This window comes from Streptomyces canus (assembly GCF_001514145.1).
Classification (GTDB): domain Bacteria; phylum Actinomycetota; class Actinomycetes; order Streptomycetales; family Streptomycetaceae; genus Streptomyces; species Streptomyces canus.
The window spans coordinates 541,872-592,297 of the sequence record NZ_KQ948657.1 but is presented as its reverse complement, the minus strand read 5'-3'; the positions used below and the strand labels follow the sequence as shown (position 1 = coordinate 592,297).

The 50,426-nt window shown below is 71.4% G+C and carries 47 protein-coding genes, 2 pseudogenes and 1 riboswitch (1 of these 50 only partly in view); of the genes and pseudogenes, 28 read left to right on the top strand and 21 right to left on the bottom strand.

Translation table 11 applies throughout. The features are described from left to right. Nucleotides 1-79: 79 nt before the first annotated feature. The 5 genes from AQJ46_RS07565 (at nt 80) to AQJ46_RS07545 (ending at nt 5,115) form a co-directional block, all read left to right on the top strand. Nucleotides 80-661 (top strand): DUF3017 domain-containing protein, encoded by a 582-nt coding sequence (locus tag AQJ46_RS07565; RefSeq protein WP_225887283.1) that lies wholly within the window; start codon nt 80-82, stop codon nt 659-661. A 240-nt stretch (nt 662-901) separates the two neighbouring features. Then, nucleotides 902-1,360: a helix-turn-helix domain-containing protein gene (locus AQJ46_RS07560; protein ID WP_059204833.1), complete on the top strand. Its 459-nt coding sequence runs from the start codon at nt 902-904 to the stop codon at nt 1,358-1,360. 240 nt (nt 1,361-1,600) lie between these two features. Further along, complete coding sequence (locus AQJ46_RS07555; protein ID WP_079072171.1) at nt 1,601-2,803, top strand: helix-turn-helix domain-containing protein; 1,203 nt, start codon at nt 1,601-1,603, stop codon at nt 2,801-2,803. Nucleotides 2,804-3,122: 319 nt separating this feature from the next. Continuing rightward, nucleotides 3,123-4,112, top strand: coding sequence for a malate dehydrogenase (locus tag AQJ46_RS07550; protein WP_059204831.1), 990 nt, complete (start codon nt 3,123-3,125; stop codon nt 4,110-4,112). Nucleotides 4,113-4,239: 127 nt separating this feature from the next. Continuing rightward, nucleotides 4,240-5,115 carry a hypothetical protein gene (locus tag AQJ46_RS07545; RefSeq protein WP_059204830.1) on the top strand — a complete coding sequence of 292 codons (876 nt, stop codon included), beginning with the start codon at nt 4,240-4,242 and terminating at the stop codon, nt 5,113-5,115. Nucleotides 5,116-5,140: 25 nt separating this feature from the next. On the opposite strand, the gene AQJ46_RS07540 is transcribed toward AQJ46_RS07545, so the two are convergent. Continuing rightward, complete coding sequence (locus AQJ46_RS07540; protein WP_059204829.1) at nt 5,141-6,028, bottom strand: bifunctional helix-turn-helix transcriptional regulator/GNAT family N-acetyltransferase; 888 nt, start codon at nt 6,026-6,028, stop codon at nt 5,141-5,143. 140 nt (nt 6,029-6,168) lie between these two features. On the opposite strand from AQJ46_RS07540, the gene AQJ46_RS07535 reads away from it, so the two are divergent. The 8 genes from AQJ46_RS07535 to AQJ46_RS07500 all read left to right on the top strand — a co-directional run bounded on the left by AQJ46_RS07535 (nt 6,169) and on the right by AQJ46_RS07500 (nt 16,918). After that, complete coding sequence (locus AQJ46_RS07535) at nt 6,169-7,962, top strand: hypothetical protein (RefSeq protein WP_059204828.1); 1,794 nt, start codon at nt 6,169-6,171, stop codon at nt 7,960-7,962. Next, entirely contained in the window at nt 7,949-8,305 is a 357-nt protein-coding gene (locus AQJ46_RS07530; protein ID WP_057607802.1) for a hypothetical protein, read from the top strand. Before AQJ46_RS07535 ends, AQJ46_RS07530 begins: the two co-directional genes overlap by 14 nt. A gap of 60 nt (nt 8,306-8,365) precedes the next feature. After that, the gene (locus tag AQJ46_RS07525; protein ID WP_107117221.1) at nt 8,366-9,637 is read left to right on the top strand and encodes a hypothetical protein; all 1,272 of its coding nucleotides are present in this window, start codon (nt 8,366-8,368) and stop codon (nt 9,635-9,637) included. 187 nt (nt 9,638-9,824) lie between these two features. Beyond that, complete coding sequence (locus AQJ46_RS07520; RefSeq protein ID WP_059204826.1) at nt 9,825-11,351, top strand: aldehyde dehydrogenase family protein; 1,527 nt, start codon at nt 9,825-9,827, stop codon at nt 11,349-11,351. Between the two features lie 45 nt (nt 11,352-11,396). Further along, nucleotides 11,397-12,926 carry a GMC family oxidoreductase gene (locus tag AQJ46_RS07515; protein WP_059204825.1) on the top strand — a complete coding sequence of 510 codons (1,530 nt, stop codon included), beginning with the start codon at nt 11,397-11,399 and terminating at the stop codon, nt 12,924-12,926. Then, nucleotides 12,926-14,032 (top strand): quaternary amine ABC transporter ATP-binding protein, encoded by a 1,107-nt coding sequence (locus AQJ46_RS54105; RefSeq protein ID WP_059204824.1) that lies wholly within the window; start codon nt 12,926-12,928, stop codon nt 14,030-14,032. Before AQJ46_RS07515 ends, AQJ46_RS54105 begins: the two co-directional genes overlap by 1 nt. Next, nucleotides 14,032-15,969 (top strand): ABC transporter permease, encoded by a 1,938-nt coding sequence (locus AQJ46_RS07505; protein WP_059204823.1) that lies wholly within the window; start codon nt 14,032-14,034, stop codon nt 15,967-15,969. The genes AQJ46_RS54105 and AQJ46_RS07505 overlap by 1 nt, the downstream gene beginning before the upstream one ends. A 1-nt stretch (nt 15,970) precedes the next feature. Further along, a complete protein-coding gene (locus tag AQJ46_RS07500) occupies nt 15,971-16,918 on the top strand; it encodes an ABC transporter substrate-binding protein (protein ID WP_059204822.1) in 948 nt (315 codons plus the stop codon). Here the strand turns inward: AQJ46_RS07500 and AQJ46_RS07495 are convergent, their stop codons facing one another. From AQJ46_RS07495 to AQJ46_RS07485, 3 genes are read right to left on the bottom strand one after another with little or no spacing between them, the layout of a single operon-like run. Continuing rightward, entirely contained in the window at nt 16,919-17,644 is a 726-nt protein-coding gene (locus AQJ46_RS07495; protein ID WP_059204821.1) for an isocitrate lyase/PEP mutase family protein, read from the bottom strand. Continuing rightward, complete coding sequence (locus AQJ46_RS07490; protein WP_059204820.1) at nt 17,641-18,084, bottom strand: carboxymuconolactone decarboxylase family protein; 444 nt, start codon at nt 18,082-18,084, stop codon at nt 17,641-17,643. The genes AQJ46_RS07495 and AQJ46_RS07490 overlap by 4 nt, the downstream gene beginning before the upstream one ends. Next, the gene (locus tag AQJ46_RS07485) at nt 18,081-18,578 is read right to left on the bottom strand and encodes a carboxymuconolactone decarboxylase family protein (protein WP_059204819.1); all 498 of its coding nucleotides are present in this window, start codon (nt 18,576-18,578) and stop codon (nt 18,081-18,083) included. Before AQJ46_RS07485 ends, AQJ46_RS07490 begins: the two co-directional genes overlap by 4 nt. Nucleotides 18,579-18,624: 46 nt before the next feature. Here AQJ46_RS07485 and pdxR point away from each other — a divergent pair, with 46 nt between their 5' ends. Further along, complete coding sequence (pdxR, locus tag AQJ46_RS07480; RefSeq protein WP_059204818.1) at nt 18,625-20,013, top strand: MocR-like pyridoxine biosynthesis transcription factor PdxR; 1,389 nt, start codon at nt 18,625-18,627, stop codon at nt 20,011-20,013. Nucleotides 20,014-20,072: 59 nt separating this feature from the next. After that, a complete protein-coding gene (locus AQJ46_RS07475; protein WP_107117220.1) occupies nt 20,073-20,561 on the top strand; it encodes a carboxymuconolactone decarboxylase family protein in 489 nt (162 codons plus the stop codon). 61 nt (nt 20,562-20,622) lie between these two features. On the opposite strand, the gene AQJ46_RS07470 is transcribed toward AQJ46_RS07475, so the two are convergent. From AQJ46_RS07470 to AQJ46_RS07440, 7 genes are all read right to left on the bottom strand, one after another. Next, a complete protein-coding gene (locus tag AQJ46_RS07470) occupies nt 20,623-21,417 on the bottom strand; it encodes an aminotransferase class IV (protein ID WP_059204817.1) in 795 nt (264 codons plus the stop codon). 13 nt (nt 21,418-21,430) lie between these two features. Then, on the bottom strand, nt 21,431-22,600 hold the full coding sequence (locus tag AQJ46_RS07465; protein ID WP_059204816.1) for an FAD-dependent oxidoreductase: 1,170 nt from the start codon (nt 22,598-22,600) through the stop codon (nt 21,431-21,433). Beyond that, on the bottom strand, nt 22,597-24,159 hold the full coding sequence (locus AQJ46_RS07460) for a class I adenylate-forming enzyme family protein (RefSeq protein WP_059204815.1): 1,563 nt from the start codon (nt 24,157-24,159) through the stop codon (nt 22,597-22,599). The genes AQJ46_RS07465 and AQJ46_RS07460 overlap by 4 nt, the downstream gene beginning before the upstream one ends. 71 nt (nt 24,160-24,230) lie before the next feature. Further along, nucleotides 24,231-25,757: a benzoate-CoA ligase family protein gene (locus tag AQJ46_RS07455; protein WP_059204814.1), complete on the bottom strand. Its 1,527-nt coding sequence runs from the start codon at nt 25,755-25,757 to the stop codon at nt 24,231-24,233. Then, nucleotides 25,754-27,988 carry an aminodeoxychorismate synthase component I gene (pabB, locus tag AQJ46_RS07450; protein WP_079072169.1) on the bottom strand — a complete coding sequence of 745 codons (2,235 nt, stop codon included), beginning with the start codon at nt 27,986-27,988 and terminating at the stop codon, nt 25,754-25,756. Before pabB ends, AQJ46_RS07455 begins: the two co-directional genes overlap by 4 nt. Nucleotides 27,989-28,017: 29 nt before the next feature. Then, nucleotides 28,018-28,596: a hypothetical protein gene (locus AQJ46_RS51890; protein ID WP_079072168.1), complete on the bottom strand. Its 579-nt coding sequence runs from the start codon at nt 28,594-28,596 to the stop codon at nt 28,018-28,020. 144 nt (nt 28,597-28,740) lie between these two features. Next, nucleotides 28,741-29,604 (bottom strand): hypothetical protein, encoded by an 864-nt coding sequence (locus tag AQJ46_RS07440; protein ID WP_059204812.1) that lies wholly within the window; start codon nt 29,602-29,604, stop codon nt 28,741-28,743. A 164-nt stretch (nt 29,605-29,768) separates the two neighbouring features. Between AQJ46_RS07440 and AQJ46_RS51885 the strand changes: the two are divergent. Beyond that, nucleotides 29,769-29,955: pseudogene (locus AQJ46_RS51885) on the top strand (epoxide hydrolase); the annotation flags it as partial. A 154-nt stretch (nt 29,956-30,109) separates the two neighbouring features. On the opposite strand, the gene AQJ46_RS54100 reads toward AQJ46_RS51885, so the two are convergent. Beyond that, nucleotides 30,110-31,033 (bottom strand): hypothetical protein, encoded by a 924-nt coding sequence (locus AQJ46_RS54100; protein ID WP_059204811.1) that lies wholly within the window; start codon nt 31,031-31,033, stop codon nt 30,110-30,112. Nucleotides 31,034-31,208: 175 nt separating this feature from the next. Here AQJ46_RS54100 and AQJ46_RS07430 point away from each other — a divergent pair, with 175 nt between their 5' ends. Beyond that, on the top strand, nt 31,209-32,420 hold the full coding sequence (locus AQJ46_RS07430; RefSeq protein ID WP_059204810.1) for a sensor histidine kinase: 1,212 nt from the start codon (nt 31,209-31,211) through the stop codon (nt 32,418-32,420). Beyond that, a complete protein-coding gene (locus AQJ46_RS07425) occupies nt 32,408-33,058 on the top strand; it encodes a LuxR C-terminal-related transcriptional regulator (RefSeq protein ID WP_059204809.1) in 651 nt (216 codons plus the stop codon). Before AQJ46_RS07430 ends, AQJ46_RS07425 begins: the two co-directional genes overlap by 13 nt. A 1,071-nt stretch (nt 33,059-34,129) precedes the next feature. On the opposite strand, the gene AQJ46_RS55365 is transcribed toward AQJ46_RS07425, so the two are convergent. Beyond that, nucleotides 34,130-34,267, bottom strand: coding sequence for a hypothetical protein (locus tag AQJ46_RS55365; protein WP_159063999.1), 138 nt, complete (start codon nt 34,265-34,267; stop codon nt 34,130-34,132). Beyond that, a complete protein-coding gene (locus AQJ46_RS51875; RefSeq protein WP_079072167.1) occupies nt 34,264-34,761 on the bottom strand; it encodes a hypothetical protein in 498 nt (165 codons plus the stop codon). Before AQJ46_RS51875 ends, AQJ46_RS55365 begins: the two co-directional genes overlap by 4 nt. Nucleotides 34,762-34,898: 137 nt before the next feature. Here AQJ46_RS51875 and AQJ46_RS51870 point away from each other — a divergent pair. From AQJ46_RS51870 to AQJ46_RS07405, 3 genes and pseudogenes are all read left to right on the top strand, one after another. Next, nucleotides 34,899-35,170 (top strand): annotated as a pseudogene (locus AQJ46_RS51870) (transposase family protein); the annotation flags it as partial. A gap of 254 nt (nt 35,171-35,424) precedes the next feature. Next, the gene (locus AQJ46_RS07410) at nt 35,425-36,276 is read left to right on the top strand and encodes an LLM class flavin-dependent oxidoreductase (protein WP_059204806.1); all 852 of its coding nucleotides are present in this window, start codon (nt 35,425-35,427) and stop codon (nt 36,274-36,276) included. A gap of 110 nt (nt 36,277-36,386) precedes the next feature. Continuing rightward, nucleotides 36,387-36,476: riboswitch (ZMP/ZTP riboswitch) on the top strand. Nucleotides 36,477-36,517: 41 nt separating this feature from the next. Next, nucleotides 36,518-37,969: a glycine hydroxymethyltransferase gene (locus tag AQJ46_RS07405; RefSeq protein WP_059205139.1), complete on the top strand. Its 1,452-nt coding sequence runs from the start codon at nt 36,518-36,520 to the stop codon at nt 37,967-37,969. Nucleotides 37,970-38,007: 38 nt separating this feature from the next. On the opposite strand, the gene AQJ46_RS07400 is transcribed toward AQJ46_RS07405, so the two are convergent. From AQJ46_RS07400 to AQJ46_RS07385, 4 genes are all read right to left on the bottom strand, one after another. Next, a complete protein-coding gene (locus tag AQJ46_RS07400; RefSeq protein WP_059205138.1) occupies nt 38,008-38,655 on the bottom strand; it encodes a hypothetical protein in 648 nt (215 codons plus the stop codon). A gap of 139 nt (nt 38,656-38,794) precedes the next feature. Further along, the gene (locus AQJ46_RS07395; protein ID WP_059204805.1) at nt 38,795-39,445 is read right to left on the bottom strand and encodes a hypothetical protein; all 651 of its coding nucleotides are present in this window, start codon (nt 39,443-39,445) and stop codon (nt 38,795-38,797) included. A gap of 167 nt (nt 39,446-39,612) precedes the next feature. Continuing rightward, entirely contained in the window at nt 39,613-40,527 is a 915-nt protein-coding gene (locus tag AQJ46_RS07390; protein WP_059205137.1) for a hypothetical protein, read from the bottom strand. Continuing rightward, on the bottom strand, nt 40,520-41,080 hold the full coding sequence (locus AQJ46_RS07385; protein WP_225887265.1) for an RNA polymerase sigma factor: 561 nt from the start codon (nt 41,078-41,080) through the stop codon (nt 40,520-40,522). Before AQJ46_RS07385 ends, AQJ46_RS07390 begins: the two co-directional genes overlap by 8 nt. A gap of 142 nt (nt 41,081-41,222) precedes the next feature. Between AQJ46_RS07385 and trpS the strand changes: the two genes are divergently transcribed. Both trpS and AQJ46_RS07375 read left to right on the top strand, forming a co-directional pair. Further along, on the top strand, nt 41,223-42,236 hold the full coding sequence (gene trpS, locus AQJ46_RS07380) for a tryptophan--tRNA ligase (protein WP_057608143.1): 1,014 nt from the start codon (nt 41,223-41,225) through the stop codon (nt 42,234-42,236). A 185-nt stretch (nt 42,237-42,421) separates the two neighbouring features. Then, a complete protein-coding gene (locus AQJ46_RS07375; protein ID WP_059204804.1) occupies nt 42,422-43,006 on the top strand; it encodes a 2'-5' RNA ligase family protein in 585 nt (194 codons plus the stop codon). A gap of 6 nt (nt 43,007-43,012) precedes the next feature. Here AQJ46_RS07375 and AQJ46_RS07370 read toward each other — a convergent pair whose 3' ends face one another. Together AQJ46_RS07370 and AQJ46_RS07365 are read right to left on the bottom strand one after the other, a co-directional pair. Continuing rightward, on the bottom strand, nt 43,013-43,768 hold the full coding sequence (locus tag AQJ46_RS07370) for a decaprenylphospho-beta-D-erythro-pentofuranosid-2-ulose 2-reductase (RefSeq protein WP_059204803.1): 756 nt from the start codon (nt 43,766-43,768) through the stop codon (nt 43,013-43,015). A 28-nt stretch (nt 43,769-43,796) separates the two neighbouring features. Then, complete coding sequence (locus AQJ46_RS07365) at nt 43,797-45,179, bottom strand: FAD-binding oxidoreductase (RefSeq protein ID WP_059204802.1); 1,383 nt, start codon at nt 45,177-45,179, stop codon at nt 43,797-43,799. Between the two features lie 146 nt (nt 45,180-45,325). On the opposite strand from AQJ46_RS07365, the gene AQJ46_RS07360 reads away from it, so the two are divergent. Continuing rightward, complete coding sequence (locus AQJ46_RS07360; protein ID WP_057607778.1) at nt 45,326-46,237, top strand: YihY/virulence factor BrkB family protein; 912 nt, start codon at nt 45,326-45,328, stop codon at nt 46,235-46,237. Here the strand turns inward: AQJ46_RS07360 and AQJ46_RS07355 are convergent. Beyond that, the gene (locus tag AQJ46_RS07355) at nt 46,182-47,492 is read right to left on the bottom strand and encodes a D-alanyl-D-alanine carboxypeptidase family protein (RefSeq protein ID WP_059204801.1); all 1,311 of its coding nucleotides are present in this window, start codon (nt 47,490-47,492) and stop codon (nt 46,182-46,184) included. The two genes, AQJ46_RS07360 and AQJ46_RS07355, sit on opposite strands and share 56 nt — an antisense overlap. Before the next feature lie 91 nt (nt 47,493-47,583). Between AQJ46_RS07355 and AQJ46_RS57100 the strand changes: the two genes are divergently transcribed. The 4 genes from AQJ46_RS57100 to AQJ46_RS07335 form a co-directional block, all read left to right on the top strand. Further along, nucleotides 47,584-47,844, top strand: coding sequence for an SCO4848 family membrane protein (locus AQJ46_RS57100; RefSeq protein ID WP_057607776.1), 261 nt, complete (start codon nt 47,584-47,586; stop codon nt 47,842-47,844). 6 nt (nt 47,845-47,850) lie between these two features. Then, the gene (locus AQJ46_RS07345; RefSeq protein WP_059204800.1) at nt 47,851-49,158 is read left to right on the top strand and encodes a metallophosphoesterase; all 1,308 of its coding nucleotides are present in this window, start codon (nt 47,851-47,853) and stop codon (nt 49,156-49,158) included. 117 nt (nt 49,159-49,275) lie between these two features. Further along, complete coding sequence (locus tag AQJ46_RS07340) at nt 49,276-49,620, top strand: hypothetical protein (RefSeq protein WP_059204799.1); 345 nt, start codon at nt 49,276-49,278, stop codon at nt 49,618-49,620. A 179-nt stretch (nt 49,621-49,799) separates the two neighbouring features. Beyond that, a protein-coding gene (locus AQJ46_RS07335; protein WP_059204798.1) for an ABC transporter substrate-binding protein crosses the window boundary here: on the top strand, nt 49,800-50,426 show its beginning. Its footprint extends 927 nt past the window's final position; the window shows 627 of its 1,554 coding nt (coding positions 1-627); its start codon is at nt 49,800-49,802; its stop codon lies off the right edge, out of view.

Here is a 50,426-nt window from a genome sequence, read left to right as displayed (position 1 = left end):
AACCGCGGTGCGGGACTCCCGGCATCCGGGCGCGTCCCGAAAGCCGGGTGCCAGGACGGCCGAGACAGAGGAGCTCCGTATGTCGGGTGCCACCGCCGCCGAGGCGGAGGAGGCCCGGGAGTCCGGTGCCACGGTTGCCGCGGAGGGTGCAGCCGAGGAGTCGGACGGCGTCGATGGCGAGTCGGACAACCTGTCGGATCCCGAGTCGCAGGCCGAAGTCGTCGTGCGGGACGCGATCAGTGCGCCCGATGCCGACGGGCGGCCCCGGCGGGCGACCCGGCGGTTTCCGCTGTTCACCAGGGACACCGCGCGGCCCGAGGGCGGTGGCCGGGCCGCGCCGCGGGACGCTCCGGCGCCCGCCCGGCAGTGGCCGGTGCTCGCCGTGCTGGCCACGGTGGGGCTCGGGCTGCTGCTGACCGCCCTGGACCAGTTCCGTTACGGCACGCTGCTCATCGGCCTCGCCCTGCTCGCCGGTGCAGTGCTGCGCTGGCTGCTGCCGGACGTCGGCATGCTCGCCGTGCGCTCGCGCTTCACCGACATCGCCACCTACGGCGTGCTCGGCACCGCGATCGTCCTGCTGGCGATGATGGTGCAGCCCAACCCGTGGCTGGTGATCCCCTTCCTCAAGGACACCCTGCACTTCACGGTCAGCAGCAGCTGACCCGAGCAGCACGGGACGGCGGTCCGCCCCCACCCCCGATGAGGGACGGACCGCCGTCACGGCCCAGCTTCCCGTGCCGTGAACGGCCTGTTCAACGGCTGTCAGTTCGCTGTGGCACAGCCGTGACCGTTCCGGCACGGTGTGCGCGACCAGCCGCAACCGCCCTCGGATGAGGAACCGATCAGGCCTCTGGCGTCGTCACTTGCCTGGAAGCAGGTGAGGACGCCGTGGAGGTGGGCGATGAGTGGCTGGCAGGCGCTGCCCGACGATCTGCCGCCGGAGGTACGGCACTTCGTGGAGCAGCTCAGACAGCTCAAGGACCGCACGGGGCTCAGCCTGGTCGCGCTCGGCGCCCGCACCGCGTACAGCAAGTCCTCCTGGCACCGCTATCTCAACGCCACCCAGCCACCGCCCCGCCAGGCCGTCGCCGCCCTGTGCCGTATCGCGGGTCTCGGCACCACCGACGCCGACCGCTTCGGTGTGCGCTGGGAACTGGCGGTCCAGGCCTGGCCCCGCCCGACGACGGCGCCCGCACCGACCGCCGGGGGCGAGGAGTACGAGGACGATCCGACCCTGCCGTGGTGGGACGAGCGCCCCGAAGAGGGCGGCCGCGGAATGAACCGCTTGTTGCTGTTCGCCGTACTTCTGCTTGTCCTCCTGCTGTTGGCCGGGGTGGCCGGTGCCGTGGCGTCCGGGTGAGCCGGGAACTCCCGTGACGGGCGTTATTACCGGTGTGTTGGTGTGTTCCTCCTGTGACGATGTATTGACAAGTTCGCGCATTTGACACGGAACCGTTCGACAGCGGAGCTAATGTGTCGAACTTGCCGACGCCCCCGTGCGTCTTCACGCCGGGAGCTGAGATCCTTGGCGGACGCACTCCTGTGGGGGGCACGGGGGAGCGGGAACAAACAGCACCGACCGGGGGGAAGAGGGGGAGCAATGCCTCGCTGGAAGGCTTTGCCGGATGAACTGGATCCGCAGGTCAGGGAGTTCGCGAGCCAATTGCGGCGGCTCGTGGACCGCAGCGGCCTGAGCATCGCGGCCGTCGCCGACCGCACGGGTTACAGCAAGACGTCCTGGGAGCGGTATCTCAACGGCCGGCTGCTCGCGCCGAAGGGCGCGATCGTCGCCCTGGCCGAGGTCACCGGCACCAATCCCGTTCACCTGACCACGATGTGGGAGCTCGCCGAACGGGCCTGGAGCCGTTCGGAGATGCGCCACGACATGACCATGGAGGCCATCCGGATCTCCCAGGCGCGGGCCGCGCTCGGCGAGTTCGGGGCGCCGCCCGCCAACGTCAAGGGCGGCAAGACGGCCCGCAGGAGCAGCAGCGCGACGGCGACGCCGGGGGTGGCGGGACCCGCGGGAGTCGCCCCCACGGTGCCGCCGCAGCCGACGGCGCCGGAAGCCGACAGCGTGGAGGCGCGGCAGGGCTCCTCGGGCAAGAACTCCTGGGGCGTGGCCGGATATCAGGGGCCGTCGCAGCCCTCCTCGGGACGTACGGCCGCGGCGGCGCCCGTCTCCGCCGGCGGTCCGGCGTGGACGCCGGGGGCGCCCGGGCCGTACGACGAGCCGCAGGACGCGCGGCCCGGGGACGCCCCCTCCGGTGGCGCCGGTGGGTCGGCCGGGTCCGGTGGCTCCGGTGGCGGGAAGCGGCGGCTGACGATGTTCCTCTCGGGGGTCGTCGGGGTGCTGGTCGTGGTCGCCGCCGTGTTCTTCCTGACCGACGGAGGCGGCGACAAGAAGCGGACGGGGGCCGACAAGTCCCCGTCACCGTCCGCCAGCACGTCCGTCTCGCTGCCCGCCGGGGTGAAGTGCAGTGGTGCGGGCTGCACCGGCAAGGACGCCGAGGCCATGGGATGCAGTGGGAACCTGGTGACGACCGCCAAGACCGCGACGGTGGGGGCGACCGTGGTCGAGGTGCGGTACAGCGAGACCTGTGGCGCGGCCTGGGGGAGGGTCACGCAGGCCGGGCAGGGGGACAAGGTCGAGGTGACCGCGGGGAAGGCGACCGAGCAGAGCGGGAACATCACCGAGGCCGGGGACACGATCGCCTATACGCCGATGGTGGCCGTGAAGGACGCCGGTGAGGCGAAGGCCTGCGTGACGCTGGCTTCCGGGCAGTCGGGGTGCACCGAATGAGGGGGTGACCCCTGGACAGGTAAATCTTCAGCGACCGTGCATGGGGTGCTGAATCGGGGGCACGCGAACCGTACCCCCACGGGAGTCCGGAAACCGGTACCCCCATACGGCGGCCGCCTTCGTCCACCCTCTCCCGGACGGGCGGCCGCCTCTTTTGTCGGGGGATCGCGGGGCGGTTGTGGGGTGGGCCACACGGGGCCGGACGTCCGACATCCCGGATGCGCGATAGCCTGACCGCTGGATCTCTCTTGACGCCAAGAGATCGATCAAACGTCCGGGGCAGGGACGCCCCACCGCCAGCTGTCATACGGAGAACGCCATGACCCGCACTCCCGTGAACGTCACCGTCACCGGCGCGGCCGGCCAGATCGGTTACGCCCTGCTCTTCCGCATCGCCTCCGGCCAGCTGCTCGGCGCGGACGTGCCGGTCAAGCTTCGCCTCCTGGAGATCACCCCCGCGCTGAAGGCCGCCGAGGGCACCGCCATGGAGCTCGACGACTGCGCCTTCCCGCTGCTCCAGGGCATCGACATCACGGACGACCCGAACGTCGCCTTCGACGGCACCAACGTCGGTCTGCTCGTCGGCGCCCGCCCCCGCACCAAGGGCATGGAGCGCGGTGACCTCCTGGAGGCCAACGGCGGCATCTTCAAGCCGCAGGGCAAGGCCATCAACGACCACGCCGCGGACGACGTGAAGATCCTGGTCGTCGGCAACCCGGCCAACACCAACGCGCTGATCGCCCAGGCCGCCGCCCCGGACGTACCGGCCGCGCGCTTCACCGCGATGACCCGCCTGGACCACAACCGCGCGCTGACCCAGCTCGCGAAGAAGACGGGCACCACGGTCGCCGACATCAAGCGTCTGACCATCTGGGGCAACCACTCCGCCACCCAGTACCCGGACATCTTCCACGCCACGGTGGCAGGCAAGAACGCCGCCGAGACCGTCAACGACGAGAAGTGGCTGGCCGAGGACTTCATCCCGACCGTCGCCAAGCGCGGCGCCGCGATCATCGAGGCCCGTGGCGCGTCCTCCGCCGCCTCGGCCGCCAACGCCGCCATCGACCACGTCCACACCTGGGTCAACGGCACCGCGGACGGCGACTGGACCTCCATGGGTATCCCGTCGGACGGTTCCTACGGCGTCCCGGAAGGCCTGATCTCGTCCTTCCCCGTCACCACCAAGGACGGCGTCTACGAGATCGTCCAGGGCCTGGAGATCAACGAGTTCTCCCGCGCCCGCATCGACGCCTCCGTGAAGGAGCTCGAGGAGGAGCGCGAGGCGGTACGCGCGCTCGGCCTCATCTGAGTCTTCTCGACGGCTCTGTCACGAGCCTGCACGGGCCCTGTTCCGGTTCCTTCCGGAACAGGGCCCGTGGCCGTTTTTCGCCCTACGGTCGACGCAGTACCCGGTGGGGTGATGCGGGGGGTTCGATATGAACGGCTGGAACGGCTACAGCTCCGGTTCCGGAGCGGAACACGAACCGAGCGAGGAGAGAGGCCGGGCGGCCTGGAGCTCGGGGGAGACGGGGACCGCCCCGCCGTGGGCGTCCGCCCGGACACAGACCTCCTTCGCGCCTCCCTGGGCGACGGCCGGGACACCGGCTGCCCCCGCCCCTGAGTGGCCACCGGCGGCGGCGGCTCCCACGGGTCCCCCGCACGCGCCCCACCGGGTCCGACGGGTGCTCGCCGCCCTCGCGGTGGCCGTCCTGGTCGGGGTCTCGGTCGGGGTCGGTGTCTGGTGGTTCCTCCGCGACACCTCCCTCGGATCCGGTTCCGGAAGGGGCGCCGGTCCGGCCCCGAGCGTCACGGCCACGCCGTCCCCGTCGGCTTCCGCCTCCACCGCCTCGGGGTACCGCCGTGTCCAGGATCCCGTCGGCTACACCGTCGACGTTCCCCGGGGCTGGACCCGCACCGAGAAGCAGGGCGAGTCCGCTCCGATCGTCGTCTACGACGCCCCCGCCGACGGCCGACGGCTCCAGGTCTTCCGGGTCGCGGAGGACACCCCGGCCCAGTCCCTCGGCCTGGCCGAGAACGACCCCGGCTACGGCTTCTCGCGCCGGCCCGGCTACCAGGTCGTCGACCGGGCCTCCGGCACCACCTGGGCCGAGCTCGCCTACCGCTACGACGACACGGACCTCGGCGCCCGCCAGGTCGTCGACCACCGCTTCCGGGCCGCCGACGGGAGGCTGTACGCGATCCGCGCCACCGGCCCCGCCGCCCTCGCGCCCGCGCTGGTGCGCGAGCCGCTCACCAGGGCGCTGGCCTCCTTCTGCCCGGCGGACACGGAGTGCGGCGTGGGGGCGGAGTGAGCCCTCGGTCCGCCGAGACCCGAGGTCAGCCGGTCAGTCGCTTCTCGAACCAGTAGTCGCCGTAGACGTGGTCCACGTACGGCGGGATCTCCGTGTAGCCGCACGCCAGGTACATCGTCCGCGCCTCGGTGAGCGAGGCGTGCGTGTCGAGCCGAAGGACGGCCAGGCGGCGGGCGGCGGCCTCCGTCTCCAGGGCCGCGAGGATCCGCCGGGCGAGGCCGAGGCGGCGGGCGTCCGGGTGCACCCACACATGGCGGATCTCGCCGACGCGCGGCTCCAGCCGGCGCAGCGCGCCGCAGCCCACGGGGCGGCCCTCCTCGTACGCCACGAAGAACGCGCCCGCGTTCCCGGACACCTCCTCGGGGCGCACCAGGTCGGACTTGTCGAAGCCCTCCGGGAAGCGGGCGTCGATGTCGGCGGCGTAGGCGTCGAGGCAGGCGCGGGCGTCGGGGGCGGCGCCGTCGACCCGGGCCACGGTGATACCGGCCAGGCGCAGCAGGCGCTGGGCGGTGCTCATCGCCTCCGTGAGCCGGTCGCGCTGGGGCCCGGTGAGTCCGTCGAGCAGACCGGCCGCGAGGGCGTCGGCCCTGCGGTTCTGCTCGTCGAGTTCGATGCGTCCGGCGCGGGTCAGCTCGACCATGCGCAGCCGGCTGTCGCCCGGGTGGACGCTGATCCGGACCATGCCCTGCGCCTGCAGGGTCTTCGCCATCCGGCTCAGATATCCGGCGTCCAGACCGAGCCGGGTCCTGAGCTCGCGCAGCGAGACCCCCTCACCGATCTCGAACAGCAGCCGCGCCTCGCCGAGCGGGCGGTCCTGGCCGAGGTAGTGGTCGTCCAGGGCGCCGATACGGCGGGTGAAGTAGCGGTTGAACCGGCGGAACTCCGCCACGTGCACTGTCGACACCGGGTCCATAATCTTTGACTTTAGTCAAATGAATCTGCCGCTGTCCACAGGTCCGCATTCCGGTTTGCCGACCCCACCCGCACCTCTATGCTGATTGGTTGTCAACAACAGCACTGAGCAAGGCCTTTGCACGCATCGGGGGAAGTGGCGTGAGTACTGCGTTCGTGCCTCAGCAACCGCAGCCGACATCGGGCGGCGCACCGCCTTCGTCGGCACCACCCGGACCGGCCACGCCACCGCACGCCAGTGAGGCGACCCGGCTGCTGTGCGCGGGCACCTACCTGGATTCCGGTTACCGGGACCGGGTCATCGAGCAGCTGCACCTGAACGAACAGCGGATCGTGGCGCCCTCGCTCGGCCTCGACGCGGCCCGGGTGCTCGCGCACGCGCTGCGGGCCCGGCGCCAGGAGCTCCTGTGGGCCGGGCTGATCCTGGGCCTGTGGGTGATCGGGCTGCCGCTGACCGGTGGGCTGATGTTCGTGTTCCTCGGTCCCAGCCTGATGCTCGCGGCCGCCTCATGGATCCGGGGCAAGAGCGCGAACCCGCCGCTGTACCGGCGGGTGCCGGCCTTCTTCGTGCGCTGGTGGGGGCGGCTCGTCTTCGCCACGTTCCTGATCCTGGCCCTCGTCGTCGCGTTCGGCGGAGGCGACGACGACTCCTCGTCCTACGGTGACTCGTACGGCTATGGCGACTCGTACGGCTCCTACGGCGACTCGACCGGCCCGTCCGATCTGCTGTTCCCCGACTTCGACGGGGTCAGCGGGCTGATCGGGCCCCTGCAGGCCTGGCTGGTGATCGTCGTCTTCGCGCTGATCGCGGGGTGCGTGGCCGCGCAGCGCGGACAGTTCGCCCGGGCGATGGGCGCCGAACTGTCCCCGCAGCGCTTCCCTGACGCGGCCGGCGACCCCGCCGAGCGGGCCGAGGGACAGCGGTTCCAGCGGCTGAAGCAGCGCATCCGGATCGAGCAGCACGCGCCGCTGGTCATGTACCACGAGAAGCGTCCCTTCTGCGGGGCCGGGGCCGCCTACGAGACCTGGGTGCTCGCCGTCGAGCTGCGGCCCGACGAGATGAAGAAGGAACAGCTGCCGCTGAACAACCGCGCGGTCCTGGAGAAGATCCGCCCGCTGCTCGAACAGCTGCGGCTGCCCTCCGAGTTCGCCGGACACACGGTCCGCGACCGGCTGCGCTGGCTGGAGATCGACGAGTGCGTGTTCCTGCCCGCGGAGGGGCTGCGTCGGCGCGAGGAGGCGCCGTACCACCCGCAGGCCTTCGAGGACCACCGGGCGCGCGCGGTCGAGGAGGGCGCCGAGAAGCGGCGGCACTTCCTGCGGATCCGGGTCGGCGGATGGGAGGAGGAGCTGGTCGTCACGGTCTTCGTGCGGGTCCACACCCAGGGCCGGATGCTCATGCTGGAGATCGCCCCGCATGTGCTGCTGCCGGTGCGCGAGGACTTCAAGGACGCCGACCGCACGGCCCACACCTACCGGCACAACAACGTCGTCGGGAAGGCGGCCTGGGCGGTGGCCCGGGTGCCGGGCTCCGCGGCCCGCTCCCTGGTCACCCTGGGCAGGGGCGTGGGGTACGCGTGGAAGCTGCTGACCGGCGGCCACGCGGGCGCGCTGCCCGACGGTCCGGCGCTGTCGGTGCGGGAGCTGGGCTCGGTGGACGAGGGGTCCCGTTTCCAGGAGATGGACGCCTCCCGCTACCTCAGGAGCGTGCAGGACCGGGTCGCGCACGGCGTGCTGACCGCGCTGGCCGAATCCGGTTACCAGACCGGCGAGTTCGTCCAGAAGATCGTGAACATCAGCAGCGGCGGCGTGAACGTCGAGGGCGGTGTCCACGGCAGCACCTTCGCGGTGGGCAAGAACGCCACCGCGTCCTCCGGCAACGGCGGCGCGGGGTCCGCGCCGCAGAAGGGAACCAGCGGCAATGACAACGGATGAGCCAGGCGTCAGCATCAGCGGTGGTGTCCACGGCAGCACCTTCGCCATCGGCAGCCACGCGCACGCCGAGAGCCACCACGGTACGGCGCCCCAGCGGGACGAGGCCGCCGAGGCGCTCCTGACCGCCGTACGGGAACTCCGCGAGGACCTCACGCGACTCCGGGCCACCGACGAGACGGCGGCACTGGACAGCGCCCTGGCCGAGACGGAGGAGGAGATCGTCACGACGGGGCAGGCGGGGCCGACCCGTCGGGAACGCCTGCGGGCGCTGCTGGACGACTCGCAGGCGCTGGTCGGTCTGGTCGCTTCGGCGGGGGCCGTGGCGGGGCTGCTGGGATTGTGAGAGGGCGCGGTGCGGTAAGTGCCGGTCTACGGGGGACGCGGTGAAGGGGAAGGGGACGCCATGAGCGGGGGCGTGCGGTACTGGAACGAGGAGACGCAGCGGTGGGAGGAGGGCGACGGGAGCGGGACCGCGACCGGTCCGGTCACTCCGCCGCCACCGGCCCGGCCGGGCGCTGTGCCGACGTGGCCGCCGGGGGTGTCCGGGGCCGCGGCCGGAGCATCGGCCGGGGCGCCGCCGGCTGACGGGACCGCCGCGCCCACGGCCGGGCCGGTCGCGCCCGTGTGGCCGCCGGCGGCCGGGTCGGTCGGCGCGGAGGCGGCCCCCGACAAGACCGTGGGCGCGGCTGCGGGGTCCGGCTCCACGGAACCGTCTGCCAAGGCCGCCCCCGTCCTGCCGCCCCCGCCCTCCCCTCCCGCCGGCTGGCCCGGAACCGGAGGCGGCAGCACCTGGCACGGACCCGGCGCCCCCGACGGCGGCTGGTCCTCCGTCGAGCAGCTCGGTGCCGGATCCGCGCCCTCGGCCGAGTGGTCGGGGACTTCCTGGTCGACCGCCGCACAGACCGCCGCACCGACCGCCGCTCAGACGGCCGCTCAGACGGCCGTCACCGCGCCTCCCACCGGAACGAACCGTCGGCTCCTCTGGTCCGTGCTCGGCGGGGTCGCCGCCGTCGGGGTCGCCGTGACCCTGATGCTGACGCTTGTCGGCGGCGGGGACGAGGACGACAAGGCCGGTGACGCGAACCCGACGCCCACGGGAGTCGTCTCACAGCAGAGCGGCCCCTACGAGTCGCCGACCCCCTCGCCGACCGAGGACACGGCGTCCCCGCTCGCCTCGGCGCCCGAACTCCCCGCCGGATACGAGCTGTACGAGGACGAGGAGGGCTTCCGTATCGCACGGCCCGCGGGCTGGTCGCGCACCACCGTGACGTCCAAGTACGGCATCGACGTGGTCAACTACCGCAGCGCGGACGGCGAACGCCGGCTTCAGGTCTACCAGGTCGCGGAGGAGTCCCCGGAGGCGTCCTTCGAGCTCTACCTCTCCGCCGAGACCAGCAAGCCGGACGGCTTCGAGAAGCTGGACCTCCAGCCCGTCGAGGAGGACGGGTTCACGGGTGAACGCCTGGAGTACCGGGCCGACTCCCTCAGCGGTGAGCCGGACGTGGGCCCCTGGCACGTCTACGACGAGCGGTTCGTCGCCCAGGACGGCCTCATCTACGCGATCGCCGCGTACGGCCTGGAGGACGACGGCAGCCAGGACGAACTGGAGCTCCTGACCACCGCTCTCTCCGGCTTCTGCGCGCCGTACTCCTGCGACGCGGCGTCGATCGACTGAACCGGCGTCCGGCCGCACCCGCAGCCTTTCCTTTTGTCCTGCTTTGCCCTCATGTTCAGTGAGCCAGCCCACTTTCGGCCACCGATTGCGCATGCAATCGAGGCGCGGGGGCAGGCGACGACGGTCCCCGTGAGTGACACCCGTGTGACGCAGGGGAACTGAACAGGAACGGAAGGCAACACCGATCATGGCCGGACAGCAGGCGCGGCAGGAGCCGCAGACCATCCACGCGGGCGGCGAGTGGCGCGCAGCCGTCTCCGGAGCCACCCGCGAGATCCTCGACCCTGCCGACGCGCGGCCGTTCGCCGTGGTCGCCGAGGGGGACGAGAAGGACACCGACCTGGCGGTCGCCGCCGCCCGCCAGGCCTTCGACTCGGGACAAGGCCCCTGGCCGCTCACCCCCGTCGCCGAACGCGCGGCACTTCTGCGCCGCGTCGCCGATCTTCTTGTACGCGACCGCGAAGAGCTCGGCCTGCTGGAGAGCCGTGACGCGGGCAAGACCGTGGAGGAGGGCCGGGTCGACATCGACTGTGTCGCCGACGCCTTCCGCTACTTCGCCGACCTGGTCGCGGGCGAGGCGCCGGGCCGGGTGGTCGACGCCGGCTCGACCGACATCCACAGCGTCGTCGTCCACGAACCCGTCGGCGTGTGCGCGCTGATCACGCCCTGGAACTACCCGCTTCTCCAGGCCAGTTGGAAGATCGCTCCCGCGCTCGCGGCCGGCAACACCTTCGTGGTCAAGCCGAGCGAGATCACCCCGATGACGACGATCGCCCTCATCGAGCTGATGGTCGAGGCCGGTCTGCCGGAAGGCGTGGCCAACATCGTCACCGGGCCCGGCCACACGGTCGGCGCCCGGCTCGCCGAGCACCCCGACGTGGACCTCGTCTCCTTCACCGGTGGCCTGGTCAGCGGCACGAAGGTCGCGCAGGCGGCGGCCGTCTCGGTGAAGAAGGTCGCCCTCGAACTCGGCGGCAAGAACCCCAACGTCGTCTTCGCCGACGCCTGCGCCACCCCCCAGGGCTTCGACACCGCCGTCGACCAGGCCCTCAACGCCGCCTTCATCCACAGCGGCCAGGTCTGCTCCGCGGGCGGCCGCCTCATCGTCGAGGAGTCCGTCCGGGACCGCTTCGTCGCCGAACTCGCCCGCCGGGCCTCGAAGATCCGCCTCGGCCGCGGCACCGAGGACGGTGTCGAGTGCGGGCCGCTGGTCTCCGAGCAGCAGCGCGCCAAGGTCGAGTCGTACGTCGCCTCCGCGCTCGCCGAGGGCGCGGTGCTGCGCTCCGGCGGACAGCGCCCCGAGCCGTCGGCCGAGCGTCCCGCCGACGGCTACTTCTACGAGCCGACCGTCCTCGACCGCTGCCACCGCGAGATGCGGGTCGTGCGGGAGGAGGTCTTCGGACCGGTCCTCACCGTCGAGACCTTCCGCACCGAGGACGAGGCGATCGCCCTCGCCAACGACACCGAGTACGGCCTCGCCGGCGCCGTCTGGACCACCGACGCCGGACGTGCCCGCAGGGTCGCCGGCCGTCTCCGCCACGGGACCGTCTGGATCAACGACTTCCACCCCTACCTCCCGCAGGCGGAGTGGGGCGGCTTCGGGAAGAGCGGAGTGGGCCGCGAGCTCGGCCCCGCCGGACTCGCGGAGTACCGCGAGAGCAAGCACGTCTACCAGAACCTCGCGCCGAAGCCGGTCCGCTGGTTCGCCGGCTGAGACCACTCGCCCCTCTCTCTCCCAAGACTTCCCTGGAGTACCCCCATGTCCGAGCTCAAACAGGAGTACGACTACGTCGTCATAGGCGGCGGAACGGCAGGCTCCGTCATAGCCTCCCGTCTCACCGAGAACCCCGACGTCACCGTCGCCGTCATCGAGGGCGGCCCCAGCGACGTCGGCAGAGACGACGTCCTCACCCTGCGCCGCTGGATGGGCCTGCTCGGCGGCGAACTCGACTACGACTACCCCACCACAGAGCAGCCGCGCGGCAACTCCCACATCCGGCACAGCCGCGCCCGGGTCCTCGGCGGCTGCTCCTCCCACAACACGCTGATCGCCTTCAAGCCGCTGCCCTCCGACTGGGACGAGTGGGAGCAGGCGGGCGCCAAGGGCTGGGGCGCGGTGCCGATGGAGGCGTACTACGCCCGGCTGAAGAACAACATCGTCCCGGTCGACGAGAAGGACCGGAACGCCATCGCCCGCGACTTCGTCGACGCCGCCCAGAAGGCGCTGGACGTGCCCCGCGTGGAGGGCTTCAACAAGAAGCCGTTCGACGACGGCGTCGGCTTCTTCGACCTGGCCTACCACCCGGAGAGCAACAAGCGCTCGTCGGCCTCGGTGGCGTATCTGCACCCGGTGATGGACGAGCGGCCCAACCTCCGCCTCTTCCTGGAGACCTGGGCGTACAGGCTGGAGCTGGACGGCACGCGGGCGGAAGGCGTGCACGTGCGGACGAAGGACGGCGAGGAGACCCTGATCAGGGCCCGCCGCGAAGTCCTGCTGTGCGCCGGTGCCGTCGACTCGCCGCGTCTGCTGCTCCACTCCGGCATCGGCCCGCGTGCGGACCTCGAAGCACTCGGCATCCCGGTCGCGCACGACCTGCCGGGCGTCGGCGAGAACCTCCTCGACCACCCCGAGTCGGTGATCGTCTGGGAGACGAACGGACCGATCCCCGAGAACTCCGCGATGGACTCCGACGCGGGCCTGTTCGTGCGCCGCGACCCCGAACACGCGGGCCCCGACCTGATGTTCCACTTCTACCAGGTGCCCTTCACGGACAACCCGGAACGTCTCGGGTACGAACGCCCGGCGTACGGCGTCTCGATGACCCCGAACATCCCCAAGCCGAAGAGCCGCGGCCGCCTGTACCTCACGAGTGCCGACCCGGCCGTCAAGCCCGCACTCGACTTCCGCTACTTCACCGACGAGGACGACTACGACGGCCGCACTCTCGTCGACGGGATCAAAATCGCCCGCGAGATCGCGCGGACCGAACCGCTCGCCGGCTGGCTGAAGCGGGAGGTGTGCCCGGGCCCCGACGTCACCGGTGACGTGGAGCTGAGCGAGTACGCCCGCAAGGTCGCGCACACCGTGTACCACCCGGCGGGCACCTGCCGTATGGGTGCCGCCGACGACGAACTGGCCGTGGTGGACCCCGAGTTGAGGATCCGGGGCCTGGACGGCATCCGCATCGCCGACGCGTCCGTGTTCCCGACCATGACCGCCGTGAACCCGATGATCGGGGTGCTCATGGTCGGCGAGAAAGCCGTAGACCTGCTGGGAGGTGGTGCGTGATGAGTACGACCGCGACCATGGAGAAGCCGCCGACGACGGACCAGGCGGTGTTCTCCGTCGACGGCCTGTGGAAGGTGTTCGGCCCCAAGGCGGACCGCGTTCCCGAGGACGCCGAACTGTCCGCCCTCGACCCCGCCGACCTGCGCGCGCAGACGGGCTGCACGGCGGCCGTCCGCGACGTGAGCTTCGATGTCCGCAAGGGCGAGGTCTTCGTCGTCATGGGCCTGTCCGGCTCCGGCAAGTCCACGCTGGTGCGCTGTCTGACCCGGCTCATCGAGCCGACCGCCGGCACGATCCGCATCGACGGCGAGGACGTCCGCGCGATGGACAAGTCCCGGCTGCGCGAACTGCGCCGCCACCGCGCCGCGATGGTCTTCCAGCACTTCGGCCTCCTCCCGCACCGCACGGTCCTCGACAACGTGGCGTACGGCCTGGAGATCCAGGGCATGGGCAAGGCCGAACGCCGGGCACGGGCCGCCGAGGTCGTCGCCAAGGTCGGCCTGGAGGGCATGGAACAGCGCAGGCCCGCCCAGCTGTCCGGCGGCCAGCAGCAACGCGTCGGCCTGGCCCGGGCGCTGGCGGTGGACCCGCAGGTCCTCCTCTTCGACGAGCCGTTCAGCGCGCTCGACCCGCTGATCCGGCGGGACATGCAGGAGGAGGTCGTCCGCCTGCACCGCGAGGAGGGCCGCACGATGGTCTTCATCACCCACGACCTGAGCGAGGCCCTCAAACTCGGCGACCGGATCGCCCTGATGCGTGACGGCAAGGTCGTCCAGCTAGGCACCCCGGAGGAGATCGTCGGCTCCCCGGCCGACGGCTATGTCCGCGAGTTCGTCCGGGACGTGCCGCGCGAACAGGTGATGACGGTCCGCAGGGCCATGAAGCCGGGCGACTGCGCGGGTCCGACCCACCCGGGCGCACTGGCCCCGGACTCCGTCGTCGCCGACGCGATCAAGGTCGTGGCCGGCAGCGGCAGGCCGGCGTGCGTCGTGGAGAACGGACGGTGCCTCGGCGTCGTCGACCACGAACGCCTCCTCGGCGTCGTCGCCGGAACGGAGCTCGGCAAGGGCGCCGCCGGAACGGAGCTCCGCAAGGAGGCCGTCTGATGGCAACCGTCACCGCGTCCACACCCCGCGCCCTGCCCAGCGGTCTGCTCAGGCACCGGGCCGTCCACAAGCTCCTGCTCATCGCCCTCGCCGCCGCGGTCCTCGTGCCACTCGCCAACGCCCGCTGGGCCAGCGGCAGCTGGCCGAGCGCCCTCACCGTCGACCTCACGAGCCCGCTCTCCAAGGCGAGCGACTGGATCATCGACAACCGCGACAGCCACCCGCTGTTCCTCTACTTCTTCGGCTACGTCAGCAACGCCGTCGTGATCTCCGTACGCGCCGTGTATCTCGTCCTGCTCGGCGCGGGCTGGGCCGGCGTCACCGCGTTCGGTGCGCTCGTGGCCTGGCGGGTCGCCGGCGTCAGGCTCGCCGTGGGCACGACGGCGGCGTTCCTCGCCTGCGGTCTGCTCGGCATGTGGGTCCCCACCATGCAGACCCTGGCCCTGATGGTCGTCGCCGTCCTCGCCTCGGTCGTCGTCGGTGTCCTGCTGGGTCTCGCCGCCGGGCTGTCCCGCCGTATGGACAAGATCCTGCGTCCGGTCCTGGACACCATGCAGGTGATGCCCGCCTACGCCTACCTCCTCCCGGTGGTCCTGGTCTTCGGCATGGGCGTGCCCGCCGCCGTCCTCGCGACCGTCGTCTACGCCGCCCCGCCCATGGCCCGCCTCACCGCGCTCGGCCTGCAGGGCGCGGACAAGGAGGTCCTGGAGGCGGTCGAGTCGCTCGGCACCACCGCCCGCCAGCGGCTGCTGACCGCGCGTATCCCGCTGGCCCGCAAGGAACTCCTCCTCGGCCTCAACCAGACGATCATGATGGCGCTGTCGATGGCCGTCATCGCCTCCGTGATCGGCGCCGCCGGCCTCGGTGACCGCGTCTACCAGGCGCTGGCCTCGGTCGACGTGGGCGCGGCGCTCGCGGCCGGCATCCCGATCGTGCTGCTCGCCGTCGTCCTCGACCGGGTGACGGGCGCGGCGGGCGACGGCACCGAACCACGAGGGCGCGCGGGTTGGGCGTACGCCCTCGCCGGAGCCGTCGTCGTGGCGGTGGCCGGGCGTCTGCTGGGCCGTCTCGACTGGCCGGACAGCTGGACCCTGAACATCGCCGAGCCCGTCAACCGGGCCGTCGACTGGATGACGGGCCACCTCTACTCCGGTGTCCCCGTCGTCGGCGGCACCGCCGACTGGGCCGGCCATTTCACCACCTGGGTCCTCGACCCGGTCCGCGACGGGCTCCAGGGGCTGCCCTGGTGGTCCGTGCTGCTCATCGTCGCCACCCTGGCCTGGCTGATCGGCACCTGGCGCACCGCGCTCACCGCGGTCCTCGCCATGGCCGCGATCGGCGTCCTCGGTGTGTGGACATCGGCGCTGGACACCTTGTCGCAGGTCCTCGCGGCCGTCGCCGTCACCCTCGTCCTCGGCTTCGCGACGGCCGTCGCGGCGGCCCGCAGCGACCGTGTCGAGCGGCTGCTCCGGCCCGTCCTGGACGTCTTCCAGACCATGCCGCAGTTCGTGTACTTGATCCCGGTCGTCGCGCTGTTCGGCGTGGGCCGCGCGCCCGCCGCGGCGGCGGCCGTCGTCTACGCGCTGCCCGCCGTCGTCCGCATCACCACACAGGGCCTGCGCCAGGTCGACCCGGCCGCGATGGAGTCCTCGAAGTCGCTCGGCGCGACCAGCTGGCAGCAGCTGCGGCAGGTCCAACTCCCGCTCGCCCGGTCCGCGTTGCTGCTCGCCGTCAACCAGGGAGTGGTGCTCGTGCTCGCCGTCGTCGTCATCGGCGGCCTGGTCGGCGGTGGCGCGCTCGGCTACGACACCGTCTTCGGCCTGGCCCAGGGCGACCTGGCGACCGGCCTGGTCGCGGGCGCCGCCATCGTGTGCCTCGGCCTGATGCTCGACCGGGTCACCCAGCCGACCGAACGCCGTACGGGGAAGGGAGCCTGACATGCGAGTACGTGCGATCGCGGCGGGCGGTGCCCTGCTGCTGCTCACCGGCTGCGGCGCCGCCGACATGACCAAGCAGGCCTCGCCCTTCGCCAACGCGCAGGGCGCCAAGTCGGTGACCCTGTCCGTCCAGTCGTGGGTCGGCGCGCAGGCCAACGTGGCCGTGGCCCAGTACCTCCTCGAGCACAAGCTCGGATACCGCGTCGACACCGTCCAGGTCGACGAGGTCCCCGCCTGGGACGCGCTCAGCCAGGGCCGGGTCGACGCCATCCTGGAGGACTGGGGCCACCCCGAGCAGGAACAGCGGTACGTCAAGGACAAGAAGACGATCACGGCGGGCGGTGGACTCGGTGTGACCGGGCACATCGGCTGGTACGTCCCGACGTACTTCGCCAAACAGCACCCGGACGTCACGAACTGGAAGAACCTCAACAAGTACGCCTCGCAGCTGCGCACCGCGGAGAGCGGCGGCAAGGGCCAGCTGATGGACGGCTCCCCGTCCTATGTCACCAACGACAAGGCGCTGGTGAAGAACCTGGACCTGGACTACCAGGTGGTGTTCGCCGGTTCGGAGGCCGCGCAGATCACCCAGATGAGGCAGTTCGCCAAGGAGAAGAAGCCCTTCCTGACCTACTGGTACGCCCCCCAGTGGCTGTTCGAGAAGGTCCCCATGACCGAGGTGAAGCTGCCCGCCTACAAGGAGGGCTGCGACGCGGACCCGGCGAAGGTCGCCTGCGCCTATCCGCACACCCCGCTCCAGAAGTACCTCAACACGGACTTCGCCAAGTCCGGCGGCAAGGCGGCGGCCTTCCTCAAGAAGTTCAAGTGGACGACCGAGGACCAGAACCAGGTCTCCCTGATGATCGCCGACCAGAAGCTGACACCGGAGGAGGCGGGGAAGAAGTGGGTGGACGGCCACGAGTCCACGTGGAGGGCGTGGCTGTCCTGATCACTGTTTCCGCAGTTCGGTTGCCTTCCCCTGAAGCGCCAGGGCAGCCCAGCGCTGAAGGCCCGGTCCGAACGTGACGCGAGTGGCCCCGAGTTCACCGAGTTCGGTGGGCGAGGGGCCCTCGCCGTCCAGGCGGCCGAACATGTTGACCGGCCCCTGGATACCGGACCGCAGCAGGGGGAGCACGCCCACCGGGGCGCCGATCGGGTAGACGCAGTCGGCGCCCGCGGCGACGTACAACGCGGCCCGCTCGATGGCCCGTTCGGGATCGCCGTCGCCGTACGAGAACGTGTCCACGCGGGCGTTGACGAACAGCTGGTCACCGGCCGCGTACCGCACCTCGGCGAGCCACTCGGCGTGCTCGCGCGGGTCCTTGAGGACACCCTGGCGGGAGTCCTCGAGGTTGCAGCCCACGGCACCCGCCTCCAGCAGCCGCTCCACCAGCTCCTTCGGCGTCAGCCCGTACCCGCCCTCGACGTCCGCCGACACGGGGATGCGCACGGCTCCGGAGATGCGCGCCACCGCGGCGAACATCTCGTCGGCCGGCGTGGACCCGTCCTGGTGTCCGAGCGCGGCCGCGATCCCCGCGCTGGGCGTGGCGAGCGCCGGGAACCCGGCCTCCTCGCACACCCGGGCGCTGAGGGCGTCCCAGGGGCCCGGCAGCACCAGCGGATCGCCCGGGAGGCGACTGCGGTGCAGGGCGCGGAAGACCTCCACCTTCCTCACGGCCGGTAACCTCCGGGCGGGATCCGGCGACCGACCATCACCCGGTTCCAGTTGTTGATGGCGACGACCAGACCGATGAGATGGGCGAGTTGCCCGTCGTCGAACTGCTCGGCGGCGGTGGCCCACACGTCGTCCGGCACGAACCCTTCCGTCAGGACGGTCACCGCCTCCGTCAGCGCGAGCGCGGCCCGCTCCCGCTCGTCGAAGACGCCCTCCGCCTCCTCCCAGGCGGCCAGCAGGTCGAGCTGCTTCTCGCTCACCCCGTGCTCGCGGGCGATCCCGAGATGCATGTCCAGGCAGAAGGCGCAGTGGTTGAGCTGCGAGGCCCGGATGACGACGAGTTCGGCGAGGGCGGGGTCGCCGAGCCCTCGTTTCGCGGCGGCGCTGAGCGCGGACAGAGCCCGGCCGACCTCGCGGTCGAGGACCTCCGTACGGCTCACTGGTGCTGCCCCGCCTCGTAGTGGCCCGCGACCATACGGCAGGACACGCCGAACCGGTTCCACGCGTTGATCACCGTGATCGCGGCGATCAGCTGGGCCAGCTCGGCCTCCTCGAAGTGCTTGGCCGCGTGGTCGTACACCTCGTCCGGCACGAAGCCGTCGGTGAGGACCGTGACCGCGTCGGTCAGTTCGAGGGCCGCGGCCTCCTTCTCCGTGTAGAAGTGCCGTGACTCCTCCCACGCGCCGAGCTGGATGATCCGCTCGACGCTCTCACCGGCTGCGAGGGCGTCCTTGGAGTGCATGTCGAGGCAGAACGCGCAGTGGTTGAGCTGCGAGGCGCGGATCTTCACCAGCTCCAGCAGCCGGGGGTCCAGGCCGCGCCGGGCGGCCGTGTCGAGGCGGAGCATCGCCTTGTAGACCTCGGGGGCGTGCTGGGCCCAGGACAGACGGGGGGCGTGCTCGGGGGCGTACGGGACGGTTTCCTCTGTGGTCATGCCTCGACCCTAGGAGCCAGGCAGCCCAGGAGTATGGTCCACTTCCATGGCGAAACCCTGGGCCACTTTCGGCGTCGACCTGCACCTGGAACCCACCGGAGGAGGCGTCCGGCGGGGCCTGACCGACGCCCTGCGCGAGGCCGTCCGCACCGGCCGCCTCGCGCCCGGCACCCGACTGCCCTCCTCCCGCGCCCTCGCCGCCGACCTCGGCATCGCCCGCAACACCGTCGCCGACGCCTACGCCGACCTGGTCGCCGAGGGCTGGCTCACCGCCCGCCAGGGCTCGGCCACCCGCGTCGCAGAACGTACGGTCGTCCCGCCGACCGGCACCCCACCTCGGCCCCGCGCACCCGGGCGCCCCACCCACAACCTCGTCCCGGGCACCCCCGACCTGGCCTCCTTCCCACGCGCGCAGTGGCTCAAGGCCGCCCGTCGCGCCCTCGCCACCGCCCCCTACCAGGCACTCGACTACGGCGACCCGCGCGGCCGCATCGAACTGCGCACTGCCCTCGCCGGCTACCTCTCCCGCGCCCGCGGGGTACGCGCCGACCCCGAACACATCCTGGTCTGCGCCGGGTTCTCGCACGGCCTGCGCCTCCTCGGCGCGGTGCTGCGGGCCCGGGGCGCCCGCACGGTCGCCGTGGAGTCGTACGGCCTCGACGTGCACTGGAACCTGCTCGCGGCCGCCGGTCTGCGGACCGTGCCCCTGCCGTTCGACGAACGCGGCACGGACCCGGGGGAGTTGACCGACCAGGACGCGGTGCTGCTCACCCCCGCCCACCAGTTCCCGATGGGCGGCACCCTGCACCGCGACCGGCGGGCGGCCGTCGTCGAGTGGGCGCGCCGCACCGGCGGCCTGGTCGTCGAGGACGACTACGACGGCGAGTTCCGCTACGACCGCCAGCCCGTCGGCGCCCTCCAGGGCCTGGACCCCGACCACGTCGTCCACGCGGGCACGGCCAGCAAGTCCCTCGCCCCCGGCCTCCGGTTGGGCTGGCTGGTGCTGCCGCCCGGCCTCATGGAGGAGGTGCTGGCCGCCAAGGGCGGCATCGACTCCTGCGGCTCCCTCGACCAGCTGACCCTCGCCGAGTTCCTCGTCTCCGGTGCCTACGACCGTCATGTGCGCGCCGCCCGACTGCGCTACCGGCGCCGCCGCGACGCCCTGGTCGCCGAGCTCGCGCGGCGCGCCCCGAGGGTCCACGCCACGGGGATCGCGGCCGGCCTGCACGTGGTGCTGCGGCTCCCGCCGGGCACCGAGCAGTCGGCGCTGCGGGCGGCGGCCTGGCAGGGCCTCGCGGTCCACGGGCTGCACCGCTACCAGCACCCCGAGGCCGGCGTCGAGCGGCGCGACGCGCTCGTCGTGGGCTACGGGACACCGCCTGACCACGCCTGGTCGACAGCGCTGGAGGCGCTGTGCGCGGTGCTGCCCGAATAACGCCGATCATTTCAGCTGTTCCCCATTCCCGAATACGGTCGCGTGGATAGAGTCGCCCCATGAACAACAGTGCATCCATATCCCGTGTGGCCCTGAAGAAAAGCACCCCCGACGTGTCGGCGGCGATGGGCTCCCTGCACGCCGCCGCCGTTTCCACGGCCCACGACGCCAAGGTCGAACCGGAACTCCTGGAACTGATCCGGATCCGCGCCTCGCAGATCAACGGCTGTGCGTTCTGCCTCGACATGCACACCAAGGACGCCCGTGCGGCGGGCGAGACCGAGCAGCGGATCTACGCCCTGAACGCCTGGCGGGAGACCCCCTTCTTCACCGGACGCGAGCGCGCCGCACTGGCGTTGACCGAGGCCGTGACCCTGGTGCACGACGGTCAGGTGCCGGACGCGGTCTACGCCGAGGCCGCGGAGGTCTTCGACGAGACGCAGATCGCGGCACTGATCTGGGCGGCGACCGTCATCAACGCGTACAACCGGATCGCCATTGCCACGCGCATGGTGCCGGGGGGTTATCAACCGACGCCGAAGAATTGAATTCAGGCATCTTTGAATGCGCCGGACCGCATATGGTCCGGCGCATTTTCAGGTAGCGAATTCACCTGCTCGGCAACGGCTCCATGAGGCTGTCCAGCCACGCCCGCCATTCCGGGGCGCGCTGCACCGGTGCCGCCCGCAACGGCCCTCCGATCCACCCCGTCACCGGCCGGATTCCGTGCAGCGCGTTCACCAGCCACACCTCACGGCCGTCCAGCCCGGCCACGGTCCGCTCGCGGTGGGCGACGGGGATGCCCTCGCGCCGGGCCCGCTCCTGGACGAGCGCGACGGTCACCCCGGGCAGGACCGGCAGCCGGGGCGGAGGCAGGCACAGGGTGTCGTCCTCCCACCACAGCACGCTGGCGGTGGCCGCCTCCAGCACGGAGCCGGAGGGCGCGACCAGTACCGCCTCCTCCGCGCCCGCACCGGACGCCCGCTCGCGCACCCGGGCGAGGGCACCGAGGTCCGGTCCCTTGCGGCGGGGCACGGTCCGTGGATCGGCCTGGCCGGTCGCCCAGACCCCGACGCCGGTCCCGAGCGGGGGAGCGTGCCGCAGCAGCAGCCGCAACTCCAGGGAACCGGCAGCGAGTTCGACGCGGGGGAACCACTCGCCCGTACGGGGCAGCGCGTCGGTCATGTCCCGCCAGAACTCCAGCAGCCGGCGCAGCGGAGGCCCGCCCACCTCGCCGCAGGTCCGCAGGAACCGCTCCCGGTGGCGTTCGAGCCCGCGCACCCTGCCGTCCCGCACCAGCCAGGAGTCCGCGACGAGCAGGGGTGTCGTCGGCTCCGCGGCAGGGGTCAGCCCACGGGCCGGTGACCACGCCGACAGCCCCTCCACAATGACCGGTTGTGTCACAGCCGCTCCTTCCTCAGTACTTGCGGCCGGCGTTCACCGGCGCTCCGTGCCGTGGCCCGTACGGCGCGTGCTCCAGCCACGAGCCGCACCACGGCAGCACCGGCGCGAGCGCCGCCGCCGCCCGCTGACGGGCCCGGACGATCCGGCGCCGGGGCCGCAGATGGTCCAGCGCGGCCCCGGCGGCGGCACTGTTGAACAGCGCCGCGGACCGCCGTACGTCGGCGAAGGCCTCGATCGTCCCGCCGGTGATGGCCTCCGCCGCGGCCGCCGCGTCCGCGATGCCGCTGTTCATGCCCCGCGCCCCGAACGGCGGGAACAGATGCGCCGCCTCCCCGACGAGCAGCACCCGCCGGTGCGGATCGGTGAACGAGGCGGCCACCTTGCGCAGAAAGCGGTACGTCGACACCCACAGGATCCGCTCGCCGTACCCCTCGCCCACCACCGCCGGAAGCCATCGCCGTACCGCCTCCTCGGTCCCGAACTCCTCCTCGGCGTCGTCGTCCCGGCACTGCAGGTCGACCTGGAAGCCCCCGGTGAAGGGCACCCGCATCACACTGCGCCCCCCGGTGCCCGGATGCTCGTAGTGGAAGATCCGCTCGGGTGCCGGGTCGGCACCGGGGGTGTGGGCCACGTCGACGACCACATGGAAGCCCTCGCCCCGCTCGCCCTCCATGGCGATGCCCAGCGCGCCCCGCACGGCGGACCGGGCACCGTCGGCGGCGACGGCGTACGCGCAGCTCCACTCCCGGCCGTCGCCGCAGCTCAGCCGGACCCCGGTCGCCGTCGTACGGACGTCCAGCACCCGTGAGTCCCACACGAACTCCACACCCGCCCGCTCACACGCGGCCCGCAGGAAGCGCTCGGTGTCCACCTGGCGCAGGCTGGTGAAGGGCGGCGGGCCCTCCTTCGGCGGATAGGTGCGGGAGTACACCTCGCGCCCCCGGTAGAGGGTCCGCCGGGTGCGCCAGGTCTGCCCGTACGCGGTGATCTCGTCGGCCAGTCCCGGACACATCCCGTCGAGCAGCGCGAGCGTCTCGCGATGCACGAACAGGGCTCGGCTGCCGGGCCTTTCACGGTCCTTCGGCTCCGCCTCCAGCAGCACGACCTCCCGCCCGCGCGCCCGCAGCGCGAGCGCCGCCGACAACCCCACGGGGCCGGCGCCGACCACCACGACCGGTGTCACGCGCGCGCACCCTCCGCGAGCATCCGGGTGATCTCGACCCGCTTCACCTTCCAGGTCGCGGTCATCGGCAGCTCCTCGAACCGCCACTGCCGCGGCTCGGCCATCGCCGGCAGGTCCGCCGTCGCCTCCCGCCAGCGCCCGAGATCCAGCGGCCGCTCCCCGCGCACGCACACCACCGGCACCGGCTCCCGGTCCGCACCCGGCACGATGACGACCTCCCGGAGCTCCTCCAGACGCTCCATCAGGGTGTCCTCGACCTCCAGATTGCTGTGCACCGAGTCGATCCGGTCGATCTCCCGGTCGATCAGATGCAGGGTGCCGAGGCGACTGCGGTAGCCCATGTCGCCCATCTCCCACCAGCCGTCGTTGAGTTGACGGTCGTAGCGGTCCTGCATGCCGAGGTAGGTGAGGATGCGGCCCCGGGTACGGGCCTCGATCCGGCCGCTCGTCCCGGCGGCGACCCGCTCACCGCCCGGCCCCGTCACACGCACGCGGGTGAAGCCGGGTATGCCGATCCCGACCCGCCGCCCGTCCGCGCGTGCGGCACTGCGCCGGGTGAAGCACTGGAAGGCGACCGGACCCGTCTCGCTCTGCCCGTACAGCTGGATCAGCCAGGGCGAACGGCGCTTCGAGGCGCCCAGCAGCCGCCGTACCGTGCGCGGGTGGATCGCGTCGAACGTCGAGCCGTAGGACCGCACCCGCGACAGCGGGGCACCGGGCGCGTCGGCCAACTCCTCCCACAGTACGAACGTATTGGGGTGGGTCTCCACGATGCCCGGCCGGTGCCTGGTCAGGAGCGGTCCCACGGCGGCCGGGTCCGGGTCGGTGATCAGCAGCAGCGGGCTGCCGAAGTGCAGCAGGACGCCGAGCAGATGGTAGAAGCGCGAGTGCACGAACGACATGTGCAGCGCCGCGGTCTCCCCGCGCGTCGGCCAGCCCATCGCCTTCTGCGGTACGAGCCGGTTCCACATGGTGTTCGCGCAGTGCACGGCGAGTTTGGGCAGGCCGGTGGTGCCGGAACTGTGGGTGATCAGCGCCGGCTCGCGGGGATGGAGGCGTACGGGCGGCGGGGGCTCGGTGCCGGCGTACTTCTCCAGGCGCCCGGCGCCCGGCGCGTCGTCCACGGCGAGGACCTGCCGCACCCGGAGACCGACCCCCATCAGCGGCCCCTCCAGCTTGGCCCGGTCGGTGACCAGCCACGGGTGCCTGAGCCGCTCGATCAACTCCCCGACCACCTCACCGGCCAGCCCGGGGGAGAGCAGCACGGGCACCGCGCCGATACGGGAGACCGCGCAGGTCAGCAGCACGATGTCGACGTTGTCCGTCTTGTGGACGACCACCTGCTCCGACGGCCTCACCCCCGCCTCCCACAGGCGTCCGGACAGATCCTCGACGACCTCTGCCAACGCCGCGTAGGTCAGATCGACACCGAGTGCGGGATGGGTGTCCAGCGGCCGGTCCAGGGTCACGAAGACGGCGCCGTGCCGGTCGGCTGCCCGGCGGAACACCGGGCCCAGGTAGAAACCCCGGTCGGTGAAGGGGGGTTGCTGCTCTCGCATGGGGCCGTTCCTCTCTGCGGTGCGGCTACGGTGCTGGTGCGGTGCCTGTGGGGTGTCCTTGCCGTGGTCGGTCACCAGGCGCCCCGGCGGACCAGGTGGCGGCGGAGCTTGCCGGTCGGCGTGCGGGGGAGCGACGGGACCAGGCTCACGCTTCTGGGCACCTTGAAGGCGGCCAGCTGTGCGCGGGCCAGGCCGAGCAGGTCCTCCTGGAGACGTCCGTCGGGGACCGGGGCGACGGGGACGACGAACGCCCGCAGCCGGCCGACCCCCCTCCCGTCGGTGACGGCCACGACCGCGACCTCCTTCACCGCCGGGTGGGTGCGCAGTACGGCCTCCACCTCCAGCGGGGAGACGGTGATGCCGCCGACCATCTCCATGTCGTCGGCGCGGCCCAGGTGCCGGTACGTGCCGTCGGCTTCGCGGACCGCCCGGTCACGGGTGGCCAGCCAGCCACCGACCAGGGTGCGTTCGGTCTCCTCGGGCCGGTTGAGATAGCCGGGCGTCACCGTCGGGCCGCGCACCCACAGTTCGCCCTGCGTACCGTCCGGGACCGGGTGACCGGCGCGGTCGCGCACCTCCACCTCGAAGCCGGGCACGGGGCGGCCGACGGTGCCCGGACGGTTGTGGCCGAAGCTGTTGGCGCAGAAGGCGTGACCGGCCTCGGTGGAGCCGATCTGCTCCAGCACCGGCGCACCGAGCAGCTCGGTGACCTGTCCGCCGAGCCCCTCCGGCAGGCCCTCGCCGGCCGACACCGCGGCCCGCACCGAGGCGAAGCAGGCCTCGTGTCCGCTGCCCCGGTCGGCCACCAGCGCGGCGTACGCCGACGGCACGGAGTACAGCAGGGTCACCCGGTGCCGGGCGACGAGCTCGTCCACGGCGGCCGGGGTCGGGCGCCGGTCCACGAGTACGGCGGAGGAGCCGGAGAACAGCGGGAAGACGAAGGCGTTGCCGAAGCCGTAGGCGAAATACAGCTTCGACACCGACAGAGCGACGTCTTCCTGGCCGATCCGCAGCAGCCGCCGGCCGATGAGGTCGTGGTACGCCTTCGGGTCGCCGTGTGTGTGCACGACCCCCTTGGGACGGCCCGTGGTGCCCGACGTGTACTGGACGTACAACGGCGTGTGCGCGTCGACCCGGTGGGCGGGGGCCGGCTCGGCGGAGGCGGTGAGCGCGAGCAGCTGGTCGGCACCGAGCCGGGGCCGCTCGGCGAACCGGTCCTCCAGACCCGGCCCCGTCACACACAGCGCGACGTCGGCGTCCGCGGCCATGAACGCGTGGTCGGCCGCGGGGAGTTCGGGGTTGACGAGGACGGCGACGGCCCCGAGGCGCGCGACGGCCAGGAAGGCCGTCACCCAGGCGATCCCGTCCGGCAACGCCAGCACCACCCGGTCACCCGGCCGGGTGCCGTGACCGGCGAGCACGGTGGCTGCCCGGGCCGCGAGCGCGTGCACCTCGCCGTGGGTCCAGGCCCGGTGGCCCTGGTGGAAGGCGGGCCGGTCCGCCCAGCCGCGCCGCTCGGCGAGATCGGCGAGCTGAGCGGCGAGATTGCCGGGGGCCTCGAAGCCGGCCGAGGGCAGCACGGGCTGCGCAGTCGTCATCGGACCGGCTCCTCGGTGGCCGTGTGCCCTCCGCGGGCGTCGGCGCGGACGGCTGTGTGCCGCCGCTGCTCCGCCGTCCGCTCCGCGGTGTGCAGGTGCAGCGCCCTCATCTGCGCCGCCGTCTTCAGCAGCATCTCGTCGTACTCGGCGACCGGATCGGAGTCGAGGACGATCGCGCCTCCGGCGCCCAGCTGCATCAGCCCGTCGGCGAACACGGCCGTACGGATGACGATGTTGAGATCCGCGCCCCCGCCGCACCCCAGATAGCCGAGGGCGCCGGAGTAGACCCCGCGGGCCTCGGTCTCCAGGGAGTCGATGATCTCCATCGTGCGCAGCTTCGGCGCCCCGGTCATCGAGCCACCGGGAAAACAGGCCCGCACGCACTCCACCGCGTCGGTCCCCTCCCGCAGCCGCCCCTCCACGGTGGACACGAGCTGATGCACGGTGGCGTACGTCTCCGTGGCCATCAGCCGGGTCACCCGCACCGACCCGGTCCGGCACACCCGCCCCAGGTCGTTGCGGAGCAGGTCGACGATCATCAGGTTCTCGGCGCGCGTCTTGGCGTCCGAGGCCAGTGCGTCCCGCAGCCGGGCGTCCTCCTCCGGTCCGGCCCCGCGCGGCGCGGTGCCCTTGATGGGCCGGGCCTCGGCGATCCCGTCCCGGGTGATCCGCAGGAACCGCTCGGGGGAGGAACCGGCCACGTCGACGTCCCCGAACCTCAGGAACGCCGCGTAGGGGGCCGGGTTGACCCGGCGCAGCACCCGGTAGAACTCGTACGCGTCCGGCGGGGCGGGTAACCGGGCCGCGTTCGTCAGACAGACCTCGTAGCTCGTGCCCGCCCGCAACTCGCGTTTGCAGGACTCGATGTCGGCGAGATAGGTCGCCCGGTCCCGCACCAGCCAGGGCTCGGCGGCGCCGATATCGGAGTCGAGGTCGGGGTCGGTGAGCCCCGTGGGTGTCGGCAGCGCGGGTATCGCCGTCGGGTCCGGCTCGGTGGCGACGAAGGTCAGCTGGGCCAGCGTGCTCTCCAGCCAGTCCTCGGCCTCCCGCGCGGCCTGCGGGGTGTCCTCGGCCAGGCAGACCGCGTAGGTGAACCCCTTCAGATGGTCCACGGCGATCAACCGGTCGGCGAACAGCCAGCAGGCGTCCGGGACCTCGGAGGTGTGCCGGTTCGGTGAGCCGCAGTCGGCCTTCATCTCGTAGCCGAAGTAGCCGACATAGCCGCCGGTGAAGTCGAAGGGCAGCCCGGCGCCGTCCACCCGGCGGCTCGTCAACTGCCGGCCGAGATAGTCGAAGACGCTCGCCGCGACCTTCCTCGTCGGCCGCCCGGCCCGCTCGATCTCGCACCTTCCGCTCTCGACGTCGTACCGGACGAACTCCGCGAGCGGACCGCTGTCGTCACCGAAGAACGAGAACCGCGAACGCCCGTCCTCGACCAGCGCGCTGTCCAGCCAGAACGCCCGCCTCGACGCCGCGTACATCCGGGTGAAGGCGGCCTCGGTGTCGACCGCGCCGGCGATGCGCCGAGTGTGCAGACGGTAGGCGGGCGCGGCCGGCCGAGGGCGCGGGACGACCCGCGCGGGCCGGGGGATCACCGCATCGGGCGGGGGCACCGCGGTGTTCTTCGTACGCGTTCTGCGGGCCCGTTCCGCAGTGAGATTGCGGAAGTTGACGAGCATGCGGTGGCCGTAGTCGGTGAGCACGGACTCCGGATGGAACTGCACGCCCCACAGCGGCCGGCTGCGGTGTCTGAGTCCCATCAGCACGCCGTCCTCGGCCCAGGCGGTGGCCTCCAGCGCCTGCGGGAGCGGCTCGGACACGGCCAGCGAGTGGTAGCGGACCGCGGTGAAGTCCTGCGGCAGCCCCCGGAAAAGGTCCCGTCCGTCGTGCCGGACCGTCGACAGATGACCGTGCCGCGGCTCCGGGGCGGATCCCACCCGGCCGCCCTCGCCGAGCGCGATGCCCTGGTGTCCCAGACAGACGCCCAGCACGGGAATCGGCGACTCGGCGAGCACGGCGGTACTCAGTCCGAAGTCGCGCGGCTCGGCCGGGTGCCCGGGTCCGGGCGAGACGACGACATTGTCGAATCCCGCGAGGTTTGCCCCGAGATCGGGAAGCGCGCCGACCGCGTCATTGAGGACGACGACCGGTTCCTCGCCGTTGACCTCGGCGATCAGCTGGAACAGGTTGTACGTGTACGAGTCGTAATTGTCGATGAGCAGGGTCTTCACCCGCCCACCTCCCTCGGTTCGTTCCGGACCTATGCGGTCCGTCTTTTGTGCCGTCCGCGAAGTGCCTGGAGCGGCGGATACAGCCATTTCCTGAGGAAACGCTGAAGCCGGGGCATGAGAATCCAGGTGACGAGAGCCGTCACACACAGGCACAACAGCAGCGTGCGGACGAGCGGATTGAGTCCGCCGAGATAAGGAAGAACGATCAGATTGAACAGAAGCACAGGTGGAAAAACCGCGCTCATGTTCACGAACCACAGTTTCCATTTCGCCGGCGGGGCGGGCGGCTTCGGTGTGGTGGTCTGCGAGTCGAACCACGTCTTGGAGCCCCGCACGCTCCTGCGCTCCGTCTGCCGGGCGAAGCCCGCCGCCCGGTTGTCCCACTGGGTCCGGACGGCCGAATCCTCCCAGGCCCGGGCCGTTCCCTCGCTGGCGAAGCGATAGACCACATGCCAATCCGCCTCTTGGTCGACAAGAACGCCACCTCCAAGGAACCCCGGCTGCTGCGCACTCGCGGCCAGCATGGCCCACCCCCAGGAGTGGAAGTCGGCCTCACGGCCCGGCACCACGTGATAGGCCACGGTGACGGTGACGGGATTACTGCTCACGCCGTCGTATACGCAAGGCCTTCACAGCACGTTCAAATATTCAACGAAGCTTTTTTCGACTGTCCGGATCGTGACTCTTTATCGGTCTTTCGGTCGGCATGGCTCAGTCTGTCGAGCTGTACCGGAATTAACTGAAGCAACCCCTTACGGAATCCGGGAAGGGGAATGCGGGGCGGAATGTTCCGGGGCCTCCCCGAACCTGGCCAGCGCCAACGCCCCCGCGACGGCCACGGCGAAACCCAGCACCGCCACCCACGCCAGCCCCTCCCGGGTACGGTCCCCGAGCCACACCACCCCCACCAGCGCCGGCCCGATCGTCTCCCCGATCACCATCCCGGCGGTCGCCGTGGTCACCGACCCCCGCTGCAGCGCCGAGGTCAGCGACAGAAAGGCCGCACCACCGCCGATGAGGAGCGCGTACGTCGCCGGGTTGGCCAGCAGCGCCGACGGCGCGAGCGAGTCGATGAGGCGCACCGCCACCTCGACCACCCCGAAGCCGAACCCGGCCCCCAGTCCGAGCGCCAACGCCCGTCCCCGCTCCGGCAGTCGCCCACCGAGCAGCGCGAGCCCCAGCACGGCCAGCGCCATTGCGAGCATCGCGTACTTCAAGGCCGACGGCCCGCCCCGGTCGCCCTCCGTCCCGGACGCGATCCCCAGCAGCGCCATCCCCGCGCACACCACCCCGACGGCACCCCACTCGCCCCCGCTCAGCCGGACCCGCAGCAGCCGTGCCGACACCACCGCGGTCACCGCGAGACTCGACGCGAGCGCCGCGCCCACCGCGTAGATCGGGACCGACCGCAACGCGGCGATCTGCAGCAGGAACCCCACCCCGTCCAGCGCCAGCCCCGCCAGATACCGCCACTGTCGCACCGCCCCCAGGAACAGCGTCACCGCGAACGCCGTCCCCTCGCCGTCGCGACCGCCCGTGTCCGCCGCCCGCGCCGCCATCGCCTGCAGCACGGTGGCCGTCCCGAAACACACGGAGGCACCTAGAGCACACACCATTCCAAAGAGCACGAAGTGACCTTAGGGGAGGCGGTGAGGGGCGGGTTGGTTTCGGACCGGCTCTCACCGAACCTCCCTAATCCTGGGGTCTGAGGAGTGAAACAGGAGTGAAACAGGCTGGTCAGGTGAGGTGAGGTGACGTGGCGAAGCCCCTCGTCGTCAGTGTGTACCCGCGCGACATCGAGAAGTGTCCGCGTGCCTGGGCACAGGAGCGGTTCCGACGGATCGTCCGATGGAGGGCACCTGAAGCCGGGGGACATTTTCCCGTCGCTGGAGGTCCCCGAGTATGTCGTCAAGGATCTGCAAGACGGCCTCGCGGCAGTGCCGGCCGCTGACGGTACCTGGTCATGAGGCTGTCGACGCCGACTCCGTGGCGGCGCCCCGCCGGTCGACGAGGACCTCGACCGCCTCACCCGGCGCGGACGGGAGGGCCTGCCCCTCACCGCACGGGTGGGCGACGGCGCGTCGGCCGGTGTGAGCCTCCGGGGACGGACCGAGTCGGGTGTCAGCGTGGGCGGAAGAGGTAGGCGAGGTTGAGGACCACCAGTCCGGCCCAGGAGATGAGCAGTGCGGTGGTCCCGCCGGGAGTGAAGGTTGTTGCCGCGGTGCCGAGGATCAGTGAGAGGAACAGGACCCTGAGCTCCGCCCTTCGGTCGCGGACCACAGCTCGCTGAAGAGGGCCGGGCTCCGCCAGCCGCTCGGCGCACAACTCGTCGAACGACGCGGCGACGCGGTCGTCGATCCGGTCCCCGAGCCGTTCGACGAACAGGTCCACGATGGCGTTCTCGCCCCCGCCTTCCGGGCGCTCGGCGGGCTGGGGGCGTTTTGCCGGTGTCGGGGGTTGCTCGGTCATCGTGGTCTCCTCCAGAGGTGTGGGCGGGGGCGTGGCGGCAGCACCCGCAGTGACATCGGGTCGGCGATGGTGGGGCGGACGATCGTGGCCGGGGAAGCCGGGGCGCCGGGAAGCGGTGGCCAGCACGACGCACAAGGCCGCCATCGGTAGTTCCGCGACGGCGGCCATCGCGATCGCTGCGGCGAGTTCGGCTCCGCGGGCAGAGGTGACGATGTCGAACCAGGCGTCGACGATCAGCAGCGCGGCGGTTGCCGCCGCGGTGAGCGGGTACCGAGGATCCCGGCGCAGCAGCAGTGCTCCGGTGGCGGTGAGGCCCAGGGCCTCCAGTGCATCCAGCCCCACCCACGCGGCCGACCAGTGCGGGACGCTGGGTGCGGTGGGCAGCCCGGCCGCCAGCACCAGCAGCCAGGGCAGCAGCGCGAGGCCGCACCCGATCAACGCCAAGCCGGGCCACCGCCTCCTGTCGATGGTGCCTTGCTCTCGCAGCACAGCGGTGCGCGACAAGAAGAGCACGTCCGCGATGGCCGCGGGCAGCGCGTCCGCAGCGCCGCAAGCTGCCGAATCGACGAGGGCCATGGGGCTGCGTCTCCTCCCGGATGCGGGCTTGTGTGCCTTACATGGACAAGCTTTCCTGCGGCGGGTGCGCGCGTCGGTAACGCGAAGGTCCGACTTGGGGGTGGCACTGGCTTCACCATCGATCCGGATGCACGGTGCATGGCATGTGCGTCACCAGGCGTTCTACCGTCGAGTCATGAGGAGTTTCCGGACGCTGCGACGCGCATTACTTCGAGCGCGACGGGACACCGGCTTCGTGGCAGCCGGGATTCCGCTGCACCTTGCCCTGGCGTCGCAGTGGGTCTGGGGCGTGACCATCGTCATGAAGGCGAACGCGTGGGCCGTGGTCCCGATACCGTTCGCGCTGTTCCTCGCCGGCGTTCCGGCGCTCACCGTTGTTCAACGACACCGTTATCGAGCGTTACTCGGTGTGGACGTCCCCCGGCTGACGCCGACGCCGGAACGATGGTGGCCCAGGCGTGCCCTGCGGTGGCTGTCCTCGGCCCAGACCTGGCGACAGGTCGGATACCACCTCCTGCTCGGGCCGTTGCTGGCTGCCATGGAACTGCTCGTGCTCGCGGCGTGGGCCGCGGCGGTGGCGGGCGCCACCGTCTTCGGGTACGCGTACGCGCTGCCGGTGGACCAGGCGGTTTTCTGCACCGTCGGCGGCGTCGTGCTGCTGTGCAGCGCACCCTGGCTGGCCGGGGCGACGGCCCGGACCGAGGCCCGGCTCGCGCCGGCGCTGCTGGGGCCGAGCCGGAACGAGCGGCTTCGGCAGCGTGTCGAGCACCTGGCCGAGAGCCGCACCGACCTGATCGAAGCCGTCGACAGCGAGCGCCGCCGCATCGAACGCGACCTGCACGACGGCACCCAGCAGCGCCTGGTCTCCCTCGCGGTCAATCTGGGACTGGCCAGGGCAACCCTCACCGACCTGCCGGACGATGCCCGCACCGCCATCGACGAGGCGCACCGCGAGGCGAAGGAGGCCATCGCTGAACTCAACGACTTGGTCCGCGGGTTGCACCCCGCGGTCCTCGAAGACCGGGGGCTGGACGCTGCGTTGTCCGGCCTGGCCGCCCGGGTACCGTTGCCGGTAGGCCTGCGCGTCGACATCGGAGAGCGAGCAGCGCCCGTCGTGGAGTCGGTCGCCTATTTCGTGGTCTCCGAGGCACTGACCAACGTCACCAAGCACGCCCGCGCCACCCGCGCGGAGGTGACCGTCGAACGGATCGGGAAGGTGCTGCGCGTGAACGTCACCGACGACGGGAGCGGTGGCGCCGACGCCTCAGCCGGCAGTGGGCTGAACGGACTGGCCAAACGCGTCGGCTCCGTCGACGGAACGTTCCGTGTCAGCAGCCCCGCCGGGGGCCCGACCACCCTCACCGCGGAGCTGCCGTGCGAGCTGTGATCGCCGAAGACTCGGTGCTGCTGCGCGTCGGGCTCGTCAAGGTGCTCGAGATGGCCGGCTTCCTGATCGCAGCCGACGTGGGTGACGCGGACGCCCTGTTGACCGCGGTCGAGCAACACCGGCCCGAACTTGCCCTGGTCGATGTCCGCATGCCACCGGCCTTCACCGACGAGGGAGTGCGCGCCGCGCTGGTGATCCGCCGCCAGTGGCCCCAAACGGCGGTGGTTCTGCTCTCGCAGTACGTGGAGGAGCGGTACGCGGCCGATCTGCTGACCGCCCACACCAACGGTGTCGGCTACCTGCTCAAGCAACGTGTGGCCGACGTGGAGGAGTTCATCGCCGCGGTACGGCGGGTCGCGGACGGCGGCACGGCGCTGGATCCCGAGGTCGTCGCCCAGTTGCTGCTGCGCCGCCACAGCGACCCGTTGGAGCGGCTGACGCCCCGTGAACGGGAGGTGCTGGCGCTGATGGCCGAGGGACGCTCCAACGCGGGGATCGCCGAGGCACTGGTGGTCAGCGACAGCGCGGTCGCCAAGCACATCAACAACATCTTCGCCAAACTCGGCCTGCCCGCCGCCGACGCCGACCACCGACGCGTCCTCGCCGTGCTGCGATTCCTCGGGGTGCCCCCGAACTGACCGGCTACGGGAGAGTGCCGATGGCCGACGACGCGAGCGCGACTGTACGCCCAGCTTGATGCGTCCGACGAGCCGTCGTTCGACGACTATGGTGCCCGAGTCGTACGAGCCGGGAAGCCACTGAACCGCACCCCTGCCGAGTATTTGAGGACGGCACGCTGCGACGAGTCTTCGGCAACTGCCGCGTTGTTCCCGGCTCGGGGAACGATCCGGTCAACGGCCGAAGCCCCGCACGAGGCGGGGCTTCAGATGGGACGATGATCCAGTGTCCGGGGCTGTTAACGGCAGTCCCAGGCGCGCTCCACTTCTGCGGGCTGCGGCCACGGTGTCTCGGAGTTCGTGCACCGCCCGACGGGGCACCCTGGCGCGGGTGGCGATCTCGCTGTCATTGCGGCCCCAGCCGATCGCGGCCGTGACCAGATGCAGGCGCTCCTGGCGGGTCGCCCAGATTCTTGTCCACGGCGTCCGTCGAGTTCACCAATTCGGCGATGTCGGCGCCTACGACCGCCAGCCGGTCCCAGCCTCGGTCGCGCAGCTGCTCCCGGTGAGCGGCGGCGGCCTCCCGTGCTCCCAGCAGGCAGGCGCCACCCCTGTCGTGCGGCGTTCTCCTCTTCGCAGTCGGGCCAGCGGTCGAGTTCGGCGTCGGTGGAGGTGGAGGTGGAGGTGGAGGTGGCGTGATGTCACCGGCGGCCAGGCGGCCGTGCTCGGCTTCCCAGTCCGGGAACTCCTCGAGCGGGCGGGAGTCACCGTCCATGAGGATGCTCCGATACCAGGCGCGGACGCGGAGGACGTCGTGGCCCTTGCCGCTCCCGTCGCGTACGGGACGCCGAAGGCCTCGTTGACCTCGGGGTGCCAGTGCTCGTTGCTCCCGAGGTATCGGGTGATCGGCTCGCAGTCCTTGGCGAGTTCGTCCAACTCCTGGCGCAGCAGGTTCGGCCTGTATACCTGCGGGAAGCGGGCCACGATCTCGCTGTAGTCGACCAGGTGGGCGTCGGCCTCGGGCTCGGCGGCCTTTCGGTGCCGCTGGCACAGGCGGGTGATGTTGCGGCCGGCCCGGCCGGAGTCGGCGGACTAGTCGAGGTCGGCGTCGCGCCACCGGGTCAGCAGCGCCTGCCCTCCCCCGCCATTCGGGTAGCGGGTGGACCTGGTGTCCTCCGCCATCCGCGCGTGGCGCGCGGCGGAGGGCACCAGGGAGATGGCCCTGCTCACGCCGCTGCCCGGATCGAGCAGACGTCGACGCTGCGGGCACCGGGGCGCAGAGCGGGCTCCTTCTCGACGTAGCCGCGCACCAGCACCTGGTCGCCGACCGTGTGCTGACGGCCGAGGGACTGCTCGGCCGCGGTGAAGCGGCTGGCTGACACCCGGGCGTGCGCGGTCTCGCCGTCGTCGCTCTCCAGCAGCAGACGTACATGCCCGGCGAAGCGCCTCACCGCGGCGAACGTCACCGTGGCCTCGATGCGCTCGCCTGCCCGGATCCGCGACAGCGGCTTGAGGGAGGCGCCCAGGCTGTTGTGGTGCTCGACGAGCAGGTCGCCCGGCATCGGCGCGGGCTGGCGAGGATCCGGCAGGATCCTGCCAGCCCGGTAGGCCTCGGCCAGGTGGTACAGGTGCTGGGGCCGGTAGCCGTCCTGCAGGTAGATGAGGGCGCAGGCACGGTCGAGGCGCCGGTAGAGGTCGCCCAGCTCGTCATCCGCGTCCCACATGGCCTGCCACTGCTCGCGGGGCAGCTTGTTGCCGGGGATGTGCCGCAGGGGGTCGGCGGCCCGCTTGACCTCCAGGTAGCGGCGGATCGTGGCCCCGACCTCGGCACCGCTGAGGAACTCGGTCGCGAACTGGCGGGCGTGGTGCTCGTCGCCAGGGCGTCCCCATCCTGGCCGATCTCGCCTACCCGGGGGTGGCCCCTGGCTGACCACGCACATCAAACGCAGGCCCCTGCGGGAACTCACCCCTGCCGAGAAGACCGTCAACCGGGCTCTGGCCGCGGCACGGGCACCGGTCGAACGAGGCGTGGCCTGCCTGAAGTCCTGGCGGATCTGCCGCAGGTCCCGCTGCAGCCCCCACCGCATGACGTCAATCACCAAAGCCATTCTCACCCTGGAGCGGCAACGCTGAAGAGGCTCACTGATCTCCAGCTGTCCGCCGGACACGATCTGTGTCCCCGAGGCCGTGACCGTGGGCGGCCCGCGAAAAACGCGTTGTTGCACCCCGCTCGAGGGCGTTACGGTCGCCACACTCTGACGCACACGCTCTCTGGAACCATCGCCGCAGAACGGGAGCAGGTCCGCGCACAGCGCGCGACACCACGGAGGGGCGGCACCGGATCCGGCCGACCGGCGGATCTCGTATGCCCTCCGGAGGACTCTCCCATGAACATCGGCCTCGGCCTTCCCGTCGACGACCCCGCGCAGCTGCTCACCTGGGCCCGGCGCGCCGACGCGAGCCCCTTCAGCACCCTCGGCCTGCTCGACCGCCTCGTCTACGACAACCCCGAGCCCCTCGTCACCCTTGCGACCCTCGCCGGCGCCACGTCCCGCATCCGCGTCCAGACCGAGGTACTGCTCGCACCTCTCCACAACACCGCCCTGCTCGCGAAGCAGACCGCCACTCTCGACCGCCTCTCCGGCGGCCGCTTCACGCTCGGCATCGGTGTCGGAGGCCGCGAGGACGACTGCCTGGCCGCCGGCACCGACCTCCACCGCCGGGGCCGCCGCCTCGACGAACAGATGACCCTGCTCCGCCGCACCTGGGCCGGAGAGCCGTACGGCGAAGGCATCGGCCCCATCGGCCCCGTCCCCGCCACCCCCGGTGGCCCGGAGGTACTGTTCGGCGGCTTCGCCCCCGCTGCCCTCGAACGCGTCGGCCGCTTCGGCGACGGCTTCCTCGGCGCCGCCCTGCCGCCCTCCTTCATGTCCAACCTGTTCCGCGCCGCGGAAACGGCCTGGCAGAAACACGACCGCCCCGGCCGCCCCCGCCTGGTCGCCCAGGCGAACGTCGCTCTCGGCCCCGACGACACCGTGGACCGGGCCCGCCGCAACCTCCGCGACTACTACGCCTTCAGCGGCCACGTCGCGTACATGGAGGCCGGCCTGCTCACCACACCGGGGCAGATCCGCGAGGCCGCCGACGCCTACGTCGGCATCGGTGCCGACGAGGTGATGCTCTACTGCTGGGCCTCGGACGCCGACCAGATCGACCGCCTCGCCGACGCGCTGTTCTGACGTCTGCACCGCCCCGGCTTCGAGGCCCCCGGCCCCTGCCCCGGCCTCGAAGCCTGTCGCTCGCATGGTGGACGCCGCGCCGGGGCCGTTCCACGTGCCCGGTAGGCTGGCCGACAGGCCGTGACTGGCGCGCTGGGATGGGACGGACCATCGGGGAGCGGCCTGTGAATGACCAAGTGCCGTGCGCCTGGGCCGAACCGTGATCCGTGACCGCTTCAAGCCACGCAGCCCGGAGGCCGCCATGTCAGAGCAGCAGCCCCTGTCCACCGAGTCCACGGCCTTCCGCGCCGCCCTCGACGTGATCCGAGCCGTCGAGCCGCGCGTCGCCGACGCCATCGGCCAGGAGGTCCACGACCAGCGCGAGATGCTCAAGCTGATCGCCTCCGAGAACTACGCCTCCCCGGCCACCCTCCTCGCGATGGGCAACTGGTTCAGCGACAAGTACGCCGAGGGCACCGTCGGCCGCCGCTTCTACGCCGGCTGTCGCAACGTCGACACCGTCGAGTCCCTGGCCGCCGAGCACGCCAGGGAGCTCTTCGGTGCCCGGCACGCCTACGTCCAGCCGCACTCCGGCATCGACGCCAACCTCGTCGCCTTCTGGTCCGTCCTCGCCCAGCGTGTCGAGGTCCCCGCCCTGGAGAAGGCCGGCGTCCGCCAGGTCAACGACCTCTCCGACGCCGACTGGGCCGAGCTCCGCCATGCCTTCGGCAACCAGCGCATGCTCGGTATGTCCCTGGACGCCGGCGGCCACCTCACCCACGGCTTCCGACCCAACATCTCCGGCAAGATGTTCGACCAGCGCTCCTACGGCACCGACCCCTCCACCGGTCTGGTCGACTACGACGCGCTGCGCGCCTCGGCCCGTGAGTTCAAGCCGCTGATCATCGTCGCCGGCTACTCGGCCTACCCCCGTCTGGTGAACTTCCGGATCATGCGCGAGATCGCCGACGAGGTCGGCGCCACGCTCATGGTCGACATGGCGCACTTCGCCGGTCTCGTCGCCGGCAAGGTGCTCACCGGCGACTTCGACCCGGTCCCGCACGCCCAGATCGTCACCACCACCACCCACAAGTCGCTGCGCGGCCCGCGCGGCGGCATGGTGCTGTGCGACGACTCCCTCAAGGACCAGGTCGACCGCGGCTGCCCGATGGTCCTCGGCGGCCCGCTCCCGCACGTCATGGCCGCCAAGGCCGTCGCCCTCGCCGAGGCACGTCAGCCCTCCTTCCAGGACTACGCCCAGCGGATCGTCGACAACTCCCGCGCCCTGGCCGAGGGCCTGATGCGCCGCGGCGCCACCCTGGTCACCGGCGGCACCGACAACCACCTCAACCTGATCGATGTCGCCTCCTCCTACGGCCTCACCGGCCGCCAGGCCGAGGCCGCCCTGCTCGAGTCGGGCATCGTCACCAACCGCAACTCCATCCCGGCCGACCCCAACGGCGCCTGGTACACCTCCGGCATCCGCATCGGCACCCCCGCCCTGACCACCCGCGGCCTTGGCACCGCCGAGATGGACGAGGTCGCCGGTCTCATCGACCGTGTCCTCACCACCACGGAGCCCGGCACCACCAGCAAGGGCGCCCCCTCCAAGGCCCAGCACATCCTGGACCCGAAGGTCGCGGACGAGATCTCCCACCGGGCCACCGACCTCGTGGCCGGTTTCCCGCTGTACCCGGAGATCGACCTCGGCTGACACACGTCCTCTCTTGAGTTGTCAAAGACCGGTGACTCCTAGAGATCGATGAGTTCCTGTCGTGGCTCATCCCGCGGCGGTCCGGCTCCTGGCCCGACCGCCGCGCGGCGTATCAGACGAGTGCCGCCGACTCCCGCTGCGAATCCCACGACGAGCCCCGGCACCGCCCACCACACGCCATGCTCCGGGCTCGTCGAACTCTTGGCCCCCTCCTTGTCCTGCGCCTCCCCGGGGCCGCCGACCAGGCCCGCCCGGTCCAGCTGATCGAAAACCGCCCGTGGCGCCCGGTGCCAGCGGATGTCGTCGTCCTCCCGCTCCGGCGCCGGATCCGAGCGCACCCACGGCGTGCCGTCCCCCGTCAGGAACAGCTGGTCCTGCCGCGCCACCGCCACATCACCCCCCGGTGCCGAATCCGTCCGGGGCCAGCCACCGACACCCGTCAGCCCCCACACGACGGTGAACCGCACCGCCGGATACCGGCCCTCCTCCCAGGCGCCGGACACTCGCTCCGTGCCCGGGTACATCGGCTGCAGCAGCTGCCACAGGCGGCTGAAGTACGGCTCGTCGGAACGCACGGCCTCCGTCCGGCCCGATCCGCCGGTGACGACCAGCGCCAGGTCGGGCCGGTCGAGGCCCGCTCCCCGCGTCTGCTGTGTCGCCGAGGCAGCCGCCGGCGCCCCGAGCACGGTCACCGTCACCACCACCGGTGCCAGCGCTGCCAACGCCCTGCGCGGCCCGAGCCGCACCCCTGTGTGTCTGCTCCGCACGACCATCCCCCTGGATCGATCAGCCTCGCTATCTCCAGCTCGCGGGCACCTCCTTTCGTCACAGATCACGCAGTTCCTGCCGAGGCCCCCGCTCCCGGCGCACACGGTCCCCTCGCATCCGCAGAGCGAACGGCCGCAGCACCAGCGCCAGTACGGCTCCGACCGCAAGCCCCGGAAGCGCCCACCACCACTCGGTGCCGTCGTCCGCCGTGGAGGACGGCACCACGGACGCCTCCGTGGCCACCGCCCCCGCGTCTGTCCCCGGCTCCTGCCCGGGCGCCGGGAAGATGGGATGGCCCTCGCCGGAGACCTTGCCCATCACCCCCAAGTCCTTCAGCAGGGCGCGCAGTTGGGGTGGATTCTTTGTGCGGTGCCAGTGACCGTTCACCGACTCGGGGACGTGCTCCGCAGTGTGTATCCACACCTCGTCCGTGTCGGCCAGCGGGAAGACCTGGTCCAGTCGCCACGGTGAGACGTCGTGCGCCATCCAAGTGACGTTGACCTGCCGGGCTGCGAGCAGATTCGCCTCGGGCGGCTTGGTGCGGGCGCCCGCACCCGGAGGGCCGAGCAGACGCTGCAACTCGCCGTATTCCTCGTCGGAGTAGTAGAGCGACGCCGTCTCCCCGCTCTCCGGCGAGACCACGAGCACGCTCGTCGGTCCGCCCGCCGACGCGGAGGGCGCACCCCACACCGTCAGCGCGAGCGCCACCGCCAACGCTCCTGATCCAGCTGCCAGTTCACGACAGCGGCCCCTCGGTCCAGCCACACGCCTCTTCATGCCGGCTCCCAACAGACGATCCCCGTGCGGCCCGTCCGCGAGCCGCGTGTCACTTCTGGTACACCGCCCGGCCCGTCGGGGTTCCCACCCCGCGCGCACTAATCCGCGGACTTCTCGGCCCCCTCGTGCCCCGGCTCGCCGAGGGACTGGGCGATCTCCACAGCCCGCGACTTCGACGCGACCCCCTCCAGCCGCAGCGTCACGTCCGGCACGTCCAGAACACCCGACCCGTGCATCCACAGCAGCGTCGGCCCGGCGGTCCGCTGCTCGCGGGTGTAGTGGGAGCCGGCCGCGTCCACCAGCCAGAAGCTCAGCAGGTGGGGCCGCGGAAACCACAGAGCCGTGTCCTGGGCCCCACCGAGCTCCGAGGAGTCCCCGTCCAGCGAGAGCCACTCCGGCTGCTCCCGCACACTCTTGGCGAAGCCGATGTCCAGACGGGCCCGGTACTCGTCCAGCCGGATGGTGTCCCCCCGCTCACGCCAGCACAGGCTCACCAGGGACCGCCCCCGCGGCTCGGCCGTCACCGTCACCACATCCGGAGCGCCGAGCGCCGACGGCACCAGCGGTTCGAACCCCGCCCGCCGCTCGGCCTGCGCGAGCGACACCGAGCGGCCGCAGCCGGGCACCTCGGCCCCGGGCGAGGGCACCGCCGACGGGTCGTACCGCACCTCGACCCCGCCGAAGTCGAACCAGTCCAGGACCGCCGCCCGCACCGGAGGCGTGAGCGCGAGGACCGCCAGCAGCCCGCACAGGGTCGCGGCCAGCGAACGCCACCGCATCCGCGTCCACCGCCGCACCGCCCGCAGCCGCTCACCGGGACCCGAGGCCTGGGCAACCGGGACCGGCAGCCGCTCGGCGAGTATCTGCTCCAGCACCCGCTCCACCATCGACTCGGACCCGCCCGCGCCCGGCGCGTCCAGGGAACGCCCGAGCGCCCGCAGCTCCTCGGGCAGCCGGGACGCACGCTCACGCGCGCTTCCCCCCGAGCCCTCACCGCCATAGGACTCACTCACGCTCATCACCCCCTTCCCGGGGCTCGAAATCCGGCAGCAGTTTGCCGAGCTTGCGCAGCGCGCGGTTCAGCCGGGACTTCACCGTCCCCCGGGGCCAGCCCAGGGCCTGGGCCGTCTCCGACTCGTCCATCTCCAGCAGATAGCGGTAGGTGACGACCAGACGGTGCTCCTCGCTCAGCTTCTCCAGCGCGGACCCCAGCGCGGCGCGGCGCTCTATCTCCACAGCTGCGACCGCCGGGTCCGCCGATTCCGGTATCAGCGGCTCGGCCTCCGCGAAGGCCGCCTCACGGCCGGCGAGCGTGCGCTGGCGCGCCGCCGTCCGCACTGTGTTCCTCGTCTCATTGGCCACGATCGACATGAACCACGGCTTGAAAGCCGAGCCCTCTTTGAAGCGGCCCAGCCCGCAGTACGCCTTGACGAAGGCCTGCTGTACCACGTCCTCCGCGTCCGCACCCGCCCCGAGCGCGGCGGCCGCTCGCATGGCGAGACCCGTATGGGCCCGCACCAGCTCCGCGTACGCCTCCGGCTCTCCGGCACGTACGCGTGCGATCACCGCGGCCTCATCGACGATGCGGCCCCCCTCCCGCGTCCTCACACGATTGGTACACCGCTCGGACCCAATCGGTTCCCACCCGTGGCACATCTGTTTCCGACTGGTTCCGGATCGGCCCCCGACACCTGAGAGAATGGTGAGCATGGCCTCTGATCGACCCCGCGTGCTCTCCGGAATCCAGCCCACCGCAGGCTCGTTCCACCTCGGCAACTACCTCGGCGCCGTCCGCCAGTGGGTGGCTCTGCAGGAGTCCCACGACGCGTTCTACATGGTCGTCGACCTCCACGCGATCACAGTTCCGCAGGACCCGAAGGAGCTCACGGGCAACACCCGCCTGGCCGCCGCGCAGCTCCTCGCCGCGGGCCTCGACCCGGAGCGCTGCACGCTCTTCGTCCAGAGCCACGTCCCCGAGCACGCCCAGCTCGCCTGGGTCATGAACTGCCTCACCGGATTCGGCGAGGCCTCCCGCATGACCCAGTTCAAGGACAAGTCCGCCCGCCAGGGCGCCGACAGCGCCAGCGTGGGCCTGTTCACGTACCCGATCCTCCAGGTCGCGGACATCCTGCTCTACCAGGCCAACGAGGTCCCGGTGGGTGAGGACCAGCGCCAGCACGTCGAGCTGACCCGTGACCTCGCCACGCGCTTCAACGGCCGCTTCGGCGAGACCTTCACGATCCCGAAGCCGTACATCCTCAAGGAGACGGCGAAGATCTACGACCTTCAGGACCCGTCGATCAAGATGAGCAAGTCGGCGTCCACGCCGAAGGGCCTCATCAACCTGCTCGACGAGCCGAAGGCCACCGCCAAGAAGGTCAAGAGCGCGGTCACGGACACCGACACCGTCATCCGCTACGACGCCGAGAACAAGCCGGGCGTCAGCAACCTGCTCACCATCTACTCGACCCTGACCGGCACCGGCATCCCCGAGCTGGAGCAGCAGTACGAGGGCAAGCTCTACGGCGCGCTCAAGACGGACCTCGCCGAGATCGTCGTCGAGTTCGTGACACCGTTCCGGGAGCGGACCCAGCAGTACCTGGACGACCCGGAGACGCTGGACTCGATCCTGGCCAAGGGCGCGGAGAAGGCGCGCGCGGTCGCCGCGGAGACCCTCTCCCAGACGTACGAGAAGGTGGGCTTCCTGCCCGCGAAACACTGACCGCCGCCGGCCGGCGGTACCTCCCGCCGGCCACCGGGGCGTACCACCGCACACCAGCACCACCGGACAGAGCGCTGCACATCACTACGCCTGCGCCTGCCCACAGCACAGCCGTGGCCGTACAGTCGATAGCCGGACGGCTGGGAACGAATCCGACAGGACGACAGGGACGAACAGGAGACGACGTGGGGACCGTAACGATCGGTGTGTCGATCGCGGTCCCGGAGCCTCACGGCAGCCTGCTCCAAGAGCGGCGCGCGGGCTTCGGCGACGCCGCGGCTCACGGGATCCCCACCCATGTCACCCTGCTGCCGCCCACAGAGGTCGCGGACACCGCGCTGCCCGCCATCGAGGCGCACCTCACCGAGGTCGCCGCGACGGGCCGGCCCTTCCCGATGAAGCTGTCCGGCACCGGCACCTTCCGGCCGCTGTCACCGGTCGTGTACGTCCGGATCGCCCAGGGAGCCGAGGCCTGCACCTGGCTCCAGAAGCAGGTCCGTGACGCCTCCGGGCCGGTCGCGAGGGAACTGCAGTTCCCCTACCACCCGCATGTCACCGTGGCCCACGGCATCGACGAGGCGGCCATGGACCGCGCCTTCGGGGAACTCGCCGAGTTCGAGGCAGAGTGGCCGTGCACCGGATTCGCGCTCTACGAGCAGGGCGCCGACGGGGTGTGGCGCAAACTGCGCGAGTTCACCTTCGGTCGCTCGACCGTGCCGCCCCAGGCCGGCCACGTCGACCGCGGCTCCCTGCCCACAGGCCAGCTGTAACCACGGTCACAGCGGCAGCAGCCGGAACACCGCCCGCGGCAGGTGCCGCGCCACCGCCATCACGACCCGCAGCGCTCCCGGCACCCACACCGTCTCCGAGCGGCGCCGCAGACCCAGCTCGATCGCCGTCGCGACGGCCTCCGGGGTGGTCGCGAGGGGCGCCGCCTCCAGACCGGCCGTCATCCTCGACCGCACGAACCCGGGGCGTACGACCATGACGTGCACGCCCGTGCCGTGCAGCGCGTCGCCCAACCCCTGGGCGAAGACGTCGAGGCCGGCCTTGCTGGAGCCGTAGATGAAGTCGGCGCGGCGGGCGCGCTCGCCAGCGACGGAGGAGAGCACGACGAGCGAGCCGTGCCCCTGGGCCTGCAACGCGCGCGCGGACACCAGGCCGGCCGAGACGGCACCCGTGTAGTTGGTCTGCGCGACCCGCACCGCCGCGACAGGCTCGCGCTCGTCGTAGGCCTGGTCCCCGAGGATCCCGAAGGCGAGCAACACCATGTCGATGTCGCCCTCGGCGAACACCTTGCCGAGCACCGTCTCGTGGGACTCGGGGTCCAGCGCGTCGAAGGCGACGGTGTGGACCACGGCCCCCAGAGAGCGCAATTGCGTGGCGGCCGACTCCAGGGCGGGGGACGGGCGCCCCGCCAGCCACACCGTGCGGGTGCGGCGGACGACGAGACGGCGGGCGGTGGCCAGCGCGATCTCGGACGTACCGCCAAGGATGAGCAGGGACTGGGGAATGCCGAAGGCGTCCTTCACGAGCAGCTCCTTGGAGGGCCTGGGATCTTCAGAGGGCTTGGAGAGTCAGACGGCGGGACAGGTCCGAGGTGAACACCCCGCGCGGGTCCAGCTCCGCGCGCAGCGCACGGAAGTCGTCGAGGCGCGGGTACATCGCGGTGAGCAGTTCCGGCCGCAGACGGGAGTCCTTGGCCAGGCAGACCCGTCCGCCGGCCATGGCCACCTCCTCGTCCAGTTCGTCGAGGAGGGCGCCGAGACCGGGCAGACCGGCCGGGATGTCCAGGGCCAGGGTCCAGCCGGGCACCGGGAAGGAGAGCCACCCGGGGTCGGCGTCCCCGAACCGCTTGAGCACGGCGGGAAAGGACGGGCACCGCTGCTCGGAGACCCGCCGCACGATCCGGCGCAGGGCCTCCTCCTGGCCCTGTGGGACGACGAACTGGTACTGCACGAGGCCGCCGCGGCCGTAGATCCGGTTCCAGTGGGGCACAGCGTCCAAGGGGTGGAAGAACGCGGAGATCCTCTGCAGTCGGCCGGTACGCGCGCGGGGCGCCCTCCGGTACCAGAGCTCGTTGAACAGCCCCACGGTCGTGCCGGTGAGCAGTCCCTCGGGGAGGAAGGGGGGCGGGGCCGGGAAGCGCGGGGTCCCGAAGGCCAACGGGTGTCTCCGCGCGCGCGTGCCACCGGCGAGCAGCCCCGGTGTCCGCAGCGCTTCCAGCGGCGCGTGGTCGCCCCGCGTGAGAACGGCCCGCCCCGTCGCGGCCCCGCGGGCCAGCAGGTCGACCCGGGCGACCGAGTAGCGGTACTGGTGGTCGGTCGCCGTCAGACGGGCCATCAGGTCGTCGAGGTCCCGCGCGCGTTCCGTGTCCACCGACATCAGGGACGTCTCGACCGGCTGGAGCTGGACCGTCGCGGTGAGGATCATCCCGGTCAGACCCATGCCGCCGGTGGTCGCGTCGAACAAGGGAGCGCCGCGGCGCACGGTACGGATCTCGCCGTCGGCGGTGAGCAGTTCGAAGGACAGCACATGGCGGGAGAAGGAGCCGGACACGTGGTGATTTCTGCCGTGGATGTCCGTGCCGATCGCGCCGCCGACGGTGACGTACCGGGTGCCGGGCGTCACCGGCACGAACCAGCCGAGCGGCAGCAGCACCTCCATCAGCCGGTGCAGGGAGACGCCCGCGTCGCACAGCACGGTGCCGCCTTCGGCGTCGATCGCGTGGACGCGGTTCAGGCCGGTCATGTCGAACACCTCGCCGCCGGCGTTCTGTGCCGCGTCTCCGTACGCCCGTCCCAGGCCCCTCGGGATGCCGCCACGGGCCCCGCAGCCCCGGACGGCGGCCACGGCCTCCTCGTAGCTCCGTGGACGGATCAGACGGGCCGCGGTGGGGGCGGTGCGCCCCCATCCCGTGACGGGAACGGTGTCGGCAGACATGCCGGTGACCGTATCGCCGCTATAGAGGCAATTCGATCGTAAACATCGCTCCTATCCCCAAATGGGTGATCAACGGTACCCGACGTCGTCCCGTGTTTTCGGGGTACTCACACATCGGTCTTCCACGCGGAGGGCAAGATCCGATCATGGACTGGCTGAAGAGACTCCCCGTCGTCGGGCCGCTCTGGGTGCGCCTGACCGCCACGCACGCGTGGCGGTCGTACGAACGGTTGGACCGGGTGAAGTGGACCCGGCTGGCCGCGGCGATGACGTTCACCAGCTTCGTCGCGCTGTTCCCGCTGCTCACCGTGGCCGCAGCGATCGCCGCCGCCACGCTCAGCACGGAGCAGCAGAACGACCTCCAGGACAAGATCGCCGATCAGGTGCCCGGCATCTCCGATCAGCTGAACATCGGCGACCTGGTCCAGAACGCCGGCACCGTCGGTCTCATCGCCGCCGCCGCCCTGCTGTTCACCGGCATCGGCTGGGCCGGCTCGATGCGCGAGTGTCTGCGCGCGGTGTGGGAGCTGCCCGACGAGGACGAGAACGCGATCCTGCGCAAGGGCAAGGACCTGGGAATCCTGGTCGGGTTCGGCGGCGCGGTCCTGGTCACGCTCGCCATCTCCACCGTCGCCTCCGCGCTGGTCGACTGGATCGCCGGAGAACTGGGCCTCCAGGAGGGCAGCGCCGGCCGGGTCCTGCTGCGCGTCGCCGCGTTCGTCATCGCCGTACTCGCCGACTTCCTGCTCCTGCTGTACGTCCTGACCCTGCTGCCCGGGGTCGAGCCGGCGCGCCGTCGATTGTTCGTCGCCGCGCTGACCGGCGCGATCGGCTTCGAACTGCTGAAGCTGCTGCTGAGCGGCTATATGCAGGGCGTGGCGACGAAGAGCATGTACGGCGCGTTCGGCGTCCCCGTCGCCCTGCTGCTGTGGATCAACTTCACGGCGAAACTGGTGCTGTTCTGCGCCGCGTGGACGGCGACGGGGAGCAAGGAGCAGGAGCTCACGGACGAGAAGAGCGACGACGCACCAGATCCGGCAGCGGCCAGCGGCGGTTGACGAGGAACGCGGCGCCCGCGAGCAGCACAAGGAGGCCGCCGGTGATCGCGATGGCGGTGCCCATTCCGCGGGAGCCGCCGTCGGCCGTGGCGGACGCGACGTGCTTCGCCGAGGCCCCTGAGCCCGCGGAATCCCCGGAACCCCCGGCCTCGCCGGCGTCCCCCGGCTGGGCGCTGGACTGCGCGGCGCCCTTCGGCGGCACCAGCTCACCCACCGGCTGCACCTTGCCGGCCGCCTTGAAGCCCCAGTCGAAGAGCTTCGCGGTCTCCTTGTAGACCTCGTTGTGCTCTTCCTTGGACGGGTGCATGACGGTGACGAGCAGCACCCTGCCATTGCGCTCGGCGACACCGGTGAAGGTGGCGCCCGCGTTGGTGGTGTTGCCGTTCTTCACACCTGCAATGCCCTGGTACTGCGAGATGTCGTAGTCGCCGCTCAGCAGTCGGTTGGTGTTCTGGATCTCGAAGGGCTTGCGGACGGTCTTGCCCTTCTTGTCCTTCTTCGTCTCGCCGGGGAACTTCGCGGTGACCGTCGAGCAGTACTCGCGGAAGTCCTTCTTCTGCAGGCCGGAGCGGGCGAACAGGGTCAGGTCGTAGGCCGAGGAGACCTGGCCGGGGGCGTCGTAGCCGTCGGGGCTGACGACATGCGTGTCGAGGGCCTGGAGCTCCTCGGCGTGCTCGTTCATCTCCGTGACGGTCTTGGCGACGCCCTTGTTCATCGCGGACAGGACATGCACGGCGTCGTTGCCGGAGCGAAGGAAGACGCCGAGCCACAGATCGTGGACCGTGTACGTCTCGCCCTCCTTTATCCCGACCAGGCTGGAGCCGGCGCCCATGCCCGCGAGGTCGGAGGGGACGACCTTGTGCTTCTCGGTCTTGGCGAACTTCGGCAGCACGGTGTCCGCGAAGAGCATCTTCATGGTGCTCGCCGGGGGCAGTCGCCAGTGCGCGTTGTGTGCGGCGAGCACATCCCCGGACTCGGCGTCCGTCACGATCCAGGAGCGCGCGGTGATGTCCTTGGGCAGGACCGGGACCCCGCTCGCGAGATTGACCTGCGTGCCCGCCTGGCCGAGCCGCGAGCCGCCCACGGTCGACATGTTCGCCGGGGGAGTGGCGCTCGGGGATGCGCTTGGCGACGCGCTCGGTGACGGGCTGGGAGCCGCGAGGGCGACGGGCGCGGTCAGCGCGAGGGACGACAGGGCGGCGGCGGAGGTGACCAGCAGGGATCGCCCGGCGGTCTTCTTCTGTGGTGCGGACACGTTCAGGAACGTACATGGCGCGGAGGGTGAAGTCCCACAGCCCTCCCCACCCCGGCCGCCGAACCGGCCAACGGCCCGCGATACTGGACCCATGAAGCTCAGCCGCCCCGTCTCCTGGTTCCTGCTCGCCTTCGGGGTGTGGAGCTGGATCATCTGGATCACTTTCGTCAAGAACCTCGTCAAGGACGCCAGCGGGCTCGCGTTCGACGACGCGGGCGACCCGACGGGGTACTTCTGGGTGCACCTGCTGCTGGCCGTCGTCTCCTTCGTATTGGGGACGGTCGTCGGGCTCATCGGGTTGCGTGGACTGCGCGCACTGCGCCGGAACTCACAGCCGACCCTCGAGAGTTAGCAGACCGTGGTCATCGTCTTCGCACTGCTCGCCCTGGCCGTCCTCGTGACGGCCAACTGGTACCTGTGGCGCCGCCTGTTCCGCGACACCACCGGCGGCCCCGGCCGGGTCCGCCGCGTGGGCGCGGTGCTCATCGGCGGCGGCTGGGCGCTGGCGGTCGGTGCCCTGGTCGCGGAGCGCACCGGCGCCCCCTTCTGGCTCCAGCGGGTGCTCGCGTGGCCCGGCTTCCTGTGGCTGGCGCTGTCGATCTACCTGCTGCTGGCGGTCCTGGCGGGAGAGGTCGTACGACCCCTGCTGCGACGTCTCCTCGAACGCTGGGACAGGCGCGGTGAGCCCGCCGTGGCCGCCGTACCGCACCCGGAGCGGGTACCGGCGGGAGCACCTGCCGAGAAGCCGCAGGAGGACGGGAGCCCGCCCCGGGAACCCGGGAAGGGCGGACCGGCGGCAGAGGAGCCGTCGGAACCCGGCGGCTCCACCCTCGTCGCCGCCCCCTCCCGGCGCCTCTTCGTCTCCCGCGTCGTCGCCGGAGCCGCCGCCGCGGCCGCCGTGGGAACCGTCGGCTACGGCACGTACGGCGTCCTGCGCGGGCCCAGGGTCAAGCGGGTCACCGTGCCGCTGGCGAAGCTCCCGCGCGCGGCGCACGGCTACCGGATCGCGGTGGTCAGCGACATCCACCTGAGCCCGGTGCTCGGCCGTGGGTTCGCCCAGAAGGTCGTCGACACCATCAACTCCACCCGGCCCGACCTGATCGCGGTCGTCGGCGACCTGGTCGACGGCAGCGTGAAGGACCTCGGCCCGGCGGCAGCCCCCCTCGCCCAGCTCGAGGCCCGACACGGCTCGTTCTTCGTCACCGGCAACCACGAGTACTTCTCCGGTGCCGAGCAGTGGGTCGAGGAGGTACGGCGGCTCGGTCTGCGCCCGCTGGAGAACGACCGTACGGAACTGGCGTGGTTCGACCTCGCCGGTGTCAACGACATCGCGGGCGAGAGCGAGGGCCGGGGCCCCGACTTCGCCAAGGCCCTCGGCGACCGGGACACGGCACGCGCGTGCGTGCTCCTCGCCCACCAGCCGGTCCAGATCCACGACGCCGTCGACCACGGCGTCGACCTCCAGCTCTCCGGCCACACGCACGGCGGCCAGCTCTGGCCCGGCAACCTCCTCGCGGAGGCCGCGAACCCGACCGTCGCCGGCCTGGAGCGCTACGGCGACACACAGCTCTACGTCAGCCGTGGCGCGGGCGCCTGGGGCCCGCCCACGCGCGTGGGCGCCCCGTCGGACATCACGGTGATCGAACTGGCGTCGAAGCAGGCCTGAACGGCCACCCGGCCCGTCGTACGGCTGTGCCCGGCCCGTCGTACTGCTGTGCCCGGTGCGGTAGTCGGCGTACTTTGACCACGACGGCCCTCCCGGGGCCGACCGGGGGGCTCGCGCATGATGTCCGACACGTCCCTCCAGCGCCTCGCACGCAACCGGCCGGTTCTGTTCGCCCTGTACGAGACCCTGCTCACCGGTGGCTGCGCGCTGTTCTGGTACGCCGTCGCGGGATTGCTGTATCTGGAGAACGCGGCTCACGACCCCTGGGATTCCGACTACCCGCCCGCGCGGCAGTTCTTCCTCCTCGCCTGCGTGTCCGCGCTCTCCCTGCCGGTCACCTGGCTGCTGAGAGGTGTTCCGGTCCCGTGGCTGCGGCGGATCGTGGACCGGGCGATCATGGCGCGGGCCATCGCGTCGGTCATGGTGTGCGCCGGGGCGGTCGTCTACGTGATCGTCCGTTGATCGTCGGCCGGAGCCCCTGTGGGAACGCTGTGAAACATGGCCGAAACTCCTTGCGGTAACGTCTTGCCCAACTCGACAAATCCCTCTTCCCCCAGGTGAAACACCTGTGATTAGGTGATCCGCGCCACTAGGGGGTGGCATGTGCACTGGGACCCATGGGGTCCGGGGAGGGCAAACCGATGCGGTCGGTTCGCGTGCGGATTCTCGCGACGCTGCTTGTTCTGGGGGTCGTGGGAGTAGGCGGCTGGCAGTTGCTCCCGTCCGAGGGGACGGGTAGGACGATCAAGGTGGGGACGACGGACGAAGTCACCTCACTCGATCCGGCCGGCGCCTACGACGCCGGTTCCTGGGCGCTGTTCAACAACGTTTTCCAGTCACTGCTGGCCTTCGAGCCGGGCAGTGCCACACCCGTGCCCGACGCGGCCGAGAGCTGTGGGTTCGAGGGCAGTGATCTGCGCACGTACCGCTGCGTGCTGCGCGAGGGTCTCACCTTCCCGAGCGGCCGCGAGATGACCGCCAAGGACGTCAAGTACTCCTTCGACCGGGTCAAGAAGATCAACTCCGATGTCGGCCCGGCCTCGCTGCTGAGCACCCTGCAGTCGGTCGGTGCCAGTGGCCGGACGGTCACCTTCCGGCTGTCCTCGCCCGACGCCACCTTCCCGTTCAAGGTGGCCACGGGAGCCGGCGCCATCGTCGACAGCAGCAAGTACCCCGCCAACTCGCTGCGCACCGACAACGGCGTCGACGGCACCGGGCCGTACGAACTGAAGGCGTATACGAAGGGCAAGAAGGCGGTCCTCGCGCCC

What these genes read in the sequence shown, in the direction of transcription:
- AQJ46_RS07565 (WP_225887283.1), top strand. Translation starts at nt 80, where the DNA reads ATGTCGGGTGCCACCGCCGCCGAGGCGGAGGAGGCCCGGGAGTCCGGT.
- AQJ46_RS07560 (WP_059204833.1), top strand. Translation starts at nt 902, where the DNA reads ATGAGTGGCTGGCAGGCGCTGCCCGACGATCTGCCGCCGGAGGTACGG.
- AQJ46_RS07555 (WP_079072171.1), top strand. Translation starts at nt 1,601, where the DNA reads ATGCCTCGCTGGAAGGCTTTGCCGGATGAACTGGATCCGCAGGTCAGG.
- AQJ46_RS07550 (WP_059204831.1), top strand. Translation starts at nt 3,123, where the DNA reads ATGACCCGCACTCCCGTGAACGTCACCGTCACCGGCGCGGCCGGCCAG.
- AQJ46_RS07545 (WP_059204830.1), top strand. Translation starts at nt 4,240, where the DNA reads ATGAACGGCTGGAACGGCTACAGCTCCGGTTCCGGAGCGGAACACGAA.
- AQJ46_RS07540 (WP_059204829.1), bottom strand. Translation starts at nt 6,028, where the DNA reads ATGGACCCGGTGTCGACAGTGCACGTGGCGGAGTTCCGCCGGTTCAAC.
- AQJ46_RS07530 (WP_057607802.1), top strand. Translation starts at nt 7,949, where the DNA reads ATGACAACGGATGAGCCAGGCGTCAGCATCAGCGGTGGTGTCCACGGC.
- AQJ46_RS07525 (WP_107117221.1), top strand. Translation starts at nt 8,366, where the DNA reads ATGAGCGGGGGCGTGCGGTACTGGAACGAGGAGACGCAGCGGTGGGAG.
- AQJ46_RS07520 (WP_059204826.1), top strand. Translation starts at nt 9,825, where the DNA reads ATGGCCGGACAGCAGGCGCGGCAGGAGCCGCAGACCATCCACGCGGGC.
- AQJ46_RS07515 (WP_059204825.1), top strand. Translation starts at nt 11,397, where the DNA reads ATGTCCGAGCTCAAACAGGAGTACGACTACGTCGTCATAGGCGGCGGA.
- AQJ46_RS54105 (WP_059204824.1), top strand. Translation starts at nt 12,926, where the DNA reads ATGAGTACGACCGCGACCATGGAGAAGCCGCCGACGACGGACCAGGCG.
- AQJ46_RS07505 (WP_059204823.1), top strand. Translation starts at nt 14,032, where the DNA reads ATGGCAACCGTCACCGCGTCCACACCCCGCGCCCTGCCCAGCGGTCTG.
- AQJ46_RS07500 (WP_059204822.1), top strand. Translation starts at nt 15,971, where the DNA reads ATGCGAGTACGTGCGATCGCGGCGGGCGGTGCCCTGCTGCTGCTCACC.
- AQJ46_RS07485 (WP_059204819.1), bottom strand. Translation starts at nt 18,578, where the DNA reads ATGACCACAGAGGAAACCGTCCCGTACGCCCCCGAGCACGCCCCCCGT.
- pdxR (WP_059204818.1), top strand. Translation starts at nt 18,625, where the DNA reads ATGGCGAAACCCTGGGCCACTTTCGGCGTCGACCTGCACCTGGAACCC.
- AQJ46_RS07475 (WP_107117220.1), top strand. Translation starts at nt 20,073, where the DNA reads ATGAACAACAGTGCATCCATATCCCGTGTGGCCCTGAAGAAAAGCACC.
- AQJ46_RS07460 (WP_059204815.1), bottom strand. Translation starts at nt 24,159, where the DNA reads ATGCGAGAGCAGCAACCCCCCTTCACCGACCGGGGTTTCTACCTGGGC.
- AQJ46_RS07455 (WP_059204814.1), bottom strand. Translation starts at nt 25,757, where the DNA reads ATGACGACTGCGCAGCCCGTGCTGCCCTCGGCCGGCTTCGAGGCCCCC.
- AQJ46_RS07440 (WP_059204812.1), bottom strand. Translation starts at nt 29,604, where the DNA reads ATGGTGTGTGCTCTAGGTGCCTCCGTGTGTTTCGGGACGGCCACCGTG.
- AQJ46_RS54100 (WP_059204811.1), bottom strand. Translation starts at nt 31,033, where the DNA reads ATGGCCCTCGTCGATTCGGCAGCTTGCGGCGCTGCGGACGCGCTGCCC.
- AQJ46_RS07430 (WP_059204810.1), top strand. Translation starts at nt 31,209, where the DNA reads ATGAGGAGTTTCCGGACGCTGCGACGCGCATTACTTCGAGCGCGACGG.
- AQJ46_RS51875 (WP_079072167.1), bottom strand. Translation starts at nt 34,761, where the DNA reads ATGTGGGACGCGGATGACGAGCTGGGCGACCTCTACCGGCGCCTCGAC.
- AQJ46_RS07410 (WP_059204806.1), top strand. Translation starts at nt 35,425, where the DNA reads ATGAACATCGGCCTCGGCCTTCCCGTCGACGACCCCGCGCAGCTGCTC.
- AQJ46_RS07405 (WP_059205139.1), top strand. Translation starts at nt 36,518, where the DNA reads ATGTCAGAGCAGCAGCCCCTGTCCACCGAGTCCACGGCCTTCCGCGCC.
- trpS (WP_057608143.1), top strand. Translation starts at nt 41,223, where the DNA reads ATGGCCTCTGATCGACCCCGCGTGCTCTCCGGAATCCAGCCCACCGCA.
- AQJ46_RS07365 (WP_059204802.1), bottom strand. Translation starts at nt 45,179, where the DNA reads ATGTCTGCCGACACCGTTCCCGTCACGGGATGGGGGCGCACCGCCCCC.
- AQJ46_RS07360 (WP_057607778.1), top strand. Translation starts at nt 45,326, where the DNA reads ATGGACTGGCTGAAGAGACTCCCCGTCGTCGGGCCGCTCTGGGTGCGC.
- AQJ46_RS57100 (WP_057607776.1), top strand. Translation starts at nt 47,584, where the DNA reads ATGAAGCTCAGCCGCCCCGTCTCCTGGTTCCTGCTCGCCTTCGGGGTG.
- AQJ46_RS07340 (WP_059204799.1), top strand. Translation starts at nt 49,276, where the DNA reads ATGATGTCCGACACGTCCCTCCAGCGCCTCGCACGCAACCGGCCGGTT.